Source organism: Trichococcus sp., assembly GCF_055118575.1.
On sequence record NZ_JBSQPW010000009.1, the window covers coordinates 1 to 57,671 of the forward strand.

Consider the following 57,671-nt stretch of genomic DNA (forward strand, 5'->3'; position numbering starts at 1 on the left):
CCTATTCGCTTCCCTATGGGAAGCTAGTGAACTTTGGGAGACAAGGATACGGGGAAAACCGACCGAATCAAAATGAACGAAAGCTTGACGACAGTAGAGTAAATGGAGATAAATTGACATAGTTCATAATTGTTACAATCTAGAGAAAGTCATCTTTCTGCGGGAGCTTAAGAATTTTTTTTGCTTTTTTTCAGAAAACAGTTTAGATGAAGACCTGCAAATGTTTATGCAACACTAGTGACATTATCTAATTAAATTCACCCATCTTTTAATCGCTTCAGACAAATAATTTACACTGTTTAAGTCCATAGCAAAGTCAAACAGTTCTTGGTTGTTTATTTCGTGAATTCTTGTATTACCATTTCCACTAAATTTGCCTTGAGTAGTCATTAGCCACACTTCACCATTGGTGCTGATACTAATATAATCATTTTTGTTAAGATTATTATTTCCCTTCTTGACCTGCACAAAAGCCTTTCCCCCAGTTTTTGGCTGTATCAGTACAAATTCATATAACTCAGTGCCCTGTTTATTTGTGGAAGGTACTACTATATATCCATATTTATGATTCAACCATAAAGCCAGTAAATCTTCACAGTCGCTGGGACTTAGGTAATTATAAAATGTTTCTTGGGTTTTTCCGACAGTCACGTTATAGTAAACGCCTTCTTTTTGGTTGTATAAATTTTGACTAAATTCCTCAATACCTTCTTTTCGAATACGTTGGCACACCATGCCCCTAATGAAGGCTGTTGCTACCGCTCCGGGGATATCACTTTCATCTCCGGCCTGTATCCACTTTACATTTGCCCATTGATTACATGCATCGTTCTCATATGCAGCTTTAATAGAATCATACTTCCAATGAGCATTCTCATCTATTCTGCAAAAATAATAAACTCCCTTTGACCTCATCCAGACAATATCATCTTGTGAAATATCCAAAAAATTATTGAGATTTTTTGGTAATCTGTTTGTGCCAATATCTTTCTCAAGACTTTTTTTATATTGGTCAATGGTTGGAGTAGGATATTGTGCAAGCAATCTCTCTCTCGTACCGGATTCCAAACTCCAACCCATCGCAACAACACTATTATCCAGACAAAATTGACCGATATTATGTTGACCTTGACCACCTGTTAATGTTTGCAATCGCCATACTGTCATATGTTTATGCTCCTCAGTTCACATTATTTTTGTGTTTTCATCCCAACTTCTCTGGCACATCGTTCCTCTGGTGAAGCTTGATTAATTAGAGAGATACAATTTCTCAAAATTATCAAATATTTTTTCTTTCACATTTTCAGCATTTACACTCATCAAAGGTAAATGCATAAAACTTACCTTTCTGACGCCAGCGTAATATTGATCTGCTATTTCTTTTGTTTTTGGTGTAGCTACGAATATTTCCTCTCCATTCTTTTGGATCTCCATATCGTCTGTTTCTCTTATAGGATAATAAAAATGCTGATGATTAGAAGGCGAAGTTCCTTTTTCCCACGAAGCTATATCCTCATATTCGAATTTTGACAAGTAAATAGTGGGCATCTGTTCGAAGTCTTCATCATTGTGCAGCATGATTTCCATGGCGTATATTGGACCATCGCGCCACTCATTCTTTAGCTTTTTGTCCGATTCTCTTTGGAACAGCAGAATAAAATCATCGATACACCATCCGTAGTAATTGCTGCTAGACTGCCACTTTAAAAATTTTCCATTTACAGTTTTGTAGTTAGTATTTTCATCCGCAATGGTCCGACAATATTTCATCAGCATATCAACATTTTTATGAGTCTCATGTACTGCAATAAAGGCATTCCGGATATTTTCATCAACTGAGTTCATAATGTATTTGCCCCCTTAATCGTGCTGTCCGTTTCAAAGTTGGAATCTAAAGAATTCGTTGCACAGAATGAATAAAACTTTTCTTGATCGATATCCACATCAAAATCTACATGTATGTCTTTGAAACTTTCGAATCCTTTTTTCGTCAACAAGGAAATGAGATCATCGATAATAACTTGGTAATACCTATCATCTAGTTTCAATTTTTTCAACTCTACCAAAATACTTTGCCAGGAAATATACGCCATCTGAACATCAGTGCTGATAATGTTACGGTTTACTACATCGTTATAGACATTTCGACAGGATTCACTATTTGCGATAAAAAGTAGAATTTTTGTTTTACCTGCACCTTTTCTTGAAACGATTCGTGACTCTTTTGAGAGCTGATTTTTACTTGGTTCTGCTTCGATGGATTGCTTATCTGTTTTATAAGAGTTATCTATATTATCATCAGATGATAATCCGCTTATGTATTTCACTTCGATACCTATGATTGTATCATCGAAATTCAGCAAAGCATCAATTATGCCTTCCTCATCATGTGGCCAAAACTCTAATTTATCGCTCCAGAATTCAGCCTTAATTTCTCCAATTAAATCGCCTACTTTACTTGGATACACTCCAGCTGACAAAATATTCCGCAACGCTAAATCAAACGGGATGTACCTCAATGCTCCGAAAAAGTTTCCAGTTAGGTTATCTTCTAAACTTTCATTCAAATTATGGCCTGTTTGCCACAGTTTTCCTTTAATTTCAGCAATCATATTTGCATCCCCTTTTGAATGTCATAGCTCACTATCCCTTAATAAAGATTGTTCTCCTCGAAATAGTCTTCATCAATTTTAAGCAATTCTATTTTTTTATGCGTTTGGACACCCACCTTGTACTTCAGCATCATATCGGTCAATTGAATGCCATCAACAAGAACAATTCCTTGACGCATTGCATACTCGGTCGCAGATTTAGAGAACCGAGAAGTTGTGATAAATACGCCTCTATCAGCATTGATGCCCGCTAAGGCGCCATAGAAACCTTGAATGTCCGGTCGTTGAATAATGTTGTCTTCCTTATATCGCTTCGCTTGTACATACACTGTATTTGTTCCTAATGGATCTTGATTAATAATGCCATCAATACCGCCATCATTAGACTTACTTGTCACCATCGCATTGCCATTAGGTCCAACGTAGCCCATGGTGTCGAGTAAATCGATTACTAATTTTTCGAAGAAATAAGGATTGATGTTTCTAATTTTATCCAACAATTCTGTCGCGACTTCGTTGTTAACTTTTTTTGCAAACTCAACTATGCGGATGCGTTCATCAATGGGATCTTCATCGTTAACTTCATCAGCTAAAATATTGTCATTCTCATTTCTGACTTTCATCTCCGCTTCATATTTCTTATATTCGGGAGTCCTTTTCAGAATGTCTTTCGTCAACGTATCCTTATTTTTGCTGAGTAGGTCAATCCCAGATTCGGTAATGGTATAGGTAGCTCGTCTGGGTCTTATGATTGCTCCTGCTTTATACAAATCAGATAGGGCAAAACTGAAACGATTCTCAAGCACGCCCTCTGCATCGGGATATTTTGGATATTTTATTCCTATAATTTCAGATGGAATATCTAAATACTCAAAAACTGCTTTCGAAATTTGTTTATTCGTTCTCTCAGATTCATCCTTCAAAACCAATAATATGTATGGATAGAGTGAATCATAAGTTGGAATACCATCTTTTGATTGCTTTAATTTTTTCCAATCCTTATTCACTATGCACTTCGCCTCCATCTCAGTCCTTGTAACAGACTCTTGCCAACAGCCTATCCTGTTTCTATGTGCTGTTTTTCCTTAATGGCATTTTAATTATCTCAATGATTGACATATTGAGCAACAAGTAAATAATTTAAACGTAAAAAGGCCGGAACCGAAGTCCCGACCTTGTATTTCTTAGAAGATACTTTTATCGCAGACTTAGCAGACAATTGCATCTCTTTTTATTGATTTATGAGGACGGAAGCCGGATCAATATCGGAACTGAACGCTGGCGCTAATGTCTTTTCGTATGCTTCTGCGATAAAGCCACTTTCATTCAACGTGTCAATCTCTTCATTCACCCATTCCAACAATGCTGTGTCGCCTTTAGCTACTGCAGGCGCGATGGTATCTTCGTTTCCGATGGCTTCAACTCCTGCGACAAAACCAGGATTTTCTTTGATCCAACCGAAGATCAAGGTATTGTCATGTGCCAAAGCGGCGCCACGGCCATCCAATAATGCTTGGAAAGTTTCTGTGTTTTGTTCATAGACCAACAGCTCGATATCAGGGTAATTTTCTCTGAAGTAAGCTTCAGCGGTTGTTCCTTTGTTGACGATCAGTTGTTTGCCTTCCAATTGGGAAACATCCGTGATGACATCACCTTCGGGGGATACGATGCCGATGGATACTTTCATATATGGATTGGCGAAATCAACTACTTCGGCACGTTCAGGTGTGACGGTGAAGTTGGCCATCATCAGATCAACCTTGCCTGTTTCCAGATATTCCACACGGTTTGCCGCTTCCGTGATGACCCATTCGATTTTTGAAGAGTCCCCTAGCAGATCTTCTGCGATTTTTTTGGAAATCTCAACGTCGAAGCCTTGGTTATCTCCGTTCGCATCCACATAACTGAATGGAGGTTTGTCGCCGAATACGCCGATGCGGATGACGTCATTTTCTTTGATTGTGTCAACTGTCGTTTTATCTTCAATATTGGCAACGGAGCCTTCTGAAGAATCACTTGTTGCGCCTGCGCCGCAAGCCGCTAGACCCACTGTCGCTGATAATATGGCTAATGATTTGATAAATTTGTTTCTCATTCTTCATTCCTCCAATGTTTTTTTCTATATTGTCTTTCTATTGAAACCTGAATGTGTTGATGAATTCGTTGGCCCTTTGCGATTGTGGCTGCTTGAAAAAAGCTTCCGGATCGTCTGAAACTTCAACGATGTTCCCTTTTTCCATAAAGACGATTTTATCGCTGACTGCCTCTGCAAAAGCCATTTCATGGGTGACGATCAGCATGGTCATGCCATCCTTTGCCAAATCGAGGATGACATTCAGCACTTCCCTGATCATCTCCGGATCAAGTGCTGCCGTCACTTCATCGAAAAGCATGATTTCTGGGTGCGTCATCAACGCACGTACAATTGCAACACGCTGTTGCTGCCCGCCGGACAATTGCCGTGGGAAGCTGTGTGCTTTATCTTCAAGGCCAATCCGTTTCAGCAACGCCATAGCTTCTTCGGCCGCCTCATCCTTTTTGCGCTTTTGGACTTTCAAAGGCGCCAACAGGACATTGTCAAGGACCGTCATGTGCGGGAACAGGTCATACTTTTGAAAGACCATTCCGATTTTCTGCCTGACTTCTTTCCAATTCGTCCCTGCTGCGGCTATTTCTTTTCCATCCAGCAAGATACTGCCTGATTGGATTTCCTCTAGACCATTGATGCAGCGTAAGGCAGTCGATTTGCCGCATCCTGATTGGCCGATGATGGTCACAACTTCCCCTTTAGCGATATCCAACTGGATATTAGTCAAGGCCTGAGTTTCCCCGTAATACTTATTTACATGACTCAATGTTAATATTGGGCTTTCCAAGGTTTTTCACCCCTCCTCACTCTTGCCATTTCGATTCAAGTTTTTTGGATAATTTCGATAACGGATAACAGACGATGAAGTACAGGAAGAAAATCAACCCATAGATCCAGAAGGAGGCACTCGGGTAATCCTTCACGGATACTTCAATCACTTGCTGTCCGACTTTGATGACTTCGATAATCCCTATAAGCGGCAACAGGGCCGTGGTCTTCACCATCCTGGTAGCCAAATTTATGGCCGGTGGAACGATGCGCCGCACTGTCTGAGGAATAATGACATACACATAGAGTTGCCCTGCAGACAATCCCAATACCTGGCCGCTTTCCCATTGGATTTTGGGAATAGACGTGACAGATGCTCTGACAATATCGGCCATTTCAGCTGTTCCCCAGAAGGTAAACACGAAAATGGCGACCACCCTGTTATCAATATGGATGCCTGTCCAACGTGTAAGGCCGAAGTACAGGATGTACAGCATCACCAATACGGGGACAATCCGGACGACCTCGAGGTAGAATCTTGTGACGAATCGGACAACGATATTTTTGCTTGTCATGAGCATTCCGACCAAAAGTCCCAATACGAATGAGAGTACGACTGCTATGATTGCGATAAAAATTGTTTGCCCAAGGCCTTCCAGGATACGCTGCAGATTTTGACCTTTAAATAAAATGTTAATTCCCGAATCCTGCAAAACGCAACCTCCTTTCGATGAAATGGATCAAAAGGGATATCGGCAATAAAAACACCAGATAAGTTGTGACCATCAAGAACAGCGCTTCATTGGTTTTGTAATACAAGCCCATGATATCTTTTGCGATAAAAACCAGGTCTGCTAAGGCGATTGCGCTGAACACGGAGGTTTCCTTCAGCAAAAAGATGATGTTCGCCCCGATGCTGGGAAATGAATTTGCGATTGCCTGCGGGAATATAACGTACAGGAAAGTTTGAGTGTTTGATAAACCCAGACTGGACGCTGATTCCATCTGAATATTTGGGACGGATTCCAAACCGCCTCGTATCGCTTCCGCAAAATAGCTGCCTCCCAAAAAGGTTAACCCCAATATGCCGCAGACCTCGGCGCTCAACTGGATACCGACTTGCGGCAAGCCAAAATACAGAAAAAACAACTGGATCATCAATGGGGTATTCCGTGACAATTCGATGTATCCTTCAAAAAACTTTGATAAGATAGGCAATTTATAATAGCGCACAATACTGATGATCAAGCCTATGACAAAAGCAAAGATGATTCCGATCCCACCAATGCGCAACACAAGGAAGGCCGCTTCCTGATACATGGGGATAACCTTTCTAATAAAATCCAAGTCCATTGTTTACCTCCAATCCTTTATTGCTTTTTTACAGCCTCTGATCATCACTTCACAAATAAAAATACTGTCCTATATATCAGGAAGCCGCGATTACTTTATAGCCTTTTTCAGCTTTTAACGTTTGCTTGTATCAATCTACTAAGACATTATTTCTGCAAAAAGATGATTAAATCAGCAATTTTCTATCGTATTTTTTCGATTGAGTTACTATTCACATATGGTATCATGACTGCCAATAAATGAATATCATACAGAATCGAACACTCCTGATAGGTTTTACCGAACAGGCAGTTGCTATTTTGACCACCTTTTTTGGATAAAGTGTCTAAACTGAATGCAGTAAAAAAGACTTGAACCCTCTGCAAGTAAAGGTTCAAGTCTTATAAATAGCATTGTAGCCATGGGTGTCTAGCTATTCCCCAGCAAAGATAGCTTGATGTTTTATCATTTAGTTATCGAATATGCCGTCTGATTAGCAATGGTGCAGCTTACTCCACCTATAACCACACTATCGACAACGAAAGTGAACGTTCGTTGATCAGTCGACTGGATTAGTTTTTCGGAAGCGAATGATACCGTCCCGCTTTTTCCGGTGATCCCGGAATCAGTACCTGTAGTCGCTTCCTCCCAGTGGCCGATGACAGTTGCATCAGCTACTTGGGCACCGGCTTCCATGACCTTCACTTTGGCTGTCGCCCACACCTGATTTATTTTGTTTATTTTTCTGGTTGTAGCGCTCATTTGGACAACCACATCAACTGTTCTTGCAGGTGCAGCTGTAGGTTCAACATTAATGGTCACTGTTGCAGTGGCAGTTGCGTCCTTACTGTCCTTCACTTCATACGTAAAGCTATCCACGCCTGTGAAGTCAGCGTTCGGTGTATACGTGATATCTGGCCCTGTCCCACTTACTGTTCCGCTTGACGGAGCTGATGCAATCGAATAGGTCAGAGAATCACCGTCCGGATCTGCAGCGATGAGTGTGATTTCTACAGAGGTGTTTTGCGTTGTGTCAACAGTTTGGTCGTACGCCACAGGTGGATTATTTGCAATCGATCCAATCCCCAGCGCTAAGGAAGCGTCCACCAATCCGTAACCGTATAATTTATCCTTACCGATTTCCCCCAAATCCAGAGCTGTTCCATTCATTTTATTGCGGACTGCCTCCGCTGTATAACTCGGATCGGCTGCCATCAACAACGCTGCGACACCAGCGACATGCGGGGCAGCCATTGATGTTCCGTTTGCTTCTATGAAGTACTCGCCTGCATAACCTGCGAACGAAAACGGCTGCGGACCTAATAGGTTGACCCCATCTTTCCATGTAGACAGAACGGATACACCTGGCGCGGCTATTTCAACGTCCGAGCCCGTACTGGAAAAACTAGCCCGCAGATTATTTCTGTCGACAGCTGCTACAGCTACTACAGAATCATATCTGGCCGGATAACCGACGTTATTTCCGTTGCCCGCAGCACTCCCTTCATTGCCTGCAGCGCCTATATGCAGAACCCCGGAGCTGGCTAATGCATCAAAAGCTGCCCCGAGCTGGGACGAATTGGATCCTGTGCCGTAGCTGTTATTTGTGATGCGTATGGGAGAATCGGGATGCGCGGCATTATAATTCTGAATCCACTGAAGTGCTTCAATGATTCTGCTGGCAGTACCAAACCCATTTTCATCCAGAACCCTGAGGTCTATCATCTGTACGTCTGGCGCAACGCCAACGATCCCAAACCCGTTGCTCGCTGCAGCAAGCGTTCCTGCCACATGGGTACCATGCCCATAAACATCCTCTGGAAAAAAGTCATCCGAAACGAAATCGTAACCCAATTCATTTGCGGAAAAGTCAAAGTTATCGCTCAGGTCAAAATGGTTAAAGTTCACCCCGGAATCCAAAACGGCAACCTTGACCCCATCACCAGTATGACCAGCTGCATGCGCTGCACCTGCGCTGATATGCTTCACACCCCAACTGTTCCCAAGCTCGTTTTCCGGCTCATATCCAAGTGCCTGCACTTGAATATCCGATTCGACTACTTCCACTTGCGGATTATTTTTCAGGGCTTCGATGGCTTTCACAGGAAGTCTTCCGGAAATCGCTGGAATAATGGTGAAAACATTGCTGACGTCACCGCCTAGGCCTTTGAATGCATGCAATTCCGCCTGACCAGGTTTATCTTTGAATCTTACAATCACATCCTGAAAATTAGCCGCGCTATTTTGGGTTGCCGCTGCCTCGGATGATGACTGGGATGCCATTGCCTCAGTAGTTACCGATGTATAGCTAGAAATAAACAAAAATGTTAATGCGACTGCATAAAATCTTTTCGAAAACATATTATTTCCCCTTTCTTTCTATCAAAAATCGACCATGGATGTCGGTTACGCCACAAATAAAGCAATTATGAATAGTGCTGAATTCTATTTTGGTATCAACAATTATAAGGTTTAATTCCTAGCGCAATATTTTTATTGTATACCTTTACATCATTGATTTACAAGTAGAAGTTTCGTTTAGTCATGACTATCTTTTCAAGACGAATCGCTTGACTGGTATCCGTCGCAGGAATAATATGAAATGGAAAATGGATATTGAATGCTGGAAATACATCAAAAAAATAAAAAGGAGATCAGACAATGAACTTTAATAGCGGCGACTTACGTTTCTACAAAAAAGATGAGAACGAAAATTTAATCTGCGAAATCACCTATTCCATTGCAGACAGCAGCATGATCGTCATCGACCGTACCTTTGTGAATGACGATTACCGTGGCCAGGGAATTGCCGCGCAGTTGGTTGATCGCGTGGTCGAAATGGCCAGGGAGGAAAACAAAAAAATCATCCCCCTCTGCCCTTTCGCCAAGGGTATGCTCGAAAGAAACAGCTCACTCTATGCTGATGTAATGAGCTAAGATTTACCCCGCGAAAAACCATTTAGCGGGGTAAAATGTATAATAGCAACACGAGATACCCCGTTAAGTTGATTTTGGCGGTTTTTCTGACTGTTATTTAAACGGAAATAGCCCGCCAAAAACATTTTGGCGGGCTATTTCTAATCCTATATTCAATTCTGATGCTATTTTCTTTACTCACCATAGTAAAAGAAACCCTAATCTAACAGAGTTCCTTCTGTGAAGCATATAGAATGTTCGCACTAATCTAGAATAAGAGTTTCCCCTGTTTTTTAGGTCACGCTGACGCATATCCGCTATTCCTCTTCATCGGCCCGGTATTCCAGAATGTCGCCTGGTTGGCAGTCGAGGGCCTTGCAGATGGCTTCCAAAGTCGAGAAGCGGATCGCCTTGGCTTTTCCGGTTTTCAGGATCGACAGATTGGCCATCGTGATGCCGACGCGCTGCGACAGTTCGGTGACGCTCATTTTCCGTTTGGCCAGCATGACGTCTATATTGATGATTATTGCCATTTTACGCACCTCATATCGTGTAGTCGTTTTCTTGCTTGATTGCGATCGCATTTTGCAGGAGTTTCTGAAGGACAGCGGCAAAAACGGCAATCACCATGCAGGCGAAAATGATGATCAGGCCGATCAGCACTAGGCCGGGTGCATCATCAAGATCGCCCATCATGAAAATGAGCGGCATGAACAAAATGAACAAGCCGCCGATCGCAGCCGCACAGAATTTGATGTTCTTCAGCACCTGCACCGTCAAATCGGAAAATGCCAGGTCCTGATCGATGAAGCCCAGCAGCCTGAAGACTTGGTACAGAGCGAAGAAATAGATGCCCACAGATGCATACAAGCCGATCATGAAAGGATACTGCAGATAGGCAAGGCTTGGGACCATTTCTACCAGGAAAGCCGCAATTTCCGGGATGATAAAAATGCAGAGCGCCAATACCGGCAGTCCCAACAGGAAGACGACCGTTTTCAAAAAGAGTGTTTCTCGTTTCATTTGCACAACACCTCGTTTGGATTTGTTACTGTTATTTTAGCCCTTTATTTATCGTTTATCAATAATTAATTATTCTTTTAAACAATTCTTAACGAACGTACTCCAATGCTATGGACGCGAATTACCGGTGAGGAAGTCCTCGCCGGTAATTCCTACTTCATTTGGCTGATAATTCCCGGTGAAGCTGCCCTCGCCGGGAAATAGGCCCTCATTTTCCGGATAATACCCGGCGAAGCGCTCCTCACCGGGTATTATCCCTGTAACCAGAAAAGCCAAACCGCATCCAAAGTTAAGGATGCGGCCTGGCTTTTTTTCAGTTTATTCTGTTCTCACAAGTATCTTTCCAGCATATGGGCGATGCCGTCTTCGTTGTTGGATAAGGTGATTTCGTTCGCGTTTGCTTTCAGGGCGTCGATCGCATTGCCCATCGCGACGCCGACCCCTGCGTAGGCGATGATGGAAGCATCGTTCTGCCCATCCCCGAATGAGATGACTTGCTCGGCATTGATCCCCAATGGCTGCAGGGTTTTGTCCAAAGCAAAAGCCTTATCGATGCCTTTGTCGGCAATCTCGAAATAGAACGGCGCCGAGAAAAAGCCATTGATCCGCCCTTCAAACGGCCGCATGATTTCCTGCCAGTTCTGCGTCAAGTAGTCCGGCTCCCCGGCGATGAGGATCTTATGCAGTGGGAAATCGACAAAGTCCGCCAGATGCTCCACTTCGCACAACTTGAAACCACCGCTTCGCGACTCGTATTCTATGATGTTCCTCAAGCCGTGCGGCGGCGCGGTGATCATGCAGTCATACACGTTGTTCACATACATATATTCCTTATGCGCAATCATCGGTTTGACCTCGAATTTTTCCAAGTGCGTCAACAGCGCTGCGCCTATTTCTTCTGAGATGCTTTGGCTGAACAGCATCTCATCCGTTGCACAATCCGTCACGCAGGCACCGTTATTGGAAAGCAGTAGGCCATGATAGTGTTCCATCTTCAGTTCTTTTGAAAATTTCAGCATCGCGGGCAACGGCCTGCCGGATGCCAGCACAAGTTTCACTCCGGTCTCCTGAGCCCGCAATAATGACTCCCTCGTCTTTGGCGTGATTACTTTCTGGTCATTCAACAAGGTGCCGTCGATATCCAAAACGATCGCTTTCAGATCCATTCCATTCACCTCATGCTTTCTCTATATCGTGATTTCGATTCTGTTGCCTTCCGGATCGCCGATGACGGATTCATAATAGCCGTCGCCGGTCACTCTACATGGGCTCAACAAAGGATAGCCGGCATCGACCAACTTTTGCGTCAATGCGTCCACTGTTTCTTTGCTGCCTACCGAGATGGCCAGATGGGCGAAACCCAATATTTCATTTGTTTGAGCGCCTTTGATTACATCTTGGCGCTGCATGATTTCCAATCTGGCACCATCCGCGAACGATAAGAAATAGGAATGGAATCCCGATTTCTGGTTATGGTACTTTTCACCTGCTGTAGCCTTGAAGTAATCACAGTAGAATGCTTTCATTTTTTCCAAATCCGCAGTCCATAGACCGATATGTTCTATTTTCATCAAAAAACCTCCTTGATAACTAACGTTAGTATATGCCATTCATCCAAAAATGACAGACGAAACGCTTAGGTTGAAATAAATTTGTCTAGACTATTCATCCCGGAATCAAATGAGTGAAACATTCTTTCCAAAATATCCGATTGCCTGGTAGCAGCGGGATATGGTACTTTACAGACAGATAGACTTTTGATTGGAGGCGAACCGCATCAACATCGAAAAAATCAAATACTACATTGACCTGGTGGACTGCCCCAGTTTCACGGAGACAGCCAAACGAAACTATGTGTCGCAGACGACCATCAGCCAGACGGTTCGAACACGCTGACGACTTCCAAGTCGGCGAACGTCACTCGGAAGATAACTAAATCCAATAAGTAAGAAGGGACTCTCTCAAAGTCAATTGAAGTTGAATTTTGAGAAAGTCCCTATTTGTGTGGTTTTTCAGCATAAAAAGAGTACCCGCTCGGCGGTAATTCTCACCAGTAATAATTTTAATAGAACTCAATTATAACATCATCGTAACCACTGGAGCTATAATGAGAAATCAGCAATAACTCTGCCCTTTTGTCTGCCTCTTCCAAAAAACCATTGTTAATTTTTTCTTCTTCAAGTTGTTTTTTATGAGCATTTATTTCGTCAATGATGGTCTGAGTGGGATAATCCGAAAATATATTTCCTTTGACATCTTCCACTTTCGTTTTTTCGGTCTCAACAACATTATCGAGTATATAGGATTTCGGCACTTTGACCAATAATCGTTTGGATACTTCATCATACGATGGTTTAACCTTAGAAAAATCTGTTCCGGCCTTTAGATATCCAGAATATTCGATTAATTTGATTGCCTCTGCAAAATTAAAATCAGGAAATCCGGGTACTGGTATAGTCCTATCTGTACGGCTTATGATTACATTACTGTATTCATACTTTAATGTTGCCAATTCTGAAAGTTCCACTAATTTTTCCTGCGTTAAAGCTGTTTCTGATGTTTTATTAGTTTGGATGGAAATTATTTCAGTTTTGTTTAGTATAAATAATCCGACTGTCAAAACAAACACTATAGTAAGTATTGACACTAGCCGTTCCTTTAGTTTTTTCATCATGAAATACTCCTCACATATTAATTTTAAGACGACCCCTTCACTTTTATTATGCCATCTCAAATAGAAGGCCGCCGAACAATTATCGTCATAGGAAATCAAAAAATTGTCTCCTAATGGAGCGTATTTCACCACTCGGCCGTATAACTTTGCTCTTAGGAAAAGATCAGTATAGCGAAAAATGTTGCCCTGTCGTAAAAAATTTCTCGACCGTCGATTCAGGTTATGCGCCACTACAGCCGGTCAATAAAGCTAGTGACAATATCGATACAGCGATTGTTCTCAATCTTCCTTCTCATTATCTAACTCCTCCAATTGATTGAGGCCAGTATTCTGGATCATACCAATAGAGGGATATTTTTTATATAATTGTATCACTATGCAAATGTTAAGCAACATTATTCAAACAAACTTATTCCACAAGTCTGTAAGAACTTTAAGAAGCTTATCAATACCTCATTCCATCAATCTATGTTATAACTATATTTGAATGATTTCAAAGGAGGTACCTATGATTAAACGTTTTTTCGGCTATTATAAACCCTACAAGCATCTGTTCATGCTTGATTTTTGTTGTGCTATTTTGGCGGCTGTCCTGGAACTTTCTTTCCCGGTCGTCGTCAACAGCGTCATTGATTCCATTTTGCCTTCCGGGCAGTGGAATTTGATTCTCTTGGTTTCACTGGGGCTGTTGGTTTTGTACATCGTCAACACAGCGATGCAATATATCGTTGTTTATTTCGGTCACGTGCTCGGGGTCAACATCGAAACCGATATGCGCCGTGAACTCTATGGCCATATGCAGAATCAGCCTTTCAGCTACTACGACGACCAGCAGACCGGCAAATTGATGGCGCGGCTGACGACGGATCTGTTCGAAATCTCCGAAGTGGCGCATCACGGCCCTGAGGATGTCTTTATAACGATCATCACCTTGTTGGGATCTTTCCTGTTGATGCTGCAGATCCATGTGCCGTTGGCGATCGCCACTTTCGTCATGATCCCCTTCATCACGATTGCACTCATCTTTTTCAACAAGAAAATGACGAAAATCAACACCCGTATTTTTGAGGATCTGGGCGAATTCAGCGCTGGAATCGAAGCGTCGGTCAGCGGCATCCGAGTTGTGCAGGCATTCGCAAATGAAGTCTATGAAGCGAAACGGTTCGAAGGACTGAACCAAGCCTATCGCCGTTCCAAGATGGCCTTCTACAAAATGATGGGCATCAGTTCTTCCTACAACTATTTACTGATCCGGTTGATAAACCTCTTCGCGTTGTTTTTTGGAGCCTACTACACGATCCAAGGCCAACTTTCCTACGGCGAGTTCGTCGGATTCATCCTCTTGTCCAATATTTTTGTCCGTCCGATCGAAAAAGTGAACACGATGATCGAAAGTTATCCGAAAGGAATAGCCGGCTTCAGACGCTTCACTGAAGAATTGGACCGCACACCGGAAATTCTGGATAAACCGGACGCCATCGAAGTCTCGCATCTGAAAGGTGATATCATCTACAAACAGGTGTCATTCGGCTATGATGGTTCCAAAAAGGTGTTGGACGGCATTGATCTGAAGATTAGGGCTGGAGAGACTGTCGCTTTCGTCGGACCGAGCGGCGCAGGGAAAACAACCTTGTGCAACCTCCTTCCCCGCTTTTATGAGGCGACAGAAGGTACCATCACCGTCGACGGCATCAACATCCAGGATCTGAAGCTCCAGTCCTTGCGTAACCAAATCGGCGTCGTGCAGCAGGATGTCTTCCTATTCCCAGGAACCGTGAGGGAAAACATCGCCTACGGGAAACTGGACGCTACCGATGCCGAAATCGCCCAAGCAGCCCGGATGGCCAATCTCGACAAGGTCATCGCGGAGATGCCCCTTGGATTGGACACGATGATCGGAGAACGCGGCGTCAAACTTTCCGGCGGGCAAAAACAGCGGCTTTCGATTGCGCGCATGTTCCTGAAAAATCCGCCGATCCTTATTTTGGATGAGGCGACTTCCGCGCTGGATACCGAGACTGAGCAAGTCATCCAGGAATCCTTGGATAACTTATCTAAAGGGCGGACGACATTGATCATCGCGCACCGTCTGACGACCATCAAGCATGCCGATCGCATCATCGTCGTCGATGAACAAGGAATTTCCGAACAAGGTTCGCACAAAGAATTGTTGGCTCAGGATGGGACCTATCGTCGTTTGTATGAAGCACAGTTCTTGGGGATCGATCAGTAGTGATGCAACTCCTTCCGATAGAGAATTGAGTTTATACTCAAAAATAACCCGTCAAAGCCACTTTGGAGGGGAAAATCAATTCAAATCACAGTCAGAAAACCCGCCAAAACAACCTTGGCGGGGAAAATGGTCAGCGGATATCACGATATTCCCCGCAAAAACCATTTTGGCGGGTTATTTCGCTCACAATCACGAACTCGAAATTCAGGCCATACAATCATACGAACAAACATAAAAACAAGACCTGCATCCCACCGATTGGGATGCAGGTCTTATTTTTATCAGAGGCTTCATTTCGGAAAGACCGCTAGCCTATTCTTAGACATTCGCATCGTTTGCACCGGTTTTTCGTAGAAATCATTCAGAATTTCTTCCTTCAGCAAGTCGCTTGTTTTGCCGGTCTTATGGATAGAACCATCCTTCAGCAGCATCAGCTTTTTGAAACAGGGTAGGATCTCCTCAGTATGGTGGCTGACGTAGATCATTGTCGGACCTTCAGGTTCATCGGCGATCCGCTGGATATCCTCCAAAAGTTTCTCTTTTGCGAACAGATCTAGGCCATTGCAAGGCTCATCCAGTATCAATATTTCCGGTTCGGCCATCAATGCGCGGGCGATCAAAATAATCTGTTGCTGTCCTTGAGACAGGATGCCGTAGCGGAACCCGATCAATTCTTTTCCTCCGCATTTGATCAGCAGGTCCAGCGCCTTTTGTTTTTCGGCTTCAGTCGGGACGGTCCAGACGCCTATCGAAGCGAATTTTCCGCTGAGGACGATGTTTTCAGCGATGTCATTGGGATTCAGCTGTTGCTGCAGGGCGGAGCTGACCCAGCCTATCCGTTTGCGCAACTCGGGGATGGCCGTTTGACCGAAAGTCTCGCCCAACACGACCAGTTTGCCGCTGCTGGGCCACAGATAGCCATTCAACAGTTGAAGCAAGGTTGTCTTGCCGGAGCCGTTCAAGCCGAGTATGGCCCAGTGCTCGCCTTTTTTTGCGTGCCAATTGATGTCGTTCAAAATTTTCCGGTTATCGCGAATGACATTCACGTGGTCAAATCTGATCATTCCATCACCCCATCTAAAGTTTTGTGGTTCTTGGGTATCTTTATTGCGAATATACCACATTTGCCCCATCCGGAAAAGGCTTTCGCTATCCCACAGCTTACAAAATAAATAATAAGAAAAGCATCGCTTCACACGGGAATGTCATCTATACTATATAGTGAGGTGGGAAATGTATGGACCAAAACAAAGAAAAAGTATCCTTGATCATCGAAGGAGGAGCCATGCGTGGCGTCTTTTGCGCAGGCGTCATCAGCACTCTATTGCGTCAAGAAATCTACTTGGATTACGTCATCGGGGTATCTTCCGGATCAGCCAATGGCATCAATTATGTCAGCAGGGACCTTATCCGCACAAAAGCTTCTTTTGTCGATATCGCGGCAAATCCGGCTTTCTCGGGAATGAAATATCTCCTCAATGGCCAGGGTTATTTCAACACAAAATATATCTATGAAGATGCAATCACGACGGATATCCCCTTCCAATTTGATTCTTTCAAACACAATCCGGCTACCATGAAGATTGTTGCGACGGATATGGAAACAGCCAAGCCGGTGTATTTCGATAAGGAAGACATCGCAACCAGCGCAGAATTGGCGCTCAAAATCCGGGCATCATCTACTGTGCCGTTGCTGATGCCTCCAACGCAAATCAATGGTAAATTCTATCTGGACGGCGGCATCGTCGACTCGCTGCCAATCGAAAAAGCGATCGCAGACGGCAACCAAAAGCACGTGATCATCCTGACCCGCCCGCGCGGCTACATCAAAGAAAAGCAGCGTTTCAATACGGTCATCCGGCGTCAGCTAAGGGCTTACCCCGAAATTGTCGCAGCCATCGAACAGCGGCACATCGTATACAACCGATCCATGACCCTGATCGAACGCTTGGAAAAAGACAACAAGGCTTTCGTCATTGCGCCCGATCAGCTTTCCATAGGCAGGATGGAGCGGAACGTGCAAAGGCTTGATGCTTATTATCAATATGCAGAGAGGGCCGCAGAAAGACGGCTACCCGAGCTGCATGACTTTTTGTCAAGCAGCTGAAGCGCACAAAAGAATCAGCTGGCTGGTTCATTTCAGCCAATTATTAGAAATAAGTGAAAATAATGTGAAAATTTTCGTTGACACTCTCATGTAAATCTTATATGATTATATCAATCACTTAAGCAATAACAAATCCATATAGAAATCAGGTATCCCATATGAAAACGATGAATCCACTAAACATTATTATCGTCTTAATGATCTAGGAGTTAAACACTGTAGAAATTTTTTACAGATTGTTTAAGTCCTATTTGTGGTAATCAAATGGGATGAAGCATCCCATCATTAATTGATGAGGATGCTTTTTTTTATCCATATGGCAACAGACATAGGAAAAACGAGAAATGGGGAGATTACAATGGAATCGGAAATGAAAACTAAAACAAAAAAAGGCGTAACCCTTCTTGTTGAAGCATTGAAAAAAGAAGGTGTTGAAGTTCTGTTCGGCTATCCAGGCGGTGCTGTCCTCCACATCTACGATGAATTCTACAAATCCGAATCGAATCACGTATTGACTAGACATGAACAAGGTGCTGTCCACGCGGCTGACGGTTATGCCCGCGCTACCGGCAAACCCGGCGTTTGTATCGTTACAAGCGGCCCCGGCGCAACAAATGCGTTGACCGGTATCGCGACCGCTCAGATGGATTCCGTTCCTTTGATCGTGATTACTGGACAAGTGCATGAAGCGGGCATCGGCAAGGACGCTTTCCAGGAAACGGACATGATCGGGATGACGACACCCGTGACGAAATACAACTATCAAGTGCGGGATGCCAAAGATATTCCGCGCATCATCCACGAAGCATTCTACCTGGCGAATACAGGCAGAAAAGGACCGGTCGTCATCGATATTCCAAAAAACATCGGTGTCCAGGAAGTCTCATATGAAGCGTATACCCAAGCAGAAAAAAATCTGCCTGGATACAAACCGGAATGTTTGCCTGTTCCGGAACAGATTGCAAAGGTGAATGAAGCGATTGCTGCAAGCAAAAAACCGATCATTTTGGCCGGTCATGGCGTTGTCCATGCGCAAGCTGAGAAAGAACTGCTGGCTTTTGCGGAATACTACCAAATTCCCGTTATAAACACGTTGCTGGGTCTGGGCAGCTTCCCTATCAAACATGAACTGGCATTGGGCATGGGCGGTATGCACGGCTCCTACGCTTCGAATATGGCTTTGATGGAATGTGACTTGCTTCTCAACTTCGGTGCCCGCTTTGATGACCGTGTCGCAAGCGACCCAACCAACTTCGCTCCTGAAGCAACGATTGTCCACGTTGACCTTGATAATGCCGAGATCGGCAAAATCATGCACACGCATATCCCGGTATTGTCTGATGCCAGATTGGCTCTGATCATGCTGAACGAAACAAAATTGGCTGAAGTGCCCGACCACTCCGTTTGGTTCAGCCACGTGATGGACAATAAAAAGAAACACCCTTTCCGTTACGAAAAATCAGATACGTTCATCAAACCGCAACATGTAATCGAGCAAGTCGGTGAATTGACGAACGGGGAAGCCATTGTTGTAACGGACGTTGGCCAGCATCAAATGTGGGCTGCCCAATACTATCCTTTCAAACAAGGAAAACAGTTGCTGACAAGCGGCGGTTTGGGAACGATGGGCTTCGGTGTTCCGGCAGCGATTGGTGCGCAAATGGCCTTTCCTGATAAAACAGTTGTCTGTTTCGTTGGAGATGGCGGCTTCCAGATGACCAACCAAGAATTGGCGATCTTGAATGCCAACAGGCTGAACGTGAAGTACTTCATTCTGAATAATGAAGTATTGGGTATGGTTCATCAATGGCAGAACAAATTCTACAAAGGCCGCTACTCCCATTCCGAAATTCCGGATTCACCGGATTTCGTTAAACTTGCTGATGCATACGGGATCACAGCTGCAAGAGTGTCCGATCCGGATAAGGTGGATGAAGCGATCCAGACTGCCTTAAATTATCCAGGTCCGTATGTCTTGGATATCCTGATTTCCAAAGATGAATTGGTATTCCCTATGGTTGCCAGTGGACGGCCAAATAACGAAATGGAAGGTGTGTAGGAATATGCTAAGATTAATCCAAACCAAAGTCGTGAATAAACCTGGTGTATTGAACCGCATCACGCAGGTTATCCTGAAGCCGCAATACAATATCGATACTTTAACGCTGACCGGTACGGAAGATTACGATGTATCCTTGATCACTGTCGGCATCAACTTCGATACATTAGCTGCTGCCGAATTGTTGACGAAACAGCTTGAAAAACAAGTCGACGTCATCAGCGCAACCGACATCACCGAAAAACGTTTGGGCCTAAGAGCTTAAACCCAACCAACCGCATCATCCTACTGACCGAATCAAATTGCTTAAAAAGCATTGAGAATATAAAAAAACTAAGGAGGTCATTTCAATATGACTAAGGTATACTACGATCAAGACGTAACAGTAAAAGCACTAGAGGGTAAAAAAATCGCCGTTATCGGATATGGTTCGCAAGGACATGCACATTCACAAAACCTTCGCGACAACGGAAATGATGTAATCATCGGAATCCGTGCAGGTAAATCTGCAGATAAAGCTAAAGAAGACGGCTTTGAAGTATTCTCTGTTGCTGAAGCAACAAAACAAGCTGACGTAGTAATGATCCTTATCCCAGATGAGCAACAAGCTGAGGTATATGCAGCTGAGATCGCTCCTAACCTGGAAGCTGGAAATGCCATCGCATTCGGTCACGGATTCAACATCCATTTCGGCACAATCACACCTGCTGCTGATATCGATGTATTCATGGTCGCTCCAAAAGGCCCAGGCCACATGGTTCGCCGTCAATTCGCTAAAGGCTCTGCAGTACCTGCTTTGTTCGCAGTCTACCAAGATGCAACAGGCAACGCAAGAGATCTTGCTCTTGCTTGGACACAAGGAGTCGGCGCTACACGCGTAGGCGTTTTGGAAACAACCTTCAAAGAGGAAACTGAAACTGACTTGTTCGGTGAACAAGCAGTATTGTGCGGCGGAACAACTCACTTGGTTCAAGCAGGTTTCGAAACATTGGTCGAAGCTGGCTACCAACCAGAAATCGCTTATTTCGAAGTATTGCATGAATTGAAATTGATCGTTGACTTGATGTATGAAGGCGGCATGGAAAAAATGCGTTACTCCATCTCAAACACAGCAGAATTCGGCGACTATGTTTCTGGACCACGCGTCATCACTCCGGATGTTAAAGACCGCATGAAGGACGTTTTGACGGATATCCAAACAGGCGCATTCGCTAAACGCTTCACTGATGATTACAAAGCTGGCTTCCCTGACTTCCACGCAATGCGCGCTAAGCAACAAGGCCACCAAATCGAAGCAGTCGGCGCTGAATTGCGTAAAATGATGCCTTTCGTAAACGAACAACAATAATAATTCGACCTTTTAGTTGAGAGCAATCCTTATTTTAAGCCTTCTCTCGTCATGATTGAATTAATAAAGATGGGGAGCAGATAGAATGATAGATGACTTAGTGAACAAAGAAGACGTGCTTAAAGCATATAAAGTACTGCGCAGTGTGGTCAAGCAGACCCCTTTGCAGCATGATGCGTATTTATCCCAAAAGTATCATGCCAACATCTTTTTGAAGCGGGAGGACCTTCAGATTGTCCGCTCCTTCAAATTGAGAGGCGCTTATTATGCCATATCGCAGCTGAGCGAAGCCGAGACGGAGACCGGGGTAACCTGTGCTTCAGCCGGCAACCATGCGCAAGGGGTAGCTTACACATGCAACCACTTAGGCATCAAAGCTACCATCTTCATGCCGTCGACAACCCCTTCCCAAAAAATAGACCAAGTCCGTTATTTCGGGAAAGAGCATGTTGAGATCAAACTGATCGGCGATACCTTCGACGAGTCGAACGAAGCCGCCCATGTCTATGCGGATGAACACAATCTGACTTTCATTGAACCTTTCAATGATCGCAATGTGATTGCCGGGCAAGGCACTTTGGCAGTGGAAATCCACCAGGATCTCGTTGCCGAAGGTGAAACGGCTGATATGGTATTCGCCGCCATCGGTGGAGGCGGCTTGATTTCAGGCGTCAGCAGCTACATGAAGGAGGCCATGCCCGAAACCAAGATCATCGGCGTGGAATCCTTGGGTGCCCCTGGCATGAAAGCTTCGCTTGATGCGAATAAAGTCACGACTTTGACTGATATTGATAAATTCTGTGACGGGACAGCTGTTGCGACAGTCGGCGATTTGACTTTCAGACACTGCCAAAAAAATGTCGATGACATCTTGGTCGTGCCTGAAGGACAAGTTTGCGGAACCATCATCGATTTATACACTAAACAAGCTATCGTAGCGGAACCATCCGGCGCACTCTCCGTTTCTGCCTTGGAACAATACAAAGAAGAAATCAGAGATAAAACAGTCGTCTGCATCGTCAGCGGCGGAAATAATGATATCAACCGAATGGCTGAAATCGATGAACGCTCACTGCTCTATCAAGGTCTGAAACACTATTTTATAGTGAACTTCCCGCAGAGGGCCGGTGCGCTGAAAGAGTTCGTGAATGACATCTTGGGCGCAAACGATGATATCACCAAATTCGAGTATACGAAAAAGGTCCACCGCAGTGAAGGACCGGTACTGATCGGAATCTTGTTGAAAAATAAAGACGATATCGAAGGCCTGCTCAGCAGACTCGAAAAATTCGATCCGCATTACATTTCGGTGAACGAGAATTCCAAACTGTATTCCTTTCTGATTTGATCCAAATCAAAACCTGAAGCGAGCTTCTCCAACGAGGCTCGCTTCAGGTTTTTTGTTTGTTTGGATGCCCAGCATCACCCGCTCTGCCAGCACTGAAGTACACTAAGAAGGGCCGACTCATGTGAGTCGGCCCTTCTTAGTGTTAGACATACTTATTCTTCGATATAAGCTCTGCTCAAGTCAAATTCATTGCCCACAGAATTGAAGATGATGCCTTTCAAGTTAGGATTTCTGAGTTGTGTTTCAGCTTCCTGGTAAAGCGGGATGATGGCTGCATCCTCCATGATCAGCTTGTGGGCAGCCATCAGATCAGCCCAGCGCGCTTCCGGATTGTTTGCGTTTGTTGTTTTTGATGCATCAATCAAAGCATCGAATTCTGCATTCGCATATTGTCCTTCATTGTAGGCGGAAGTGCTGTACAGCAAGTCCATGTAGTTGATCGCATCAGCGAAATCCGCTCCCCAACCGGTCTGCAATAGGTCGAATTCATCTTGATTCGCCAATTCCAAACGGTTTTTCTTCGGTACATTGCGCAATTCCACTGAGATGCCTTCCAAGTTGTTTTGGATTTGACCTTGGATGTATTGGCTGATTTTTTTGTTCTTTTCATCATCATCCCCAACCAAGGAGAATGTGATTTCATCTACACCTAATTCAGCTTTCGCTTCATCCCAAAGTGTTTTTGCTTGTTCCAGATCATATTCCAGGTAAGAGCCTGCTTCAGCGGCAAAGTCTTCGCCGGTCGTCGGGTTGCTGACAAAATCAGCCGGCAGGAAGCCGCCGATTGGTGTCGAACCGTCTCCGATGACACTCTCAACCAATTCGTTGCGGTTGATGACAAGTCCGATGGCTGCTCTCAGCTTCGCATTTTGCAGATAGACGTTGTCGTGGTTGAATTCGATGTACGCCGTGCGGGCTTTTTTCTGAACAACCACGTTCGGATCTGTCGCTAATTGTTTAACCAATTCGCCGGTCACTTGTGCGTTGTCCACTGATCCTTGTTGGAACAGATTTACGACTGTGCTGGTTTCTTTGATTACTTGAACATTCACTTCTTCCAATTGCACTTCGTCGGCTGCATAGTAATCTTCGTTCTTCACCAGGTCCCAAGTCAGGCCAGTGCCATCCCAGTTCTCGATTGTGAATGGTCCATTAGCCAAAATGTTTTCGCTGTTTGTTCCATATTTATCACCTTTTTCAGTCACAAACGCTTCATTTTGGGGGTAGAACGCACTGAATGCCAATAATGATTCAAAGTATGGTGTCGGTTGCGTCAACTCGATTGTGATTTCAGTGTCGCTTACCGCCGTTACACCCAACTCTTCAGGAGCCATTTCTCCGGCCATGATTTCATTGGCATTTTTGATGGTTTCAGCCAAGTAAGAGTAGGATGCCCCCGCTTCCGGATCCACCAGTCTTCGCCAAGCGAACACGAAATCGTTTGCTGTCACAGGCTCTCCGTTTGACCAGACAGCATCGTCGCGCAGTTTATAGGTATAGGTCAAGCCATCCTCCGAAACAGTCCCTGCTTCCGCAGCGATTGCCGGTACTGGCTTTCCTTCGGCATTGATTTTCAATAAGCCTTCGATTGCGTGTCCGATGTAGTTCGAACTGTTGATATCCGTCATCAGCGTTGTATCCAACGTCGCCAATTCCGTTGGTGCCGTATAATTGACTACTTGTCCGCCGGTGCCTTCACTTGCATTGTTTGCTGCGCTGTCGTCCGTTGCGCCCTCGCCTCCGCAAGCTGCCAAGATGACGGCTGTTGTAGCCAAAATGAAAGAACTTCTCAATCTCCTCATGTAAATCTCCCCTTTTTCTCTTCGTATTTTAATATTGTACTACAAATAGTTAGAATATTCCATATATATCGGCAACTATTATCATATAAAATTCATAAACCGGTCGTTTCATTAATTTTATATGGCAAAAAAGCCCGGAACAAGTTCCGGACTTTTTGTATCAATAATTTTCGTATTTTGCTTTCAAGACAGGAACATCGGACTCGCGGCAGTATACAAAGTGCCCAGGAACGATTTCCCGCATTGCTTCCGGCTCGCCATTGTCTTCACGAGGGACATAGGTGAAGCGAGTGCGGTTGCGCTCATAAACCGGATCCGGCAGCGGTATGGCCGATAACAGGCTTTCCGTATACGGATGTAAAGGCTTGTTGTAAACTTCGTCTGCGGGTGCTAATTCGACCAATTTACCGAAGTACATAACACCGATGCGGTTGCTGATGTACTTGACCATCGACAAATCATGCGCGATGAACAAGAAAGTCAGTTTTTGTTTTTGTTGCAATTCCATCAGCAAGTTGACCACTTGCGCTTGGATGGATACATCCAAAGCGGAAATAGGCTCGTCGGCAATGATGAGCTTCGGATTCACCGCTAAGGCTCTGGCGATTCCGATACGCTGTCTTTGGCCACCGGAGAACTCATGCGGATAACGGGAAGAATGGTCTTTGTTCAATCCAACCAAATCCAACAATTCAGCGACCCGATCATCGACTTCCTGCTCGGTAGCCGCAAGTCCGTGGATTTTCAAACCTTCAGCAATGATGTCGCGTACTTTCATGCGGGGATTCAAAGATGCGTACGGATCCTGGAAGATCATCTGCATGTCTTTACGGAAAGCAAGTTGTTCCTTTCTGTCATGCAGCGTATGGATTTCGGTGCCATCAAAAAAGATTTCGCCGGAAGTCGGGTTGTACAAGCGGATGATTGCGCGACCGGTTGTCGTTTTTCCGCAACCGGATTCCCCTACCAAACCAAGTGTTTCACCTTCATATATGTCAAAGGAAACGTCATCAACAGCTCGGACTTCATTCTTGGTGCCGACGTTGAAATATTGTTTCAGGTTTTTTACTTCCAGAATTTTTTTCTGTCCTGTTGTGTCATACATTACAGCAGTCCTCCTTTCTCAGTGATTTTTGAATCGATCGACGGGCCGTTTTCGTGAGAGAGAACAGCCGGTTCATTATCTTCTGTATCCATCACTTTTAATTCATCGGATGGAGCAAGGTTCATTTTGGAGAAAGTTGCACGTCGGTTCATGATGCCCTCTGGAGGGATCACGGACGGAGCGTCCGGATGCAATAACCAGGTAGCAGCCGAATGGGTCTCCGATACCTTGAAGAACGGCGGATCGTACAAGGTATCGACTTTCATCGCATATTCGCTCCGGGGCGCAAAAGCATCACCAGTCGGAGGATCCAACAAATCCGGAGGCGTCCCAGGGATTGCATAGAGCGTTCCCTGGGTGTCCAATGTCGGCATCGAGCTTAACAGTCCCCAAGTATACGGATGCTGCGGATTGTAGAAAATTTCATCGACAGTCCCTACTTCAACGATTTTACCGGCATACATGACGGCTACGCGGTCTGCGACGTTCGCGACTACACCCAAGTCGTGGGTGATGAAAATGATCGAAGTCTTGATTTTTTGTTGCAGATCCTTCATCAATTCCAGGATCTGTGCTTGAATCGTAACGTCAAGCGCTGTAGTCGGTTCATCCGCAATCAGAATGTCCGGGTTACAACCCAAGGCGATCGCGATAACGATCCGTTGGCGCTGTCCACCCGAAAATTGGTGCGGATACTGCTTCATTCTTTTGGCAGGGTTCGGAATACCTACAAGCTGCAACAGTTCTTCCGCTTTTTTGTAGGCTTCCTCCTTGCTGATGTTTTGGTGTTTGATGATAGGTTCAGCGATCTGCTTGCCGATTTTTTGAGTCGGGTTCAAAGAAGTCATCGGATCTTGGAAAATCATCGCGATTTCCGAACCGCGGATCTTCTGCATTTCTTTTTCGGTTTTGTGCACTAAATCTTCGCCTTTGAATAAAATCTCTCCGTGTTCAATATTGGCGTTGTTTGCCAACAGACGCATGATGCTGCGGCTAGTCACTGACTTACCAGAGCCGGATTCACCAACGATGGCTAATGTTTCACCTGGCTTCAGGTCAAAACTGACGCCACGGATCGCTTTTACTTTACCTGCATAGGTATCAAAAGTAATTTGTAGGTCTTTTACTTCCAATATATTTTCCATCTGGTTACCTCCTAATCTCTCATTTTTGGATCGAACGCGTCACGAAGTCCATCAGCCAATAAGTTGAAGCAGATCATGATGACGCTCATGATGCCGGCTGGATACCACATAAGATGCGGCAAGAAACGGAATGTCTTGTAGCCATCGTTGATCAATGTACCAAGCGATGCATTCGGAGCAGGAATACCGATACCGATAAAGCTTAGGAATGCTTCGAAGAAGATTGCCGATGGAATCGAGAACATAACTTGAATGATGATGACACCAGCTAAGTTAGGCAAGATGTGTCTGAAGGCGATTTTCATCGGAGACTGCCCCAAAGTACGCGCAGCCAAGATGTATTCCTGGTTTTTCAGTTTCAGGGTTTGCGCTCGGACCACACGCGCCATCGAAAGCCATTCAGTCAAAGCCAGAGCAATGATGATGGAACTGATGCCGGGTTTCAAAACAAGCAGCATCAGAATAACGACCACCAAGTTCGGCACACCGGAAAGGATTTCCAGAATACGTTGCATGATATTGTCGACTCTTCCGCCCAACCAGCCGGATGTCAGACCATAAACAACTCCGAGTGTCAGATTGAATAAGGCTGCCATGAAAGCAATGAACAAGGACACGCGGGTACCGTAAAGGATCCGCGACAACAAATCGCGTCCCAGGCTATCCGTACCGAGATAGTAATAGACGTCCTCAGGAACATTGGATGCTTCATACTTATCGATGACAACGCCATTCTGTTTCACGGTTCCGTTCAGACCATTGATGTCGATGCCTGGAATCTTCGGTGGCATATTCGCGTACTGGACAGTCTGCGCATTCGGGTCATGCGGTGCGATGACAGGAGCTAAGAGACTGGACATGCTGATGATGATCAGGATGATCAGACTGACCATCGCAACTTTGTTTTTCTTCAGACGGCGCCAAGAGTCCGCCATAAAACTTAGGGAAGGCGCTGAGATCTTTTCTTTGTCTTGCATACTTGACTCGGAAGCCGATTCGAAAAGGTCTTTTGTAATCGTCGGCGTAGCTGCTGTATTGCGTAATTCATTTTCACTCATTCTTATTCCCCTCCTTCTGTAGCGACTCGGATACGAGGGTCGATAATACCGTAAAGGATGTCAACCAGCAAAATGACGATGACCAACATGGTCGAATACATCATAGTGACACCCATGATTGTCGGATAGTCATTTGTCAAAATGGATTTTACGAATTGCTCCCCTATACCCGGGATGGCAAAAATATTTTCGACAACCATCGAACCGGTCATCAAACCGACTGTCATCGGGCCGATGATGGTAACCAACGGAATCAGCGCATTACGGATACCGTGTTTGAATGCGACTTCCCAACGGCTCAGGCCTTTAGCCCGCGCGAGTTCAACGTAGTCGCTTCCCAATACATCGACCATTTCGGTCCGCATGAACCGGGCCGAATCGGCGAGCGGCGAAATGCTTAACGCGATCGTTGGCAGAATCGAAGAGCGGAAGCCCTCATTCCACAAAGCAATCGGCAACACTTTCAGCCATACCCCGAATACCAACTGTAAAATTACTGCAAAAACAAAGTTAGGGATCGAACGGCCGACGATGGCTGTCAAAGTGGCTACTGTATCCACCCAAGTACCCTGTCTCATCGCTGCGATCACACCCAGCACTATGCCGAGAATCGTCCCGATAATGACTGCCTGAAGCCCCAGTTGCATGGATGGGCCTATCCGGCTACTTAGCAAATCCGTGACCGGAGTATTATTGAACTGGAATGAAACACCCATGTCTCCGCGTACTAGTCCAAAAATGTAGACTGCGTATTGAACCAATATCGGTTTATTCAGTCCGTACTTCTCATTCATGATAAAAATTTGTTCCTCAGATAACTTATCTTGGTTACTGTATGGTGTACCCGGCAAAGCTTTCATCAGAAAAAAAGTTATCGATGCAATCAAAAACAACGTAATTGCCATATATAAAATACGCTTGCCGATGTACTTTGCATAACTTTTCATCGTTTGTCATCCTCCATTATTTAGTTATTTTGTAAATAGCACCTGATAGTATATCATATTTAAATATACAAAAAAGAAAATGAACACAAAATCAAATCATATTTTAATTGAGTTTTCTTTCTTTTTTTTGTACATTTAAAATTGAGAAAACAAAAAGGAGCCAAAATAGGTGAACTTCACAAAAAAAAACGTACTTGTTTCATTATTCATTTTTATTTGCGCATTGCTGTATCAACTGATTAAATACGGATTCTTAAGTTGGACCGAAACATCCAACATCCTGTTCATGATAGCGGGTATTTTGTTGATCATCGGTTTATCCGGTCTCGTGTTGGCTTCCGGAAGTTTTGACTTCTTTCACTACAGCGTCAGAAAAACGCTCCGAAGAGAACCTAAGGAGGATGGCTTTAGGGAACCATTGGATCCGCATGCACTATCATCTTCCGTCGGGAGAAGTTATCAAAATGTCCTGACTATCGGTATTTTGTTGTTGGGGATCAGCATCATCTGTCTCTGGGATTATATTTTATAAACAAAACATCCATCTGGCATGAATGTATGCCAGATGGATTTTTTATTGTCCTAATTAATCCACGTTCTGTGTTCCAGAATTTGAAGCCCATTTATATGAGTAATCAGCACCGACTAAGTGCTCGCCCAAATCTGTGACATACGGTTTTTGCAGAACTGCGTAAGAACGTTGATACAGAGGTGCGATACCCGCATCTTCCATCAAGATCTTTTCAGCAGCAAGCAGGCTAGCCCATCTTGCATCAAGGTCAGTCACGTTTGTGCGTGCTTCGTTGATCAAAGCATCGTATTCAGCGTTGGAGTAACCGGATTTGTTGTTGCCGTTATCTGTCTGGAACAATTCCAGGAAGTTGATCGGGTCAGCATAGTCAGCTCCCCATCCAGCTAATTCGATATCGTATTCGCCGGCAGTATCTGCTTCAAGACGGACTTTGAAAGGTACATTACGCAAGGTTACAGTCAAACCAGGCAGGTTCGTCTGTAATTGACTTTGCAGGAACTCGGAAGAACGTTTTGCATTTTCTGTATCATCGCTCAACAATTCCAAAGTGATGGATTCAACACCCAATTCAGCCAAGCCTTTTTCAAAGTAAGTTTTAGCTTCTTCAGCATTGAAAGTCAAAAGGTCGCCATTTTGTTCACGGTAGTCTTCGCCGGTTGAAGGATCCAAAGCAAGACCTTCAGGGACCAAGCCGTTAGCAGGAATGGAACCGTTCTGCAATACAACATCAGCGTATGCTTGCTTGTCGAAAGCCATTGCTAAAGCTTTACGGATGTTGGCGTTTTGTAATGGTGTGTTTTCTCTCTGTTGGTTGAATTTCAGATAGAATACAGAAGAAGTCGGCATTGTGTGCATTTCAGCATCGCCGGTTCTTTGCGCTACGTATTCACCAGTCAAGATCATGCGGTCGATTGCGTCTGTATCATACAGATTCAAAGCAGTGGAAGTTTCTTTGATTACTTCTACGTTGATTGCATCCAATTTTACAGCGTCTTTATCCCAATACTCAGCATTCGGTTCATAAGTCCATGATAAGCTCGCTGCATCCCAGTTAGCTAAGACAAATGGTCCGTTGTACAATAAAGCATCGCTGCTTAATGCGTATTGATCGCCTTGTTCTTCAACAAATGCTTGATTTTGAGGGAAGAACATAGCCAATGTCAATAGATCTTTGAAGTATGGCACCGGAGAAGTCAAGGTGATTTCCAATGTTTTTTCATCGATCGCTTTGACGCCTAATTCTTCAGGTGCAACTTCACCCGCCATGATTTCAGTTGCGTTAGCGATAACGCCGTCCATCATATAAGAATAAGAAGCAGCCGATGCAGGATCCACTAATTTACGCCATGAATAAACAAAGTCTTCTGCTTTTACGGGTTCGCCGTTTGACCAGTTTGCTTCATCACGGATAGTGAAAGTGTAGACCAAACCGTCTTCACTGACTGTAGGATCTTCTGCGGCGATACCTAATTCAACCGTTCCATCTAAACCTTGACGGTACAGACCTTCGTTTACGTTGCTTAAAGCGGTGAACGCAACTGTGTCAGTAGCCTGCACAGAATCCATTGTAGGGATTTCAGCGCTTTCAATCAGATTTAATACCTGATCACTGCCGCTCGCACCTGCAGATTCTGACGAATCAGCCGTGCTTCCCTCTCCGCCGCATGCAGCTAATACAAGTGCGGAGCTTAAAGATAATAACACTAAAGATGATAGTTTCTTGTTGCCCATATTTCTTTTCCCCCATTCCCTCTGTTTCTATAATTTCTATAGTAAGATTAATTATAGTTCTGACTGTTATTAAAATCAAGTTTGGGAATTTAATAAATTGATTAAAATTAAATGAATATATTAATATTTAATCCTATATTGTCTTTATATATCGATATTATTTGGATATTGAGAATCTGACACAGCATGTCAGAACATTCAAAAAAACTTGAAAGCGGAGTCAAACGTTGATAAAAAAGCAATCCAACGAGTTGAACATTTGTTTATTAAGAAACATTGATTTATTATGCGAATATTGATATATTTTCATTACAAAAGAATATTCGATCATTTTCACAGAAAATAAATACGCACCACTGTCTAAATGTCATTTAATTCCGATTTTTTTGCATACAATACGGTAGTCGTGTGAGCTTTCACCAAAATTTTTTCCATCAAGGCAAAATCAGCTTTTCGATCAAAAAAGACTTTATTATCCTCAACGAGGATGGCATATTTTCCCTTCTCGAACTCGAAACTCGTATCATTTCGGTTCGCATTGAAGACGACAATGTACTTTTTTTCTTCGTTTTCTAAGGAAAAAGCTACGATGTTGAAATTTTCACTTAGCGTCGTGAAATGGGCGTCGATTTCTTCGTGGGTATGCATCCGGAATAAGTAGTCACTTTTGCGCAGGGCGATCAGACCTTTGACATAGACCACCGATTCTTGGAAGGTCGTCAACCGTTCCCATTCAAATTGATTGATTTCGTCGGGTGACTTGTAGCTGTTGGCATCCCCTTCCTTTGTCCTCAAAAATTCCTGGCCACCATGGATAAAAGGAACCCCCTGCGACAGCAAGACGATGCTTGTTGCCAGCGTATGCCTTTTTATGCGCACCTCTTCGCTGTCTTCCGGATTGGACCGCAACAGTTTGTCGTAGAGTGTCAGATTATCATGGGCTTCCACATATTGGATGACTTGTTCAGGATCGATATAACTGCTGTGGCTGGATAAATGCATAGCGCCTTTAATGTTCCGGAGCAGCAGATCCTCCTGGTAATTTTTGCCGCTGACGAAGCCCCTGTCCTTTTCGTCGCCATAATCGCTGCCTTTCAATGCTATCCGGATTGAATCGTTGAAATGGGCAATTCTCGGCATCGCTTGCGCATTTTTCTGGGAAGCTTTCAGATCTTCAGCTAGAGGCGTGCTCATTTCCCATCCCTCGCCGATAATGATGATGGACGGATCGATTTTATCCAACGCTTCCCTGATGGCATTCATCGTGACCGAGTCATGGATACCCATCAGATCGAAGCGGAATCCATCGAGATGATATTCCGTAGCCCAATACTTGACGCTGTCGATGATGTATTTGCGCATCATATGTCTTTCCGAGGCTGTATCATTTCCGACCCCGGTGCCATTCGCAAGCGAACCGTCCGCGGTGTAGCGGTAAAAGTAACCTGGGACCGTCCTTTCCAAGGCCTGATCTTTTGGATTGTAGACGTGGTTATAGACAACATCCATGATCACCCTCAATCCATTGTCGTGCAGCGTTTGGATCATTTGCTTCAATTCGATGATCCTGTTGAATGGATCAAAAGGATTGCTTGAGTAGGAACCTTCGGGCACATTATAGTTCAGCGGATCGTAGCCCCAATTGTATTGTGGCTGGGTCAGATTCGCCTCATCGACTGTGGCGTAATCGAACATCGGCAAAATTTGGACATGGGTGATGCCCAGATCAACCAGATAATCCAACCCGGTGCTTACCCCACTGGCGTTTTTAGTGTTTTTTTCAGTCAAACCAAGGAATTTCCCTTTTTTCTCTATCCCGCTCGACTCGGATATGGAAAAATCCCGGATATGCAGCTCATAGATAATCGCCTCTTCCGGAATGCCGAAGGCCGGCACCCGTACTCCCCAGCTGGCTGGATTCGTCCTGCGTAAGTCCGTTATAACCGATTTCGTGCCGTTCACCGTTGTGGCACGGGAATAAGGATCGACCGTGACGGATTCTCGGTTATTCAAAAAGAGGATTTTATAAACATAAATGGTTCCGTGCTGATCACCGGGCAGATAGGCCTCAAAAATCCCCTTGGGCTTCTGGACCATTGCAATTTTTTGGGAAGGCTTCCTGATGGAACCATCTGCGTACGTCCACACTTCCACCGATTTTGCTGTAGGGGTCCAAACCCTCAATAATGTGCCTTCTTTTTCGTATAGCGCTCCAAGTTCGCCGTCATAGGAGAAGTAGTTGTCAAAATCATCCGATCTGACGAACAGAAACATTTCCTTGTCGATCGTTTCCTTATCCCGTTTATCGCTGAAGAGCTTTTCCAAGTCGTAGCTCTCCAACCAACTCTGGAAATCCTCCACCATACCGCATCACCTCCCACATACAGTATACCAAGCAAAGATGTCTTCCTGTACCCAAAAAGCATCGCAAAGAGCGCAACCGGAAGATAAAAATCCGTTTACGCTCCGTAATGTTGTCAACTGACAATACTCACTCTTCATGTCAGAAATAATCTTTCTTTTTTAGCCAATAAACCGTAATGATGCAGATGAAAACGGTGATCAGGCTCGTGATGCCGAACGCCCATGGATGATTTTCGAAAGGCAAATCCACATTCATGCCCCAGAAGCCGGCAATGATGGTAGGGATCGTCAGAACGATTGTGATCGAAGTCAACACCTTCATGATATTGTTCAGATTGTTCGAGATGACACTGGAAAACACTTCGCTCAGTTGATCGATCATCTTACTCGATTCGGTGACCATCACTTCTGCTTGATTAGAGATATCGAGGATATCGTGAAGCAATTCCTGACTTTGAGCATCATCGCTCAAGGTTGCCTTGTGAATGGATTCCGTTATCAACGGATGATTTTTAGTGATGGACGTCTCAAAATACACCAGACTCTTATGGAGAGCTATCAGCTTATAAAAATATTCATTATGGGTAGCGCTCGTGATCTGTATCTGCAGATCTTCGATGGTGCTATCGATTTCCCTCAGGTGATGAACGAAACTCTTCGTCAGTTCCCATAATATGTATAAAATAATGTGATGCTGGGTTGTCGCCGGCTCATTTTTGAAGGATTCATTTTTCATGATGCGCTTCAAAAAGGATGGGGTTTCTTTGCAGACAGTGATCAAGGTTTTATTGATCGTTATGATTGATAAGGGATATGTGTGATATTCGGTATACTTTTCCTGCACTGAGCGCATTTTAGGGAAAAGTACGATCAGGAGGTTAATATCTACCCCAGCACTATTTTTAACTTTCTCCTGGCGCGGGACCTCATATTCGTCCAGTGAGTCCATGATGTAGTCCCGTGGGATGCCGAAAATGGCCGCCAGATTGTCGACATCTTCACTGCTCGGATTTTCTACATGAATCCAATCCGCCGTTTTCCAGTTCTTCGTCTGCGTGTATACCCCTTTATCCGATAAATTGAATGATTTCATGCGAATCCACCTCTGAAATGTTTTAATCAAAATGTACTTTCCTTAAGATAAGCATAACTTATTTTTTTCAAAAGGAAAGCAATAACCCATTTCAGGGGTTGCCGCAGAAAACTGCCATTTAGATGTCAACAATAAATTCTTCCATAGTATAGGCCATTTCGATATAAGGATCATCCGTGTACCAATGCCGCGCGTTGCCAAGGCACGCGCAATAAAAAGTCGTCTTTTTTTCATACAGCATTTTCCGAAAATGGACATGCCCCATGATGCTGTGCACAATCGGATAGCGATCATATAGTTCCATATAGCTTTTGTTGCCAAGGAAAGCATTGTAATAATCATAGACCGGATGCGGGAGCGGGATGACGAATTGAGGATGCGTCACAACATGCGTCATCATGATTATTTTCCTGGAACTGACTTCTTTCAGGTCGTTTTCCAACTCCGCCTGCATCGCTGCAGCTACAGTGAGGTCATCCTTTTGCCAATGCACATACTGGCGGTCATTCCAACCGCCGACTTTCAGCTTTTTCCGGGATAACTCTTCTATTGTATAACCGTCACTGGCGAACCCATAATCATACCACCCCGGATTCCCCACCACTGCCCAATCTTTCCCGATCAGAAACGGATTCCCGACTGGATTTTCGTCTCGCGCCTTGAACAGCTGATAGATGCGCTCCGTATCCTCTTCGCGGTTGCGGATGGACCAAAAATCATGGTTTCCAGGTACGAACTGGATTTTCGAAACGTTATGATTTCGCATACGATCCAAGAAAGCAAAGGTATCGTGGTAATCGGAAGAGACATCCCCCGCCAACAACAGCAGGTCGATTTCCTGATTATAGAGCAGCTCTGCCAAAAGGTGATCATAAGTCTGACCGGGCGCCAACTTTTTCGCGTTCGAGTCGATATGCAGATCCGACATTACTCCAACTTTCACGTCCTCACCTCCCTTCATTACCTCAAAATTGATGTGAAAAAAGCAGAGATGCATATCAGATCAACTGAGTTGCAGCTCCGCCATTTTTGCAGTAATTATTTTGAGAATGCTTCCGTCAATGGGGGCACTACTTGTTTTTTGCGTGAAACCACACCTGGAAGCAAGGCAATATTCTCGCTTATTGTAACTCCGAATGCAGACGCGACGGTGTCCAAATGGGAGCCAACAGCCAGTAAAGCAGAATCGCTATCGATTATGTTTGTGATTACCAACAAGAATACATCATACCCGTGCGAACCGTTTTCTGCTTCCATAGCGGAAACCAGCTCCGTTTGTCTTTTCAGTACATCCTGCACGTCAACTGTGTTGACCTGGGCGATGCGCACGTTTTTGTCGCCCATCGGGAATGATTTTGCATCCAAAGTCAACAATTCCGCAATCGACTTGTCATCCAAGTTCGTTCCGGCTTTCAGCATTGCAAGACCGTATTCATTCAAAGAAACACCGGCAATTTCCGTCAATGCCGCTGCCGCTTCTTCATCTTCCGGCGTGCAGGTCGGGGATTTGAATAACAAAGTATCGGAAATGATGGCAGAAAGCATCAAACCGGCGATATCGGCAGGGATTGCGATGTTCTTTTCCTTGAACATTTTATAAAGGATTGTATTTGTGCATCCCACGGGCTCTGCACGATAATACAAAGGGTTAGCCGTTTCGAAGTTCGCGATGCGGTGGTGATCCACTACTGCGTAAACTTCCACATCTTTGATATCGCGGACGCTTTGTTGCGCTTCATTATGGTCGACCAAAGCTACCGTATCCGTTTCGTTTGCTGCTGTCTCGATGACGCGCGGAGTCTCTGTCTTGAATTGATTCAAAGCGTAGGCTGTTTCTTCGCTCGGCAAACCAAGCGCCACTGCCTCGGCTTCGATTCCATTTTGATTCAGATAGTAGGCATATGCGATAGCGGATGTGATCGCATCCGTATCCGGATTTTGGTGTCCAAAAACTAACAGTTTGTTCATTCAATTCACTCTCTCTTCCATTGTCTTAATTTATCATAATAAAAAAGGAAGAAAAGAGCAATGGGAATTCTCTTTTCTTCCTTGAAAAACAGTATTCTTTTTACAGATCCAAATAGCCTTTATAGTCTTCCGTATGCAAAAGTTTTCTGGCGTTTTCGACTCGCTCTGCGGTAGGCGGATCGATTCCCTCCAACTGATAAGGGATGCCCAAGCTTTCCCATTTGTAGACGCCCATTTTATGGTAAGGCAGAATTTCGACTTTGACGATGTTCTTTAATGTTTTCAGGAACTCGTCCAAGCGGATCAGGAATGCATCGTAATCAGTACGTTCCGGTATCAGGACATGGCGAATCCAGACCGGCTGGTTGATATCCGACAGGTATTTCGCCAATGCGATGATGCTTTCGTTCGGCCACATGGTCAATTCTTTGTGTTTTTGGGTGTCGATGTGTTTGATGTCCAACAGAATCAAATCAGTCACTTCCAACAGCTTCTTGAACTGGCTGAAGAAAGGTTCATCATAGGTGAATGGCAAGCCGCAAGTGTCAAGTGTAGTATGTACGCCCTGTGCCTTGGCCTTTGTGAACAAATCAATCAAAAAATCGATCTGTAGCAACGGTTCGCCGCCGCTAACAGTAATGCCGCCCTTTTGCCCCCAGAACGGCTTGTATTGCAGTGCCATCTCAAGCAATTCATCGCTTGTCATCTCATTGCCGCCGCCGATGTTCCAAGTGTCCGGGTTGTGGCAGAATTGGCAACGCATGCGGCAGCCCTGCATAAATATAATAAAACGGATTCCGGGTCCATCAACGGAACCGAAACTCTCTGTTGAATGCACAAATCCTTTTAAGGGTTCAGTCATTTCAAAAAACTCCTCTGTCATTTATTTCTTACTTTCATTGTATCTCGCATAAGGAATAATTCCTATCGAAAAGAGCGAGTTTTCGCTCCCTTTGATAGAAAACGGATGAATCAAATGATCCATCCGTTAAATTTTATACGATTAACATGCTAGCTGAAGCAACTTACATCATTTCGTGCATTGTGCGGTTGATTACGTCCAATTGTTGTTCGCGAGTCAATTTGATGAAGTTAACAGCATATCCGGAAACACGGATCGTCAGTTGTGGATAGTTTTCTGGGTGATCCATAGCGTCAAGCAATGTTTCACGGTTGAATACGTTGACGTTCAAGTGGTGGCCGCCTTTAGCGATGTATCCATCCATCATAGCTGTCAAATTCTCTTTTTGTACTTCTTCTTCACGTCCCAAAGCTTTAGGGATGATTGAGAATGTATTTGAGATACCATCCAATGAATATTTGTAAGGAATCTTAGCTACTGATGACAAGCTTGCCAAAGCGCCGTGTGTGTCTCTTCCGTGCATTGGGTTAGCACCAGGAGCGAATGGTTCGCCGGCTTTACGTCCATCTGGCGTGCTACCTGTTTTCTTACCGTAGACCACGTTTGAAGTGATTGTAAGGATGGAAGTTGTCGGGATAGAGTTGCGGTATGTTTGGTGTTTCTTAACTTTGCCCATGTATTGTTTCAACAAGTCGATACCGATTTGGTCAGCACGGTCATCATTGTTACCATATTTAGGGAAGTCGCCTTCGATTTCGAAGTCAACAGCAATGCCGTTTTCGTCGCGGATAGGCTTAACTTTCGCGTATTTGATAGCTGAAAGTGAATCGATTGTAACTGAGAAGCCAGCGACACCAGTCGCCAATGTGCGGACAACATGTGTGTCATGTAAAGCCATTTCCAAAGACTCGTATGAATATTTGTCATGCATGTAGTGGATGACGTTCAATGTATTTACATACAAAGCTACGATCCAATCCATCATAACGTCGAATTTCTCCATTACTTCATCGTAATCAAGGTATTCTGAAGTGATTGGTTGCAATTTAGGGCCGACTTGTTTTTTCTTCGTTTCGTCTATCCCGCCGTTGATTGCGTAAAGCAATGTTTTGGCCAAGTTAGCGCGCGCTCCGAAGAATTGCATTTGTTTCCCGATTCTCATCGCGGATACGCAGCAAGCAATTCCGTAATCATCGCCCCACTCAATGCTCATGATGTCATCATTTTCGTATTGGATAGCGCTTGTTTCGATGGACATTTTAGCACAATATTTTTTGAATCCTTCAGGCAATTTAGTGGACCAAAGGACTGTCAAGTTAGGTTCTGGAGCAGCTCCCAAGTTAGTCAATGTGTTCAAGAAACGGAAACTTGATTTTGTTACCATTGAACGGCCATCGTGTGCCATACCAGCGATAGATTCAGTAACCCATTGAGGATCTCCTGAATACAATTCTTGGTATTCCGGCGTACGTGCAAATTTGATCATACGCAATTTCATTACGAAGTGGTCAACAATTTCTTGTGCTTCTTCTTCCGTCAAGACGCCGTTGTCCAAGTCGCGTTGGATGTAGATATCCAAGAAAGTTGAAGTACGTCCCAATGACATTGCAGCACCGTTTTGTTGTTTAACAGCTGCCAAGTAACCAAAATACAACCATTGGAAAGCTTCTTTAGCGTTAGATGCTGGTTTGGAAATATCGAATCCGTAGATGTTGCCTAATTCTTTCAATTCTTTCAATGCGCGGTATTGTTCGCTGAATTCTTCTCTCAAGCGGATGATTTCTTCCGTCATCGTGCCGTCGCCGATTTTAGCGAATTCTTTCAATTTGTCCTGCATCAGATAGTCCACACCGTATAAAGCTACACGACGGTAATCGCCGATGATGCGTCCGCGGCCGTATGCATCCGGAAGGCCAGTGATGACACCGGTTGTTCTTGCTGCACGCATTTCTGGTGTATAGGCATCGAATACGCCTTGGTTATGTGTTTTTCTGTAATCGCGGAAAATCATGGAAATTTCTGGATCAACTTTATAGCCAGCTTCTTCACAAGCCTGTTCGCTCATGCGGATACCGCCGAAAGGCATCAAGCTACGTTTTAGTGGTTTTTCAGTTTGGAAACCGACAATCTGCTCTTTATCTTTGTTCAAGTAGCCCGCTTCATGTGAAGTGATCGTAGATACAACTTTTGTATCCATGTCCAACACGCCGCCCGCTTCTCTTTCTTGTTTAGTAAGATCCATAACTTGATCCCACAATTGAGTAGTTGTTTCAGTAGGACCAGCTAAGAAGCTTTCGTCGCCTGTGTATTCAGAGAAGTTGTTCATGATGAAGTCTCTTACATCGACTTCTTCTTTCCAAGTTTTTCCTTTAAAACCTTGCCATTGTTCCATTATATATTCCTCCTAAAAGTGCTTTCACATTGTGATATGTGTAACAGGTTTCTACATAAACATTATAACACGTACAAACGAAAGTGCAACAACTATCAATCTTTTTTTTGGACTTTTTGTAACTTATTCAAAATCCATTGAAAAACGTTGATATACAGGCTTTTTAAATTCATGAAACACGAACGCAACTTCCAATCAGTTAGTGAAAGCTTTATTTTTCCGAAAAAACTGTTTCATAAAAAAACGGAAACTGTATCACTACACAGTTTCCGTCTTGTTTTTTTGTTTATAACAGTTAATTAGAAAATTCTAATTTGTGAAAAATCAAACTCTTTTTCGATATCCAACACTTCACCATCGGTCTTCTCGTTGATTGCGAAACTGCCGTTTGAATATCTAGGGCTGAAAGGAGTTTCTTTGCTTTCCGCCACTAGATCCTTGCCTGCCGTCGTAACGATAGCATAGCGACTAGGCACCGATAGATCGCAATCCATAAAGACGATGCGATGCGGCTTGGCCTTCAATTCCTTCAGGAGCATCAATCCCCGTTTTGCCCTGCCCAAAATCGGGACTTCTCCTGATTTGAATTTTTTGATATTCCCTCTTTGCGTGATCACAATAATCGGGAATTCCTCATCCGCTTCTCTAAAGGCGGCACCCCCGACAACGAAGTCACCGTCCTTCAGATTGATGGATTTGACCCCACTAGCGCGCGTTCCGATGATACCTACTTCATTCACAGCGTAACGCAGGCTGAATCCAAAATGGGTCACAAGCAGGACGTCGTAATTTTGTTTATCTTCCAAGCGTTGGATGGAAACAATCGCATCCGTCTCGCTCTTCATCTTCATGGCGATTGCTTTTTTGTTTCTGTAACCACGGAAAGTCCGGAAATCGCTCATCAATGTCTGTTTGATGTAGCCTTCTTTTGATATGAATAGGATTTTCCCGGTTGGCTCGCTGTTGTTCGGGATAATTTCAACTCGGATGATTTTCTCTTCGGGAGCGAAAGGAATGTTCTGCGAGATATGATGACCAGTATCTTTCCATTTCAATTCCGGTAACTCGTGCACCGGGAAATGAAGGTAGTCTCCCTTGCTGGTGAACATCACAATCGCATCAAGTGTCGATGCTTTCCCGACAAAAAGAGGCTTATCTCCTTCACGTAATCCGACTTCTTCTATCGTCGAGGCTCCAAAAGAGCGAAGGCTGGTGCGCTTGTAATAGCCCTCTTTTGTGATCACGACAACGACTTCTTCTACCGGAACGAGAACTTCCGTATCGATTTTGATTTCCTCGATTTCATGCTGGATCGTGGTCCGACGAGGATTTGCGTATTGTTTTTTGACTGCGGAGAGTTCCGTCTTCATCACAGCGTACAACGTTTTTTCCTGTTTCAGGATTTCGTGGTAAGTCGCAATCTGCTCGTTCAGTTCCAATTTTTCGTTCTGAAGGGCGGTGATATCCGTATTGGATAACCGGTACAACTGCAAGGACACGATGGCTTCCGCCTGCGGTTCCGAAAAAGCATACTGCTTCATCAGATTCTGCTTTGAGTCCTTTTTATCTTTGCTGTCACGGATCAGTTGGATGACTTCATCAAGAATCGAGATGACTCTGATCAATGCATCCACGATATGTAGGCGCGTCTCCGCTTTCTTCAGGCTGTACTTCGTCCGGCGGGTAATGACGACTTTTTGGTGTCGGATATAAGCCTTCAGAATTTGGTGCAAGCCGACCTGCATCGGACGGCGTTCATCGATTGCGACCATATTGAAGTTATAGTTCACTTGCAGATCCGTATTTTTGAGCAGATAGTTGAGGATCCCTTCCGCGTTTGCTTCTTTTTTAAGTTCGACGACGATCTGCAGCCCGCTCCGGTCTGATTCGTCCCGCACTTCAGCGATCCCTTCGATTTTGCGGTTGATGCGTATTTCATCCATCCGCTTCACTAGCGTCGCTTTGTTGACATCATAAGGGATTTCCGAAATGACGATCTGCTGTTTACCGCCACGGATGTTCTCGATTGTAGTACGCGAGCGTACTACAACTTTGCCTTTGCCGGTTCTGTAGGCATCCTTCAAGCCATCCAAACCCTGGATGATCGCACCAGTAGGGAAATCGGGCCCTTTTACATATTTCATGAGCGCTTTGAGCTCAGCGTCTGGGTGATCAATCAGATGCAAGGTTGCATCGATGACCTCGCCTAGATTATGCGGCGGAATATCGGTCGCGTAGCCGGCTGAAATGCCGGTGGCGCCATTCACCAAAAGGTTCGGATATCGAGCCGGAAGCACAGTCGGCTCCTGATCGGTATCGTCGAAGTTGAGCACAAAGTCTACTGTTTCCTTGTCGATGTCGCGCAACAGTTCTGCCGATATTTTCGAAAGTCTGGCTTCGGTGTACCGCATCGCAGCAGCAGAGTCTCCATCCATGCTCCCGTTGTTTCCGTGCATTTCGACCAATACTTCACGCATTTTCCAGTCTTGGCTTAATCGGACCATCGCTTCATAGACACTGGAATCCCCATGCGGGTGATAATTACCGATTACATTCCCGACTGTTTTTGCCGACTTGCGGAAGCCTTTGTCCGAAGTGTTTCCAGCAACATCCATCGCGAACAGGATCCGTCTCTGAACAGGTTTCAGCCCATCGCGGATATCCGGCAAAGCACGATCCTGGATGATGTATTTCGAGTATCTCCCGAAGCGGTCCCCCATTACGTTTTCAAGCATCAGCTCTTTTATCTCCAGATTGTCCACTATAGTTCACCACTTTCAAAATCTAACGAAATTTGTTCCATATCATCGGAAATCTGTTGGTCCGAAGTTTCCTTCTTCACTTTCTCCTCCAGATGAGTCTGCCCGTTATCGGAAATCGGGGCCATGTCTTGCTCCAGGATGCTCTTATCATCAGCCATCGAAAATTCGACGTGCTTCTCGATCCATTTTCTTCGCGGTTCAACTTTATTGCCCATCAGCGTCGTCACCCGGCGCTCTGCTTGAGCTTTGTCATCGATGAGCACCCGGATCAACGTTCTGGTTTCAGGATCCATTGTGGTATCCCACAACTGATCTGCGTTCATTTCCCCAAGTCCTTTATAACGCTGCAAAATATAGCCTTTACCGATGATGTCGATTTTTTCCTGCAGTTCCTTTTCGGTCCATGCGTACTCGATTTTTTCATTTTTGCCGAAGCCCTTGGATACTTTGTAGAGAGGCGGTTGCGCCAAATAGATTTTCCCTGCTTCCAGCAAAGGCTTCATATAGCGATAAAAGAAAGTCAGCAACAGGATCTGGATATGCGCACCATCCGTGTCCGCATCTGTCATGATGATGATTTTGTCATAATTGCAATCCTCGATTTCGAAATCCGCACCAACACCTGCACCGACCGTGTAGATAATCGTGTTGATCTCCTCGTTTTTAAGGATATCCTGCATGCTCGCGCGTTCCGTGTTGATGACTTTTCCGCGCAATGGGAGTATCGCCTGAAACTTGCGGTCGCGGCCTTGTTTTGCGGATCCGCCGGCGGAGTCCCCCTCGACCAGATACAATTCATTCTTTTTCGGGTTTTTACTCTGCGCAGGCGTCAACTTGCCAGACAACAGTGATTCATTTTTTTGCCGTTTTTTTCCGTTGCGCGTTTCCTCACGGGCTTTGCGCGCCGCATTCCGGGCTTCTCTGGCTTTCAGGGATTTTCTGGCAAGCATTTGGGCGGTTTCGCCATTTTCGATCAGATAGATGCTCAGTTTTTCGCTGATCAGTCCATCCACGGCTGCCCTCGCTTGCGGTGTGCCCAGTTTTTCTTTCGTCTGGCCTTCGAATTGGAGCAGGTTCTCCGGTACGCGCAGGGACAATACCGCCGAGAGGCCTTCACGCACATCGCTGCCCTCGAGATTTTTTTCCTTCTCTTTGATCAGGTTCATCTTACGGGCGTATTCATTGAAGGCTTTTGTGATAGCTGTCTTGGCGCCGGTTTCGTGTGTGCCGCCATCCTTGGTCCGGACGTTGTTGACGAACGAAAGGATCGTCTCCGAATAGCCGTCGTTGTACTGAAAGGAGAACTCGATTTCGATTCCATCGGCTTCCCCGCTGAAATACACCACATCGTGCAATGTGTCCTTTTCTTCATTTAGGTAAGCAACGAATTCCTTGATTCCTTCCTCAAAGAAAAAAGTATCGCTTTGTCCAGTGCGCTCATCTTTCAGCGTGATGGTTAAGCCTTTCAACAAAAAGGCTGACTCGCGGAACCGTTCCGCCAGAACATCGTATGACAGTTGCGCAGTTCCAAAAATTTCCTTGTCCGGTAAAAAATGAATCAAAGAACCGGATCCTTTAACGGCACTTTTGGCTTTGCTCAATTTGCTGGCGGGTTTTCCGCCATCCTTGAATTTCATTGTATAGACTGTGCTTTCGCGGATGACCGACACTTCCAGCCACTTGGACAAGGCATTCACGACGCTTGCGCCTACCCCGTGCAGGCCGCCTGACGTTTTGTATCCGCCTTGACCGAACTTACCGCCAGCATGGAGCACGGTGAAAATGACTTGGATGGTGGGAACCCCTGAAGCATGCAAACCAGTCGGCATGCCACGGCCGTTATCCTTCACGCTGATGCTTTGGTCTTCATGGATTGTGATCTCAATCTGATCGGCAAAGCCCGATAAGGCTTCGTCGACCGCATTGTCGACTATTTCATATACTAAATGATGCAACCCGCGCGCATCAGTCGAACCGATATACATCCCGGGACGTTTCCTGACTGCTTCAAGGCCTTCCAACACTTGAATGGAGTCATCATTGTATTTATTCTCTTTATTTTGTGCCATAAAAAAACTCCTTCATATCTGTTCTGAACCGAACATCTATTCTATCATACTGTATAACTTTCACTTTGAAAAGTATAAAAAATGAGGCGGAATTCTGCCTCCTATAGGAAAAATGCGGATTAAATGGTAAAATGAACTGGAATTGTTTTATATTGGAGTATCAACTTAGGAGTGAAGTGAGAATGACAGCAATCGTCATCGTCCTGGCCTATCTTTTGGGATCCATCCCTTCAGGCATTTGGATCGGAAAATATTTTTATCATACAGACATTCGCAAATACGGTAGTGGGAACAGCGGGACAACGAATACTTTCCGCGTGTTAGGAAAAAAAGCCGGGATTATCGTCCTGATCATGGACATGCTGAAAGGCTCCCTTGCAACCCTATTGCCGATTTGGCTGGGAGTCGCTATCCACCCCTTGTTGGCCGGGGTTGTTGCAGCATTAGGGCATACTTATCCCCTATTCGCAGGATTCAAGGGCGGCAAGGCCGTTGCCACAAGCGCAGGTATCCTCTTGGCCTACAACCCGCTTTTTTTCGGGGAAGCCATTGTCGCTTTCATCATCTACTTGTACTTTTCCAGAATGGTCAGTTTATCCAGCATCCTGGCCTGCTTTACAGCGGTCGCACTTTCCTTCTTCTTTAAGGATTGGCCGTTGACGTTCGTCACGATCCTTTTGACGATTTTCATCATCTATCGCCATCGATCCAATATTTACCGGATCAGAAACGGCACGGAAAGCAAAGTGCCTTTCGGCTACAAATCAAAGAGTGCTCAAGAAAAATAACAGAATAAAGCGGGGCCGTAAATCGTTGCTGATTTACGGCCCCGCTTTTCTTACTACCAAAGGTGCACATGCGCTTTTTGGTTTACCTGATCAACAGCAATCTAGAAGAACGCAATCCGATGGACATAATACCGTTTGTTTCCGGGTTCAAGCGATTGGATGGCTGTTTTCCGTTCCAGTTCCCCGTCCGAATCCGACCGGTCGGCAAGTCCACACCAAGGTTCCAGACAAACATATGTGGCATCATCCTGTGGCTTTGTCCAAATGCCTAAGTAGTCGAAATCTTCATAGGACATCGTGACTCCGTGTTCACCCTTATCGGATGCCAGCGTGACAGTGGTCGGTTCCGGCGTCTTGAAAATAATGGCATCATTCAAGAAGAGGTCCCGTTGCAAAGGAAATTTGTTCTGGTCCACAACAGCCGTTCTGTCCGCTGCGAGGTATGGGCCCTCCAGAAAAAGGCGATCGCGGGAAGTTTCAGGAGTCATCTTGATATAGTAGTCCTCGAATGTTTCGCCTTCCGTCAACGGCACATTGAAGCCTGGGTGTCCGCCGATCGAGAAATACATCTTGTTTGTATCCAGGTTCTTCACCCTGTAGCTGACCGCCAGTTGATTTTCGAACAATTGATAGGTCAATTGCAGTTCAAACAAAAAGGGATAAACAGCTTTGAAATCACCATTCGGTGCAAGGATAAACGTAATACTGTCGGACAAACGCTCATGCACAGAAAATTTTGAGTCACGCGCAAATCCATGTTGCCCCATCGTGTAGGTATTGCCGTTATGTCGATAGGAGTCATCCTTCAGGCGTCCTACGAAAGGAAACAGGATAGGTGCATGCCTATTCCAAACTTTTTCATCTGCCTGCCAAATATATTCGATGCCGGTTTTCTTTGCGATTACACTGGTGATTTCTGCACCTTTGTCTTTCACGGTTACCGTAAGATGCTGATTTTCGATTACAAACTCCATTACATTTCCCCCTCGTTTGGCTTTACACTATTTTCCTTACTGATCATTTTTTTGATACAAAGCCTTTTTTAAAGCATCAAGCAATTCTGCGGAAACGACTCTGATGAACGTCCCCTTCATGCCTAGCGATCTCGTCTCGAGAATACCTGCTGATTCCAGTTTCCTTAAGGCATTCACAATAACGGAGCGCGTTATATTTTTTTCTGCCGCAATTCTTGATGCGGTGATGCGTTCTTCCAAGGATGGAAAAGTCTCAAAAATCGCTTTGACCGCCTCCAGTTCACTGAAAGACAACGATTTTACGGCGATTTGGATCAGAGTGGTCACACGTGTTGCCTCTTCCATGCGCAAATTGATGGTATGCAGTAGCTCAATACCGATAACTGTGGCACCATGCTCGGCAAGAATCAAGTCACTGCTGTCAAAGGCTGGAAACATCCTTGCCAAAATCAAACTTCCCAAACGCTTGCCGGAAGCAAAAATCGGAACGACTGTTGTGACACCCATAATGAACAAATCCCTGCTCTCGATCGGAAAAGCTGTGAAATCCGATTCAATTCCAATGTTCGCGGTCGTCTGAATCAAGGCAGACAAATTTTGAGCATAATGCTCCGGAAACTTTTTGTCCTCCAGCATTTGTTTGATGCGGGCATTATTGATGTCCGTCGCCTCGCTGTAGCCTAAAAGATTGCCTGACAGATCAATCAAATACGTGTTGGCCATCAAAATATCACCGAGCACGCTTGCCATTTCCGTAAAGGGCAAGTCCGTCGCTTCGTCGCTGACAGCAACGAAGCCCCCTTCTTTTTGCAGCATGTAGTTGATCCTTCTCAACTTTTCTAATAATTCGTCCATATTTCCCCCCATACGATTATCCATCAGAAAATATCCGCAAGGTTTATCCAGCCTAAAGGGGATTTTTTATGCTTAGAGGATATATCTTCTTAAATCTTTATTCTCTACAATTTTCTCAAGTTTTTCGTCCACATAATGTTCCGTTATCGTGATTTCTGTACCCGGTATTTCGGAAGCCTCAAACAACAGATCCTCCAGTAATTTTTCCATGATTGTATGCAATCTTCTGGCACCGATATTATCGGTTTCCTGATTGACTTCAGTCGCGATGACGGCCATTTTCCGGATGGCTTCCTGAGTAAAAGTGATGTTGACGTCCTCCGTTGCCAGCAGTGCGGTGTATTGCTTCAGCATCGCGTTGTTGGGCTCGGTAAGAATCCGGACGAAGTCATCTTCCGTTAGGTCATTCAATTCGACCCGGATTGGGAAACGGCCTTGCAGTTCCGGAATCAGATCGCTTGGTTTGGAAACGTGGAATGCGCCGGAGGCAATGAAGAGGATGTGGTCCGTTTGGATCGCCCCATACTTAGTGGACACTTGGCTTCCTTCGACGATCGGAAGGATATCACGTTGCACACCCTCACGCGACACTTCGCCTGAGTTTTGCGATTTGGAAGTGATTTTATCGATTTCATCTATGAAAATGATGCCGTTGGTTTCGGCCAGCTTCAAAGCTTCTTGTGAGATATCATCCTTATTGACCAGTTTGTCGGTCTCTTCTTGCACGAGCACTTGGATGGCATCTTCAACCAGAAGCGTTCGTTGGATCTTCTTTTTGGGCGTCATGGATTCAAAAGCTGACTGAAGCATCATCATTTGCTCGTTGTTCCCGCCGGCGCCTAATGGATTGGCTTGTTTTTCCTCAACCTTAATCGAGACTTCACGCTTATTCAGAAGGCCTTTGCGCAATTGCTCGATGATTTCCGCTCTGCTCTTGGCGATTTCGGCAGTCACTTCTTCGGCGGCTTCCTCCTGGTCTTCCGGAAGGGGCATCCCCAGGTTTTTGAACATGTTTAGCCAATCATTCATGCCTTCCTGTTTGGGCTTCGCCTTTTTGATTCCCGGCTTCATGACTTTGGCCAGCCGTTCCAAAGCAGCTTCGTAAGCTTTGGAATACACATCGCCGCGTTTTTGCTTTTCGACAATCTGGATGGCGTTCTCCATCAGATCGCGGACCATCGATTCGACGTCACGGCCAACATAGCCGACCTCCGTGAATTTGGTGGCCTCGACCTTAACGAAGGGCGCTTCTACCAGCAGCGCCAAGCGTCTTGCCAGCTCAGTTTTCCCTACTCCGGTCGGGCCGATCATCAGAATGTTTTTCGGAGTTACTTCTTTTTGCATGTCAGCATCTAATTTTTGTCTCCTGTAGCGATTCCGCAGAGCGACAGCAATCGCTTTTTTTGCCGCATCCTGGCCGATGATATAACGGTCGAGCTCTTTAACGATTTCTCTGGGTGTTCTGTTTTGCTGTTCCTTCATTATAGTAGCCACCTATCTAAAATTCTTCAACGATGATGTTGTCGTTAGTAAATACGCAGATTTCTGAAGCAATCTTGAGACTTTCATAGGCAATCTCCTTTGCGGTGAGATCAGAGCCTCTTCTTTTCAGGGCTCTCGCAGCCGCTAAGGCGTAATTCCCGCCCGAGCCGATCGTCAGGATTCCATCATCCGGTTCGATGACCTCTCCACTTCCGGAAACAAGCAGCATCTGCTCCTTGTTCATGACGATCAGCAGCGCCTCAAGCTTCTGAAGTGCGCGATCGCCTCGCCATTCCTTTGCCACCTCGATGGAGGCGCGCAGCAGATTCCCTTTGTATTGATTGAGCTTCTCTTCAAATTTGTCCTCCAGGGTGAACGCGTCCGCTACACCACCAGCGAAACCGACGATGACTTCATCATGGTAAATGCGTTTGATTTTTTTTGCGGTCCCTTTCATGATTACGGATTCGCCCATCGTCACTTGGCCGTCCCCCGCCATGGCTGAACGTCCGTTGTGCTGCACTGCACAGATTGTTGTCATTTGTTATTCCCCCTATTTCCTGCTGTCCCGTTTCGCCCGGGGATGGAATTGGTTGTAATTCCTTTGCAGGGCATCTTTCGTTACGTGTGTGTATATTTGCGTGGATGACAGGCTAGCATGTCCCAAAAGTTCCTGGACTGTCCGCATATCCGCACCGTTATTCAGCATATCGGTCGCAAATGTATGCCGCAGCATATGCGGATGCAACGTACCGGTCAATCCAGTTTTTTTCATGATCTGTTTCAGTATATATTCAATGCCGCCTGCCGTGAGCGGATCACCCAAGCGATTCACAAAGAGATAATCATGGCTCCGTTGATGCTTTGACATCAATTCCGATCGGGTCATTTCCAGATACTCCTGGATGGCTGCGGCGGCATAATGGCCAAACGGCACATACCGTTCTTTATTCCCTTTCCCGAAAACAAGAATGACGCCCAAGTCGAAGGAAATATCCTGCATCTTGATGTTCTTGCATTCGCTGACTCGGATTCCGGTCGCATACAACAATTCCACAAGCGCTCGGTTCCGGTAGTCCAATATTTCGGTCCCGTCTGCTGCACGCAATAATTTTTCCAGCTCTTCCTCGTAAAGGTACTGCGGCAGGCGCAATTGTTTTTTCTTGAAAGAGACGTAGGATAAAGGGTTTTCATCAAGAAGGTCATTACGGATCAGGAAGTGATAGAATCCCCTCAAGCTGGACAACGTGCGCGAAATCGTGTTTCGGCTCAGTTTTTGTTCGTCCAAAAAGCTCAAATACAGGCGGACATCATACAATTGTACCGCCATCAAGTCGCTGATTCCACTTTCCTCAAGAAATGATTCGAATTTTTTCAGGTCAAACAGATAGGCTTTGACCGTCTCCTCGGAATAGCGCCTCTCGATAGCCAAATAGTTTATGAAACGGTCGATTAATTCTTGATTAGACAAAAAAATCCCTCCAACATCTTATGACTAAATTTATCACAATGTTGGAGAGATTTCAATGTAGGCTGGCGAACTTAAATCGTTTGCACGAATTCGTCCAGAGCAGCCAACGCTTTATCGGCTATCATTTGGTTTTTGAGCTGTTTATCGCGGATTTTCTTGCCGCCTAACGGTTCGATGATGCCGAAGTTGGCATTCATCGGCTGGAAATGCTTGCTGTCTGTGTTCGTTATGTAGTGCGACATCGCACCGATCATCGTCTCTTTCGGAAAAACAACGCATTCCTTCCCGTTGGCCAGTCTCGCGGCGTTCAGGCCCGCCAACAAGCCGCTGGCGGCACTTTCGACGTATCCCTCAACACCGGTCATCTGGCCGGCGAAGAACAGATCATCACGTTTTTGGCTCTGGTAGGTTGAGCGCAGTATTTTCGGAGAGTTCAGGAACGTGTTCCGATGCATGACTCCGTAACGTACAATCTCAGCATTTTCCAAACCTGGGATCATTCGCAGGATCCGTTTCTGTTCTCCCCATTTCAGGTGAGTCTGGAAACCGACGATGTTGTATAAGGAGCCTGCGGCATTGTCCTGACGCAGCTGCACAACAGCGTAGGGAATCTTTCCGGTCTTCGGATCTTCCAGTCCGACCGGTTTCATCGGACCGAACAGCAGCGTTTTTTCGCCTCTGGAGGCCATCACTTCGAACGGCATGCAGCCATCGAAATATTTTTCCTCCTCGAATTCCTTCAAGGGGGCTACTTCAGCCGCCATCAGTTCACGATAGAAATTTTCGAATTCCGCTTTAGTCATTGGACAATTCAGGTAGGCGGCTTCGCCTTTGTCATAACGAGACTTCAGGTAAACTTTATCCATATTGATGCTGTCCTTTTCTAACACAGGTGCAGCGGCATCATAGAAATACAAACCTTCTGTTTCGATGAAGTTTTGGATCGATTGACTTAATGGCTCAGAAGTCAATGGGCCTGTTGCTACCACTGTGATCCCTTCAGGCAATTCCGTCAGTTCATCCAGATGGATCGTGATGTAGGGATGGTCTTCCACTGCTTTCGTAACAAATGCTGAAAAAGTATCACGGTCGACAGCCAAAGCCCCGCCTGCTGGAAGGGCGGTCGCATCGGCAGCTTTGATGATCAAGGAATTCAAATGACGCATTTCTTCCTTGATCAATCCAGCTGCGTTCGTGACTTGGTTTGCCCGCAGTGAATTGGTGCAGACCAATTCCGCGAAACCTGAAGTATGGTGGGCAGGCGTCATCTTTTTGGGCCGCATCTCATAAAGATCGACATGGATGCCCTGCTCCGCTATTTGGAAAGCCGCCTCGCTTCCGGCTAAGCCGGCTCCGATTACGGTAACTGTTTTCTTTGTCATAGTATGCCTCCATAACGTTATTTCTGTACGTCTTCCTCGTATTCACAATGACTGCATTTCACTTGAATGCCGCCTTTGACCTTCTTCTCGACAAGATAATGTTGACAGATCGGGCAGTCGCGGCCGATTGGCTTGTCCCAAGAAATGAATTCGCACTCTGGGTACTGATCGCAGCCATAGAAGATCCGGTTCTTCTTGGATTTCCGTTCGATGACCTCGCCTTTGTGGCAAACCGGGCAAGTCACATTGATTTTCTTCACGATCGGTTTCGTGTTCCGGCATTCCGGAAAGTTGCTGCACGCATAAAATTTTCCGAATCTGCCGATTTTGATGACCATCGGATGTCCGCATAATTCGCAATCGAATCCGGCGGGTTCATCTTTGATCTCGATTTTTTCGATTTCCACTTCTGCTTTCGACAGTTCGTCGGCGAATGGTTTATAGAAACGGTCGACTACTTTGACCCATTCCATCTTGCCCTCCTCGACACTATCAAGATCCTGCTCCATCTCGGCGGTGAAGGAAATATTCACGATATCCGGGAAATAGGTGGAGATCAACCCGTTTACGATTGTACCTAATTCAGTAGGCTCGAAACGTTTAGCCGTCACTTTTACGTAATAACGCTTCTGGATCGTTTCGATTGTCGGAGCGTAGGTAGAAGGTCTTCCGACACCGTTCTCCTCCAAAGCCTTGATGAGCGTCGCTTCCGAGTAGCGGGCCGGAGGTTGGGAGAAATGCTGATTCGGTTCAATGTCCTTCGAGAACACGGTATCGCCGACAGCCATTTCCGGCAAAAGATTATCTTTTTCTTTGGAATTGCCTTCCACGTAGACTTTGCGGTAACCGGCAAAGTTTTCTTTGGAACCTGTCGCCCGGAACATGACATCCTCGTGCTTGAGGTCTACTTTCATCGTATCGAAGACCGCCGGAGTCATCTGGCTCGCCAAAAAGCGCGCCCAGATCAGTTGATACAGTTTGAACTGGTCCTTCGTCAAGAAGGCTTCAATTTCGCTTGGGACCCTCAGAACACTGGAAGGACGGATGGCTTCATGGGCATCTTGGGCCGATTGTGACTTTTTGCTATCGCGCTGTTTTTCGATGGCATATTCCGGACCGTACGTGCCCGTGATGTATTCATGCGCTTCCTCTATCGAACCCGCTGACACACGTGTCGAATCCGTTCGCATATATGTGATCAATCCAACCGAGCCTTCTTTGCCGAGCGCAATCCCTTCATAGAGTTCTTGCGCAATCATCATCGTTTTCCGCGTACGGAAATTCAGTTTGTTTGCGGCTTCCTGTTGGAGACTGGAAGTCGTGAAAGGCTGAGCCGGGTTGCGTTTCTGCTGTTTCTTCGTCACATCACTGATCTCAAAAACATTTGATTTGATTTTTTCGAAGACCGCATCTGCTTCGTCTTTGGTCTTCAACTTCAGCTTTTTCCCGTCCAAACCGTAAAATGCAGCTTGGAAAACATGTTTGTCCTTCTGGAACGTTCCATCAATCGTCCAAGATTCTACAGGTTCGAAACCGGCAATCTCTTCCTCGCGGTTAATAATCAATTTAAGCGCAACAGATTGAACCCGTCCGGCACTCAAGCCTTTTTTGACTTTCTTCCATAATATTGGTGAAATGGAGTATCCAACGAGACGATCCAATATTCTTCGTGCCTGCTGGGCCGACACAAGATCCATGTTGATTGGTCTGGGGTTTTTCAGTGCTTCTTTAACTGCATCTTTGGTTACTTCGTTATAGACGACGCGGATATTGTCAGCGGGGTCCAAGCCCAATAAGTGTGCGAGGTGCCACGAAATGGCTTCCCCTTCTCTATCCGGGTCGGAAGCTAGGTAGATTTTTTCTGCCTTTTGGGCATATTTTTTCAATTCTTTTATCAGGTCGCCTTTACCCCGGATGGAAATATAATCCGGTTGATAGTCATTTTCGATATCAACAGCCATGCGGCTTTTCGGTAAATCGCGCAAGTGACCTTTACTGGCTACCACTTTATAGTTTCTGCCAAGATACTTTTCTATCGTCTTGGCTTTGGTAGGTGATTCCACGATGACTAAATATTTATAAGCCAAAGAAACGACTCCTCTCAACGAAATATTTTGTATGTATATTTCTGTCATTTAAATCGTTTCCCATCTTATGCCATAAAGTAGGTGTTTGTCAAATGGAAGTTATCTCGTGGATGCGTCAGTTCCACTGCGTTTTCATTTCTTCCAGCACGTCAGTCGCATTCAAAACGCAAGCAGCACCAGCCTTTATCAATTGGTTGGTGCCGACACTGAGTCGACTGTTAATATTTCCGGGGACCGCAAAAACGTCCCGGTTTTCCTGAAGCGCCAGATTCGCAGTTATGAGGCTGCCGCTTTTTTCTGCCGCCTCAATCACTAAAGTTGCCGACGAAAGGTTGGCGATCAGGCGATTGCGCATCGGGAAATGGAAACGTTCCGGTTTCGAGCCTAAAGGATATTCGCTGATGACGAGCTGCTCTGCCATCATTTGTCGCTGAAGGGCAGCATTTTCCCTCGGGTAGGTGACATCCAGTCCTGTTCCGATGATGCCGATCGTGGCTCCGCCGTTTCCGATTGTAAAGGAATGAACCATCTGATCGATTCCTTTGGCGAGGCCGCTTACCAGCGTCATGCCTTCCATAACTAATGGCGGTATCATTTCGTTCAGTACTGCCTTCCCATAGGCAGTCGGATTGCGGCTGCCTACGACACTCAAACAGGGTTGCTCCAATAAACGGATATTCCCCGCATAGAACACTACGACAGGCGGAAGATAGCTATTCAGCCAACCTTCCGGATAGCCCTTATCCAGGATGGTCAAAATCTGGATCTCTTTGCTCCGATAAAGCTCCAGCTGTTCTCCATACGACATCCTGCTGTATGCCCTTTCTATGGCTTCCTTCAATTTCTGTTGTTTGGATTCATTGGCTATCGGCACATAACTGTTAATGTTCTCTTCTATTGAATAACACGGATCCCTCATCCAGGACAAATAGAGGTGTTTCATAAAATGGGGCGTGCACGCTCCGGTCATTGCATGATAGATCAGCTTATCCCGGACCGTCAGATTTTCTCTGTTCATTTCCATAAAAAAACTCCTTTGGATACCATCTGTTAAGATAATACGAAAGGAGCTTGCTTTTGCTTTATTTGATTGTTTATTTTGAAGAAACAACGCATGCCATCCGGAGAAGCCTGCATTCGGAATAAGCCCAAATCATCACTGGCCTCTCAACATGCTTTTGATCGGATCAAACGTCTTCCTGTGGATGGGTGTGATGCCATGGGTATCCAAACCGGACAAATGCAGCTGGGTGCCATACCCGGCATTCTTCTCAAACCCATAGTGTGGATATTGCACAGCATATTCGGACATCAGGCGATCCCGGTATACTTTCGCAACAATGCTGGCGGCCGCGATAGAGACGGATTTAGCATCCCCTTTGATGATCGACTGCTGTTCAATGGGCAACGGCAGCTTCATGGCATCGATCAGCAGACTGTCCGGTTCTTGTTTCAGATTGGCGATCGCCTGCATCATCGCCAGTTTCGTGGCTTCGTATATATTCACGGCATCGATCGTTTCCGGTGGAATCAAGCCGATCCCGACGTCCCCAATTTCCATTATCTGATCGTAAAGCTGCTCCCGTTTTTTTGCTGAGAGTTGTTTCGAATCGTTGACAGGAAGGAAAGGGATCTCCGGCGGGAGAATGACCGCTGCAGCCACCACCGGGCCGGCTAACGGGCCTCTGCCGACTTCATCGATGCCTGCGATGGCAAGACGGCCTTTCGCCTTCAGTTCTTCTTCGAAGACCATCATCTGATTTTGCCGCTCTTTTAAGGCCAGGTCCAGTTGATAATTCCGCTCCCAGGATTTGACCGCAGCTTGGACGCCTTTGCGGGAATCAGCCTGGATCATTGTCCAACGTTGATCTTCCAATGTTTGGATTTCCTGCAATAACTCCTTGATGGCAGCGATGCTCAATGGTTTGTTCATTCCGCCAAGCCCTCGCCAGCTTCCACCAGTTTGACGGGAACCTGATCCAAAGTGTACGGACCCAGTTTGCCGCCGCGGATATCAAAAATAATTTTTTCGCTGGCCCTGCTGTAGTCCTCACCAAAGCGCAGTTTTGTGGTCAATTCCATCAACAGATCCGGAATGGCCTCTTCGAATTCTTTTTCGTCCACCTTATAGAATGCCTGCAATCTGCCCGGATAATGTTGCATAAAATGACGCAATCCAAATAAAGCGACGTCATCCTTATGGAAAACGGTATCCTTGATTGCTCCTGTCAAAGCAAGCTTTTGCCCGATCAGCTGATCCTCGAATTTGGGCCACAATATCCCTGGTGTGTCCAACAATTCGAAATCACCGCCGATTTTCAACCATTGTTGTCCTTTTGTCACGCCGGGGCGATTCCCGGTCTGGGCACGGTTTTTCTGCATCAGCTTGTTGATCAAGGTTGATTTCCCGACGTTGGGGATACCAAGAATCATCAAGCGGATGGCACGTGGTTTGACGCCTTTATCGATCATCGCCTGGGTTTTGTGTGCCATCATCGCTTTCAGTTCTTTTTTGATGTTTTCTACATCTTTATTGTTCAGCGTCGAAATCGAAACAGCACGCTGCGCTTTGTTGTCCTTTTTGAAGTACTCGATCCATTCTTTTGTGGCGGTCTTATCCGCCAAATCGGCTTTGTTGAGGACAATCAATCTTGGCTTGTTGCCGATGATATCATCGATTAAAGGATTTCGGCTTGATTCCGGAATTCGTGCATCCAGCAATTCGATCACCAGATCGACCATTTTTAATTTTTCCAACGCTTCACGTTTCGCTTTTGCCATGTGGCCTGGAAACCATTGTATTAACATATTGACACTTCCTTTTCTGAGTAAATCCCTATGCTCCCGTTCAAGACAAAACACAAGTGCAAATACACTTGTGTGCGGTTGTCCCTTTATTCATCTGCACCATTGTCATCGATGATCCCTATTTTGTTCAATGGCCACAGTCTTAAATCGGCTGTACCCTCAATCTGCGCTGCCGCGACGAAGCCGAATACACGGCTGTCTTTGGAAACGCTGCGGTTATCCCCAAGAACGAAATACATATCATCAGGCACTGTTGCCTCCCCTGTCAAGCTGAAGAGTGTAAAATCACCGGTCAGCGCCTGATTTGATCCTTCTTTCAACGCCTCCAGATAATGTTCTTCAACTTTTTCGCCGTTGATGTACAGCTCATCCTGGAAATAGGTGATTTCGTCACCGGGCAACCCGATGATGCGTTTCACATATTCTTCGTCGCTCCCGTCCGGAGCGGGAAACACCACAATATCGAAACGATCGATTTCGGACAATTTATTCAGGATCAGCCGGTCTCCCGTCTCCAAAGTCGGTACCATCGAATCGCCGACGACCTGGAACGGATAAAACAGATAGGTCCGGATAACGATGAAGAGCACAAATGCGATCGCCACCGAAACAATAAGATTCAGGACTTCCCGCAAAAAGCTGCCTCGGTTTTCTGGCTGAGTTTCTTTCTTTTTATCGACTCCGAATCTTTCGTTCCTTGAAACAAAACCAGAGTCTTGGTCGTTATGATCTTTATTCCCAAATGACATCGAATCACCCTTTCTTATAAATCCAACTGGCACTTAATTTTCAATCAAGCCAAAATCCTCAATCGGATAATACAACATCGCAGCTTTTCCGGCAATATCCGTTTGCGCGACAAAACCGAATATCCGGCTGTCTCGGCTTCGGACTCTGTTGTCCCCAAGCACAAAATAGCTATCTTCTGGGACCGTCTCCACGCCTGTCAAAGTCAGCAAATCAAAGTCCGAAGTGAAAACATCCATCCCTTGTTGCTTCTCAGTCCCCAGAAAAGGCTCTGCGATGGGCTCACCATTCAGGTACAGTTGATCTTCACTGTACGAAATGGAATCGCCCGGCAAGCCGATAACGCGCTTAATGAGTGTTTGCCCTTCTTCATTGCTGAAGATGATGATATCAAATCGGTCAATGTCCGAAAACGTCTCGTATAAGAGATAGTTGCCTTGTGCAAGCGTGGGACTCATGGAGTCGCCTTCCACTTTCAGCGGAATAAACACATAGAACCGGATGATGATCACCAGCAGCAAGGCAAAGATGATCGCCTTCACCCAATCCCAGATGCCGTCCTGCACCTTTTTGTCTACTTTCATCAGTACCAACCTTTTTGGTTATAGTTTGTGCTAAAACAACACTCATAGTTTAGCACATTTTGTGCATAAAAAGAATCGCAACCGATCAAGCTGTGATTATTCCAAGCGTTCAAAGCATCGCAAAAAGGTTTGGCACTTCGTAAGAGCTGCCAAA

50 protein-coding genes are annotated in these 57,671 nt (G+C 45.3%); 9 read left to right on the top strand and 41 right to left on the bottom strand.

Translation table 11 applies throughout. The features are described 5' to 3' along the window. Nucleotides 1-243: 243 nt before the first annotated feature. The 9 genes from ACTCCX_RS03640 to ACTCCX_RS03680 form a co-directional block, all read right to left on the bottom strand. Nucleotides 244-1,167: a hypothetical protein gene (locus ACTCCX_RS03640; RefSeq protein WP_463274783.1), complete on the bottom strand. Its 924-nt coding sequence runs from the start codon at nucleotides 1,165-1,167 to the stop codon at nucleotides 244-246. Nucleotides 1,168-1,248: 81 nt separating this feature from the next. Continuing rightward, on the bottom strand, nucleotides 1,249-1,845 hold the full coding sequence (locus tag ACTCCX_RS03645) for a hypothetical protein (protein WP_463274784.1): 597 nt from the start codon (nucleotides 1,843-1,845) through the stop codon (nucleotides 1,249-1,251). Further along, a complete protein-coding gene (locus tag ACTCCX_RS03650; protein WP_463274785.1) occupies nucleotides 1,842-2,612 on the bottom strand; it encodes a hypothetical protein in 771 nt (256 codons plus the stop codon). Before ACTCCX_RS03650 ends, ACTCCX_RS03645 begins: the two co-directional genes overlap by 4 nt. Nucleotides 2,613-2,650: 38 nt before the next feature. Continuing rightward, nucleotides 2,651-3,619, bottom strand: a complete 969-nt coding sequence (locus tag ACTCCX_RS03655) for a restriction endonuclease (RefSeq protein ID WP_463274786.1) — start codon at nucleotides 3,617-3,619, stop codon at nucleotides 2,651-2,653. Between the two features lie 224 nt (nucleotides 3,620-3,843). After that, the gene (locus ACTCCX_RS03660) at nucleotides 3,844-4,707 is read right to left on the bottom strand and encodes a cysteine ABC transporter substrate-binding protein (RefSeq protein WP_463274787.1); all 864 of its coding nucleotides are present in this window, start codon (nucleotides 4,705-4,707) and stop codon (nucleotides 3,844-3,846) included. A gap of 37 nt (nucleotides 4,708-4,744) precedes the next feature. Next, nucleotides 4,745-5,488: an amino acid ABC transporter ATP-binding protein gene (locus ACTCCX_RS03665; protein WP_463274788.1), complete on the bottom strand. Its 744-nt coding sequence runs from the start codon at nucleotides 5,486-5,488 to the stop codon at nucleotides 4,745-4,747. 16 nt (nucleotides 5,489-5,504) lie between these two features. After that, entirely contained in the window at nucleotides 5,505-6,182 is a 678-nt protein-coding gene (locus tag ACTCCX_RS03670; RefSeq protein ID WP_463274789.1) for an amino acid ABC transporter permease, read from the bottom strand. After that, nucleotides 6,163-6,822: an amino acid ABC transporter permease gene (locus tag ACTCCX_RS03675; RefSeq protein ID WP_463274790.1), complete on the bottom strand. Its 660-nt coding sequence runs from the start codon at nucleotides 6,820-6,822 to the stop codon at nucleotides 6,163-6,165. The genes ACTCCX_RS03670 and ACTCCX_RS03675 overlap by 20 nt, the downstream gene beginning before the upstream one ends. A gap of 444 nt (nucleotides 6,823-7,266) precedes the next feature. Then, nucleotides 7,267-9,162, bottom strand: coding sequence for a S8 family peptidase (locus tag ACTCCX_RS03680; RefSeq protein WP_463274791.1), 1,896 nt, complete (start codon nucleotides 9,160-9,162; stop codon nucleotides 7,267-7,269). 300 nt (nucleotides 9,163-9,462) lie between these two features. On the opposite strand from ACTCCX_RS03680, the gene ACTCCX_RS03685 reads away from it, so the two are divergent. Next, complete coding sequence (locus tag ACTCCX_RS03685) at nucleotides 9,463-9,738, top strand: GNAT family N-acetyltransferase (protein WP_463274792.1); 276 nt, start codon at nucleotides 9,463-9,465, stop codon at nucleotides 9,736-9,738. A gap of 296 nt (nucleotides 9,739-10,034) precedes the next feature. Here the strand turns inward: ACTCCX_RS03685 and ACTCCX_RS03690 are convergent, their stop codons facing one another. From ACTCCX_RS03690 to ACTCCX_RS03710, 5 genes are all read right to left on the bottom strand, one after another. After that, the gene (locus tag ACTCCX_RS03690) at nucleotides 10,035-10,250 is read right to left on the bottom strand and encodes a helix-turn-helix domain-containing protein (protein ID WP_463274793.1); all 216 of its coding nucleotides are present in this window, start codon (nucleotides 10,248-10,250) and stop codon (nucleotides 10,035-10,037) included. Nucleotides 10,251-10,260: 10 nt separating this feature from the next. Next, the gene (locus tag ACTCCX_RS03695) at nucleotides 10,261-10,740 is read right to left on the bottom strand and encodes a DUF2975 domain-containing protein (protein WP_463274794.1); all 480 of its coding nucleotides are present in this window, start codon (nucleotides 10,738-10,740) and stop codon (nucleotides 10,261-10,263) included. Nucleotides 10,741-11,069: 329 nt separating this feature from the next. Then, a complete protein-coding gene (locus ACTCCX_RS03700; protein ID WP_463274795.1) occupies nucleotides 11,070-11,906 on the bottom strand; it encodes a Cof-type HAD-IIB family hydrolase in 837 nt (278 codons plus the stop codon). Nucleotides 11,907-11,927: 21 nt separating this feature from the next. Then, complete coding sequence (locus ACTCCX_RS03705; protein ID WP_463274796.1) at nucleotides 11,928-12,311, bottom strand: VOC family protein; 384 nt, start codon at nucleotides 12,309-12,311, stop codon at nucleotides 11,928-11,930. Nucleotides 12,312-12,802: 491 nt separating this feature from the next. After that, the gene (locus tag ACTCCX_RS03710; protein WP_463274797.1) at nucleotides 12,803-13,414 is read right to left on the bottom strand and encodes a DUF4230 domain-containing protein; all 612 of its coding nucleotides are present in this window, start codon (nucleotides 13,412-13,414) and stop codon (nucleotides 12,803-12,805) included. A gap of 508 nt (nucleotides 13,415-13,922) precedes the next feature. Here ACTCCX_RS03710 and ACTCCX_RS03715 point away from each other — a divergent pair. Further along, nucleotides 13,923-15,647: an ABC transporter ATP-binding protein gene (locus ACTCCX_RS03715; RefSeq protein WP_463274798.1), complete on the top strand. Its 1,725-nt coding sequence runs from the start codon at nucleotides 13,923-13,925 to the stop codon at nucleotides 15,645-15,647. 290 nt (nucleotides 15,648-15,937) lie between these two features. Here ACTCCX_RS03715 and ACTCCX_RS03720 read toward each other — a convergent pair whose 3' ends face one another. Continuing rightward, the gene (locus ACTCCX_RS03720; protein ID WP_463274799.1) at nucleotides 15,938-16,711 is read right to left on the bottom strand and encodes an ABC transporter ATP-binding protein; all 774 of its coding nucleotides are present in this window, start codon (nucleotides 16,709-16,711) and stop codon (nucleotides 15,938-15,940) included. 173 nt (nucleotides 16,712-16,884) lie between these two features. Between ACTCCX_RS03720 and ACTCCX_RS03725 the strand changes: the two genes are divergently transcribed. The 5 genes from ACTCCX_RS03725 (at nucleotide 16,885) to ilvA (ending at nucleotide 22,509) form a co-directional block, all read left to right on the top strand. Continuing rightward, nucleotides 16,885-17,754 carry a patatin-like phospholipase family protein gene (locus ACTCCX_RS03725; RefSeq protein ID WP_463274800.1) on the top strand — a complete coding sequence of 290 codons (870 nt, stop codon included), beginning with the start codon at nucleotides 16,885-16,887 and terminating at the stop codon, nucleotides 17,752-17,754. Nucleotides 17,755-18,112: 358 nt separating this feature from the next. Continuing rightward, the gene (ilvB, locus tag ACTCCX_RS03730; protein WP_463274801.1) at nucleotides 18,113-19,813 is read left to right on the top strand and encodes a biosynthetic-type acetolactate synthase large subunit; all 1,701 of its coding nucleotides are present in this window, start codon (nucleotides 18,113-18,115) and stop codon (nucleotides 19,811-19,813) included. A gap of 4 nt (nucleotides 19,814-19,817) precedes the next feature. After that, complete coding sequence (gene ilvN / locus ACTCCX_RS03735; RefSeq protein WP_319471129.1) at nucleotides 19,818-20,078, top strand: acetolactate synthase small subunit; 261 nt, start codon at nucleotides 19,818-19,820, stop codon at nucleotides 20,076-20,078. 87 nt (nucleotides 20,079-20,165) lie between these two features. Then, entirely contained in the window at nucleotides 20,166-21,161 is a 996-nt protein-coding gene (gene ilvC / locus ACTCCX_RS03740; protein ID WP_463274802.1) for a ketol-acid reductoisomerase, read from the top strand. Nucleotides 21,162-21,246: 85 nt separating this feature from the next. Beyond that, nucleotides 21,247-22,509 (top strand): threonine ammonia-lyase IlvA, encoded by a 1,263-nt coding sequence (gene ilvA, locus ACTCCX_RS03745; protein WP_463274803.1) that lies wholly within the window; start codon nucleotides 21,247-21,249, stop codon nucleotides 22,507-22,509. 152 nt (nucleotides 22,510-22,661) lie between these two features. Here ilvA and ACTCCX_RS03750 read toward each other — a convergent pair whose 3' ends face one another. From ACTCCX_RS03750 to opp3b, 5 genes are all read right to left on the bottom strand, one after another. Beyond that, complete coding sequence (locus tag ACTCCX_RS03750) at nucleotides 22,662-24,311, bottom strand: peptide ABC transporter substrate-binding protein (RefSeq protein WP_463274804.1); 1,650 nt, start codon at nucleotides 24,309-24,311, stop codon at nucleotides 22,662-22,664. A gap of 160 nt (nucleotides 24,312-24,471) precedes the next feature. Next, nucleotides 24,472-25,416, bottom strand: coding sequence for an ABC transporter ATP-binding protein (locus ACTCCX_RS03755; protein ID WP_463274805.1), 945 nt, complete (start codon nucleotides 25,414-25,416; stop codon nucleotides 24,472-24,474). Then, the gene (locus ACTCCX_RS03760) at nucleotides 25,416-26,561 is read right to left on the bottom strand and encodes an ABC transporter ATP-binding protein (protein WP_463274806.1); all 1,146 of its coding nucleotides are present in this window, start codon (nucleotides 26,559-26,561) and stop codon (nucleotides 25,416-25,418) included. The genes ACTCCX_RS03755 and ACTCCX_RS03760 overlap by 1 nt, the downstream gene beginning before the upstream one ends. An 11-nt stretch (nucleotides 26,562-26,572) precedes the next feature. After that, entirely contained in the window at nucleotides 26,573-27,619 is a 1,047-nt protein-coding gene (gene opp3C, locus ACTCCX_RS03765) for an oligopeptide ABC transporter permease (protein WP_463274807.1), read from the bottom strand. Between the two features lie 2 nt (nucleotides 27,620-27,621). Further along, complete coding sequence (gene opp3b, locus ACTCCX_RS03770) at nucleotides 27,622-28,566, bottom strand: oligopeptide ABC transporter permease (RefSeq protein WP_463274808.1); 945 nt, start codon at nucleotides 28,564-28,566, stop codon at nucleotides 27,622-27,624. Between the two features lie 169 nt (nucleotides 28,567-28,735). Between opp3b and ACTCCX_RS03775 the strand changes: the two genes are divergently transcribed. After that, on the top strand, nucleotides 28,736-29,098 hold the full coding sequence (locus tag ACTCCX_RS03775) for a DUF3899 domain-containing protein (protein WP_463274809.1): 363 nt from the start codon (nucleotides 28,736-28,738) through the stop codon (nucleotides 29,096-29,098). Nucleotides 29,099-29,152: 54 nt separating this feature from the next. Here the strand turns inward: ACTCCX_RS03775 and ACTCCX_RS03780 are convergent, their stop codons facing one another. The 9 genes from ACTCCX_RS03780 to parE form a co-directional block, all read right to left on the bottom strand. Then, nucleotides 29,153-30,829: a peptide ABC transporter substrate-binding protein gene (locus tag ACTCCX_RS03780; RefSeq protein ID WP_463274810.1), complete on the bottom strand. Its 1,677-nt coding sequence runs from the start codon at nucleotides 30,827-30,829 to the stop codon at nucleotides 29,153-29,155. Nucleotides 30,830-31,189: 360 nt separating this feature from the next. Beyond that, on the bottom strand, nucleotides 31,190-33,193 hold the full coding sequence (pulA, locus tag ACTCCX_RS03785) for a type I pullulanase (RefSeq protein WP_463274811.1): 2,004 nt from the start codon (nucleotides 33,191-33,193) through the stop codon (nucleotides 31,190-31,192). A 139-nt stretch (nucleotides 33,194-33,332) separates the two neighbouring features. After that, nucleotides 33,333-34,286 carry a magnesium transporter CorA family protein gene (locus ACTCCX_RS03790; RefSeq protein WP_463274812.1) on the bottom strand — a complete coding sequence of 318 codons (954 nt, stop codon included), beginning with the start codon at nucleotides 34,284-34,286 and terminating at the stop codon, nucleotides 33,333-33,335. Between the two features lie 118 nt (nucleotides 34,287-34,404). Then, nucleotides 34,405-35,229, bottom strand: a complete 825-nt coding sequence (locus ACTCCX_RS03795) for a metallophosphoesterase (RefSeq protein WP_463274813.1) — start codon at nucleotides 35,227-35,229, stop codon at nucleotides 34,405-34,407. Nucleotides 35,230-35,324: 95 nt separating this feature from the next. Further along, on the bottom strand, nucleotides 35,325-36,254 hold the full coding sequence (locus tag ACTCCX_RS03800; RefSeq protein ID WP_463274814.1) for a manganese-dependent inorganic pyrophosphatase: 930 nt from the start codon (nucleotides 36,252-36,254) through the stop codon (nucleotides 35,325-35,327). Between the two features lie 100 nt (nucleotides 36,255-36,354). Beyond that, entirely contained in the window at nucleotides 36,355-37,116 is a 762-nt protein-coding gene (gene pflA / locus ACTCCX_RS03805) for a pyruvate formate-lyase-activating protein (RefSeq protein WP_463274815.1), read from the bottom strand. Between the two features lie 163 nt (nucleotides 37,117-37,279). Next, complete coding sequence (pflB, locus tag ACTCCX_RS03810; protein ID WP_463274816.1) at nucleotides 37,280-39,508, bottom strand: formate C-acetyltransferase; 2,229 nt, start codon at nucleotides 39,506-39,508, stop codon at nucleotides 37,280-37,282. A gap of 299 nt (nucleotides 39,509-39,807) precedes the next feature. Continuing rightward, a complete protein-coding gene (gene parC, locus ACTCCX_RS03815) occupies nucleotides 39,808-42,243 on the bottom strand; it encodes a DNA topoisomerase IV subunit A (protein WP_463274842.1) in 2,436 nt (811 codons plus the stop codon). Nucleotides 42,244-42,269: 26 nt separating this feature from the next. Then, entirely contained in the window at nucleotides 42,270-44,339 is a 2,070-nt protein-coding gene (parE, locus tag ACTCCX_RS03820; protein WP_463274817.1) for a DNA topoisomerase IV subunit B, read from the bottom strand. A gap of 182 nt (nucleotides 44,340-44,521) precedes the next feature. Between parE and plsY the strand changes: the two genes are divergently transcribed. Beyond that, nucleotides 44,522-45,127 (top strand): glycerol-3-phosphate 1-O-acyltransferase PlsY, encoded by a 606-nt coding sequence (gene plsY / locus ACTCCX_RS03825; protein WP_463274818.1) that lies wholly within the window; start codon nucleotides 44,522-44,524, stop codon nucleotides 45,125-45,127. A gap of 101 nt (nucleotides 45,128-45,228) precedes the next feature. Here the strand turns inward: plsY and ACTCCX_RS03830 are convergent, their stop codons facing one another. From ACTCCX_RS03830 to lepB (ACTCCX_RS03885), 12 genes are all read right to left on the bottom strand, one after another. Next, nucleotides 45,229-46,101, bottom strand: a complete 873-nt coding sequence (locus ACTCCX_RS03830) for an aldose 1-epimerase family protein (protein ID WP_463274819.1) — start codon at nucleotides 46,099-46,101, stop codon at nucleotides 45,229-45,231. 36 nt (nucleotides 46,102-46,137) lie between these two features. After that, entirely contained in the window at nucleotides 46,138-46,956 is an 819-nt protein-coding gene (gene codY / locus ACTCCX_RS03835; protein ID WP_463274820.1) for a GTP-sensing pleiotropic transcriptional regulator CodY, read from the bottom strand. A 72-nt stretch (nucleotides 46,957-47,028) separates the two neighbouring features. Beyond that, a complete protein-coding gene (gene hslU / locus ACTCCX_RS03840; RefSeq protein WP_463274821.1) occupies nucleotides 47,029-48,438 on the bottom strand; it encodes an ATP-dependent protease ATPase subunit HslU in 1,410 nt (469 codons plus the stop codon). A gap of 16 nt (nucleotides 48,439-48,454) precedes the next feature. Continuing rightward, nucleotides 48,455-48,979 carry an HslVU peptidase proteolytic subunit gene (gene hslV / locus ACTCCX_RS03845; RefSeq protein ID WP_463274822.1) on the bottom strand — a complete coding sequence of 175 codons (525 nt, stop codon included), beginning with the start codon at nucleotides 48,977-48,979 and terminating at the stop codon, nucleotides 48,455-48,457. Between the two features lie 12 nt (nucleotides 48,980-48,991). Further along, on the bottom strand, nucleotides 48,992-49,909 hold the full coding sequence (gene xerC, locus ACTCCX_RS03850) for a tyrosine recombinase XerC (RefSeq protein ID WP_463274823.1): 918 nt from the start codon (nucleotides 49,907-49,909) through the stop codon (nucleotides 48,992-48,994). A gap of 71 nt (nucleotides 49,910-49,980) precedes the next feature. After that, on the bottom strand, nucleotides 49,981-51,291 hold the full coding sequence (gene trmFO, locus ACTCCX_RS03855; protein WP_463274824.1) for a methylenetetrahydrofolate--tRNA-(uracil(54)-C(5))-methyltransferase (FADH(2)-oxidizing) TrmFO: 1,311 nt from the start codon (nucleotides 51,289-51,291) through the stop codon (nucleotides 49,981-49,983). 17 nt (nucleotides 51,292-51,308) lie between these two features. Then, nucleotides 51,309-53,378, bottom strand: coding sequence for a type I DNA topoisomerase (gene topA, locus ACTCCX_RS03860; protein WP_463274825.1), 2,070 nt, complete (start codon nucleotides 53,376-53,378; stop codon nucleotides 51,309-51,311). Between the two features lie 115 nt (nucleotides 53,379-53,493). Next, nucleotides 53,494-54,402 (bottom strand): DNA-processing protein DprA, encoded by a 909-nt coding sequence (gene dprA, locus ACTCCX_RS03865; RefSeq protein ID WP_463274826.1) that lies wholly within the window; start codon nucleotides 54,400-54,402, stop codon nucleotides 53,494-53,496. Between the two features lie 132 nt (nucleotides 54,403-54,534). Continuing rightward, the gene (locus ACTCCX_RS03870) at nucleotides 54,535-55,311 is read right to left on the bottom strand and encodes a ribonuclease HII (protein WP_463274827.1); all 777 of its coding nucleotides are present in this window, start codon (nucleotides 55,309-55,311) and stop codon (nucleotides 54,535-54,537) included. After that, a complete protein-coding gene (ylqF, locus tag ACTCCX_RS03875; protein ID WP_463274828.1) occupies nucleotides 55,308-56,186 on the bottom strand; it encodes a ribosome biogenesis GTPase YlqF in 879 nt (292 codons plus the stop codon). Before ylqF ends, ACTCCX_RS03870 begins: the two co-directional genes overlap by 4 nt. 86 nt (nucleotides 56,187-56,272) lie before the next feature. Then, a complete protein-coding gene (lepB, locus tag ACTCCX_RS03880) occupies nucleotides 56,273-56,935 on the bottom strand; it encodes a signal peptidase I (RefSeq protein ID WP_463274829.1) in 663 nt (220 codons plus the stop codon). A gap of 33 nt (nucleotides 56,936-56,968) precedes the next feature. Then, the gene (gene lepB / locus ACTCCX_RS03885; protein ID WP_463274830.1) at nucleotides 56,969-57,517 is read right to left on the bottom strand and encodes a signal peptidase I; all 549 of its coding nucleotides are present in this window, start codon (nucleotides 57,515-57,517) and stop codon (nucleotides 56,969-56,971) included. Between the last annotated feature and the right edge of the window lie 154 nt (nucleotides 57,518-57,671).

What these genes read in the sequence shown, in the direction of transcription:
- ACTCCX_RS03640 (WP_463274783.1), bottom strand. Translation starts at nt 1,167, where the DNA reads ATGACAGTATGGCGATTGCAAACATTAACAGGTGGTCAAGGTCAACAT.
- ACTCCX_RS03645 (WP_463274784.1), bottom strand. Translation starts at nt 1,845, where the DNA reads ATGAACTCAGTTGATGAAAATATCCGGAATGCCTTTATTGCAGTACAT.
- ACTCCX_RS03650 (WP_463274785.1), bottom strand. Translation starts at nt 2,612, where the DNA reads ATGATTGCTGAAATTAAAGGAAAACTGTGGCAAACAGGCCATAATTTG.
- ACTCCX_RS03660 (WP_463274787.1), bottom strand. Translation starts at nt 4,707, where the DNA reads ATGAGAAACAAATTTATCAAATCATTAGCCATATTATCAGCGACAGTG.
- ACTCCX_RS03675 (WP_463274790.1), bottom strand. Translation starts at nt 6,822, where the DNA reads ATGGACTTGGATTTTATTAGAAAGGTTATCCCCATGTATCAGGAAGCG.
- ACTCCX_RS03680 (WP_463274791.1), bottom strand. Translation starts at nt 9,162, where the DNA reads ATGTTTTCGAAAAGATTTTATGCAGTCGCATTAACATTTTTGTTTATT.
- ACTCCX_RS03685 (WP_463274792.1), top strand. Translation starts at nt 9,463, where the DNA reads ATGAACTTTAATAGCGGCGACTTACGTTTCTACAAAAAAGATGAGAAC.
- ACTCCX_RS03690 (WP_463274793.1), bottom strand. Translation starts at nt 10,250, where the DNA reads ATGGCAATAATCATCAATATAGACGTCATGCTGGCCAAACGGAAAATG.
- ACTCCX_RS03695 (WP_463274794.1), bottom strand. Translation starts at nt 10,740, where the DNA reads ATGAAACGAGAAACACTCTTTTTGAAAACGGTCGTCTTCCTGTTGGGA.
- ACTCCX_RS03700 (WP_463274795.1), bottom strand. Translation starts at nt 11,906, where the DNA reads ATGGATCTGAAAGCGATCGTTTTGGATATCGACGGCACCTTGTTGAAT.
- ACTCCX_RS03705 (WP_463274796.1), bottom strand. Translation starts at nt 12,311, where the DNA reads ATGAAAATAGAACATATCGGTCTATGGACTGCGGATTTGGAAAAAATG.
- ACTCCX_RS03710 (WP_463274797.1), bottom strand. Translation starts at nt 13,414, where the DNA reads ATGATGAAAAAACTAAAGGAACGGCTAGTGTCAATACTTACTATAGTG.
- ACTCCX_RS03715 (WP_463274798.1), top strand. Translation starts at nt 13,923, where the DNA reads ATGATTAAACGTTTTTTCGGCTATTATAAACCCTACAAGCATCTGTTC.
- ACTCCX_RS03720 (WP_463274799.1), bottom strand. Translation starts at nt 16,711, where the DNA reads ATGATCAGATTTGACCACGTGAATGTCATTCGCGATAACCGGAAAATT.
- ACTCCX_RS03725 (WP_463274800.1), top strand. Translation starts at nt 16,885, where the DNA reads ATGGACCAAAACAAAGAAAAAGTATCCTTGATCATCGAAGGAGGAGCC.
- ilvB (WP_463274801.1), top strand. Translation starts at nt 18,113, where the DNA reads ATGGAATCGGAAATGAAAACTAAAACAAAAAAAGGCGTAACCCTTCTT.
- ilvN (WP_319471129.1), top strand. Translation starts at nt 19,818, where the DNA reads ATGCTAAGATTAATCCAAACCAAAGTCGTGAATAAACCTGGTGTATTG.
- ilvC (WP_463274802.1), top strand. Translation starts at nt 20,166, where the DNA reads ATGACTAAGGTATACTACGATCAAGACGTAACAGTAAAAGCACTAGAG.
- ilvA (WP_463274803.1), top strand. Translation starts at nt 21,247, where the DNA reads ATGATAGATGACTTAGTGAACAAAGAAGACGTGCTTAAAGCATATAAA.
- ACTCCX_RS03750 (WP_463274804.1), bottom strand. Translation starts at nt 24,311, where the DNA reads ATGAGGAGATTGAGAAGTTCTTTCATTTTGGCTACAACAGCCGTCATC.
- ACTCCX_RS03755 (WP_463274805.1), bottom strand. Translation starts at nt 25,416, where the DNA reads ATGTATGACACAACAGGACAGAAAAAAATTCTGGAAGTAAAAAACCTG.
- ACTCCX_RS03760 (WP_463274806.1), bottom strand. Translation starts at nt 26,561, where the DNA reads ATGGAAAATATATTGGAAGTAAAAGACCTACAAATTACTTTTGATACC.
- opp3C (WP_463274807.1), bottom strand. Translation starts at nt 27,619, where the DNA reads ATGAGTGAAAATGAATTACGCAATACAGCAGCTACGCCGACGATTACA.
- opp3b (WP_463274808.1), bottom strand. Translation starts at nt 28,566, where the DNA reads ATGAAAAGTTATGCAAAGTACATCGGCAAGCGTATTTTATATATGGCA.
- ACTCCX_RS03780 (WP_463274810.1), bottom strand. Translation starts at nt 30,829, where the DNA reads ATGGGCAACAAGAAACTATCATCTTTAGTGTTATTATCTTTAAGCTCC.
- pulA (WP_463274811.1), bottom strand. Translation starts at nt 33,193, where the DNA reads ATGGTGGAGGATTTCCAGAGTTGGTTGGAGAGCTACGACTTGGAAAAG.
- ACTCCX_RS03790 (WP_463274812.1), bottom strand. Translation starts at nt 34,286, where the DNA reads ATGAAATCATTCAATTTATCGGATAAAGGGGTATACACGCAGACGAAG.
- ACTCCX_RS03800 (WP_463274814.1), bottom strand. Translation starts at nt 36,254, where the DNA reads ATGAACAAACTGTTAGTTTTTGGACACCAAAATCCGGATACGGATGCG.
- pflA (WP_463274815.1), bottom strand. Translation starts at nt 37,116, where the DNA reads ATGACTGAACCCTTAAAAGGATTTGTGCATTCAACAGAGAGTTTCGGT.
- pflB (WP_463274816.1), bottom strand. Translation starts at nt 39,508, where the DNA reads ATGGAACAATGGCAAGGTTTTAAAGGAAAAACTTGGAAAGAAGAAGTC.
- parC (WP_463274842.1), bottom strand. Translation starts at nt 42,243, where the DNA reads ATGCTTGAAAACGTAATGGGGGACCGCTTCGGGAGATACTCGAAATAC.
- parE (WP_463274817.1), bottom strand. Translation starts at nt 44,339, where the DNA reads ATGGCACAAAATAAAGAGAATAAATACAATGATGACTCCATTCAAGTG.
- plsY (WP_463274818.1), top strand. Translation starts at nt 44,522, where the DNA reads ATGACAGCAATCGTCATCGTCCTGGCCTATCTTTTGGGATCCATCCCT.
- ACTCCX_RS03830 (WP_463274819.1), bottom strand. Translation starts at nt 46,101, where the DNA reads ATGGAGTTTGTAATCGAAAATCAGCATCTTACGGTAACCGTGAAAGAC.
- codY (WP_463274820.1), bottom strand. Translation starts at nt 46,956, where the DNA reads ATGGACGAATTATTAGAAAAGTTGAGAAGGATCAACTACATGCTGCAA.
- hslU (WP_463274821.1), bottom strand. Translation starts at nt 48,438, where the DNA reads ATGAAGGAACAGCAAAACAGAACACCCAGAGAAATCGTTAAAGAGCTC.
- hslV (WP_463274822.1), bottom strand. Translation starts at nt 48,979, where the DNA reads ATGACAACAATCTGTGCAGTGCAGCACAACGGACGTTCAGCCATGGCG.
- trmFO (WP_463274824.1), bottom strand. Translation starts at nt 51,291, where the DNA reads ATGACAAAGAAAACAGTTACCGTAATCGGAGCCGGCTTAGCCGGAAGC.
- dprA (WP_463274826.1), bottom strand. Translation starts at nt 54,402, where the DNA reads ATGGAAATGAACAGAGAAAATCTGACGGTCCGGGATAAGCTGATCTAT.
- ACTCCX_RS03870 (WP_463274827.1), bottom strand. Translation starts at nt 55,311, where the DNA reads ATGAACAAACCATTGAGCATCGCTGCCATCAAGGAGTTATTGCAGGAA.
- ylqF (WP_463274828.1), bottom strand. Translation starts at nt 56,186, where the DNA reads ATGTTAATACAATGGTTTCCAGGCCACATGGCAAAAGCGAAACGTGAA.
- lepB (WP_463274829.1), bottom strand. Translation starts at nt 56,935, where the DNA reads ATGTCATTTGGGAATAAAGATCATAACGACCAAGACTCTGGTTTTGTT.
- lepB (WP_463274830.1), bottom strand. Translation starts at nt 57,517, where the DNA reads ATGAAAGTAGACAAAAAGGTGCAGGACGGCATCTGGGATTGGGTGAAG.